The following is a 50629-nucleotide window of genomic DNA, read 5'->3' on the forward strand; positions in this document are numbered from 1 at the left end:
GGTATTCCCCCCGTAAAGTAAGCGTCGCGGGAAGTAGAATTTTCTATCAGCGGTACCTTAGGAAATTTGCATGAAGACCTCCCGATTCACGGACAGCCAGATCATCGCCATCTTGAAGCAGGCCGAAGCCGGCACACCGGTTCCGGAGCTATGCCGGGAGCACGGCATGAGCAACGCTAGCTTTTACAAATGGCGGGCCAAATATGGCGGCATGGATGCGGCGCTGATGACACGGATGAAGGAATTGGAAGCCGAGAACGCCCGCCTCAAGAAGATGTATGCCGAGGAACGCCTGAAGGCCGATGTCCTGAAGGAAGCCATCGAAAAAAAGTGGTAAGGCCATCTCACCGACGTGAGATGGCCATGCGTGCCGTGCGAGAACGCGCCCTGACGGTCAAGACGGCCTGCGCTGCCTTTGGCGTGAGCGAGACGTGCTATCGGTATCAGGCCAAGAGCTCGACGGAGAATGACGTCATCGCCGATTGGCTGGTCAAGCTGACCCACAACCAGCGCAACTGGGGGTTCGGTCTGTGCTTCCTGTACCTGCGCAACGTCAAAGGCTTTGGCTGGAATCACAAACGCGTCTATCGTATCTACCGGCAGTTGGAGTTGAACCTGCGCATCAAGCCCCGCAAGCGGCTGGTGCGTGAGCAGCCCGAACCGTTGGCGGTGCCATTGACGTTGAATGAAAGCTGGTCGATGGACTTCATGCACGACCAGTTGGCCGACGGCCGCAGCATTCGGCTGTTCAATGTCATCGACGACTTCAACCGGGAAGGCCTGTGCATCGACGTGGACTTCTCGCTGCCATCACCGCGAGTGATCCGCGCTCTGGATCAGGTCATCGAGTGGCGAGGGCCGCCGCAGGCGATTCGGTGTGACAACGGCCCGGAGTATGTCAGCGAAGCATTGAAGAACTGGGCCCGCAAGCGGGGAATCAGGTTGCAGTTCATCCAGCCAGGCAAGCCTCAACAGAACGCCTATATCGAGCGGTACAACCGGACTGTGCGGTATGACTGGCTGGCGCATTACCTGTTCGAGACCGTCGCCGAAGTCCAGGACTACGCGACAAAATGGCTATGGTCTTACAATCACGAACGCCCCAATATGGCGCTCGGTGGCATTACCCCGAAACAACGATCGGCCATCATGGCCTAGCCTCTACTTCCAGCGACCGCTAGAAATGGGGGGAATACCAACGGATCGAAGTACGAATCCGCCTACGTCGGCCGTTATGGAATCCGACGAGTCCCCCGCCTTCTATGGGCGCTGTTCCCGCCGCATGGCAGGTGGGCGAAGGCTGCGATCATCCATGACTACCTGTATGCCAATGGCATCGGCAGCAAAGCATATGCGGACCGGACCTTCCTTGAAGCGATGGAGGTGCTTGGGGTGGCGTGGACGGTCCGCACACTGATGTACTGGGCCGTCAGGTTAGGCGGTAGGGGCGCCTACCAGCCGGTACGCGGCTGACAGGCTTCCTTGCCCTTCCCGCTACTGCCCCGCTTGCGCCGCCAGGCCAGCCTTTGCATCGTTGATCTGCTTCTGCAACCCCAATATCTTGAGTTGCACGTCCAGCATGTCGCGCTGGTTGTTAAGCGCATCCAACTGGGTCGCAGCCTCGGAAGATGTACCGTTTGCCAATGCCTGAAGCTTCTGGATATCGCGAAGGGTATTCAGGTTGTCAGAGGCCACGGAGGCGTTCGCCGCCGCGCGGTCCTTGTCGAGAGTGATTTGCGTCTTCGCTGCGTCAATTTTGTCCTGCTGCTTGTTCTTCGCAAAATCGAAGTACGACTGAGCCGTCTGACTTGCTGCCTTCGATGCGGCCTCGGCTTGAGACTGTGACGAGAATGAGAGTTGCGTAGGCACGCCGTTCGAATTGAAGGTGATCTTCAACTGATTGTCTGCGAAGGCACCGTTTTTGAGATCCAGCGAGGCTATGTGCCCATACTGCGGAATCTGCGTGACCAGATTGATAAACTCGACACCATCGCTTGTGCTCGCCTGCAGTCTCGCGGTCGCGGGCAACCTGTAGACAATACCGGGGGTTTCTTTGAAGGTCTGCTTTTGCGGTACATATCCGGCCAAGGGCGTTGCCGAGAAGTTGACGCCTGGCAGGTCAATACACTTGTCCAGCGTCGTGGTACTACACGGCTTTGCATCTGAGTCGAATAGCGAGTTAATACGGGAGAACTGCAGCTTGGGACTATATGGCGTCGGCGATACGCTGGGAACAAAATTGATCGTCTGAGCGACGACCAGCTTCGCCTTCAGTTCGGCGAGTTTCTTGTTGGCCTTGTCGGAGTCGTCGTTCACGTCTTTCAGTGCGTTGACTGCCCGCTGGGCGTTGTCGAGGGCCTTTGCCGAAGTGGAAACAGCATCCACAGCGGCCTTGTACTGCGCACTGGTTCCATATTGTTTGTAGAAGGATTGTTCTTCCGTCAACTGCGTATGCAGCGCCTTACGCTCGGCCAGCGCGTCGACAGCTTCGCTCCTCTTCTTTACTAAAGCTGCGGCAGACTTCGACACCTCTATCGCTGCGTCATACTCCTTTCGCGTCTTATTGAATTTCGTACACAGCTGGTTGCCGATAGCCCGCTTTCTGTCAACGACAACGTTGGGGGGAACGATGGCTGGATCCAGCAGCCCCTTGTTCTGCAAAAGAAGCGGGGCCACTGTCGCGGCACCGGAAAGACCAGGCAAGGCGATGGCTCTGGCCACGCTGAAAACAGTTGTTCCAACGTTCGCGATGATCGGGCCTGTTCGATCCGTGACCGTGGAGTTTATCGCCGTCAGCAGCCCGGTATCGGACACACCGATATCGATGTTGCTAACCTTCGTCGGGGCGGAAAGCTTGGAGTAGTCGAGAAAGTAAGTCCGCTCATCATCGCCCACAACAGTCTCGACAACCGTTCCCGTGACGTTCGTTCCTAACTGGGCATTTCCCGCCGTTTGGTCAACGGTGCAACTGACCAGTTCATAGGTCACTGTGATGTCGAACTGCTTTAAGGGCAACCGATACACCAGCCCCTTCGCTCCGTTCTGTGATCCTTGGTTCAGCTCATTGCTAACCAATGCAGTCTTGCATCCAGAAACAAGGCCACACACCGCTACTACCGTACATGCCATTGCTCGCATTCTATGACTCCTCCCATTTTGAGAATCTTTTATTGTTAGCTGCGCGCGAAACTCTCTATCAAAGGACATACCCCGAACACCCCTCATCGGAATGGCTTGCTCGAACGGCGATGCAATGATTAGCGCAGAGGGTTCAGTGTTGTCCCTCTTCTCCTGACAACACCCACCACGCGACACCCTCGCGCGTACGCAGCATCCTTTCCGGACGAACTCGCCACCATCTGGCCCATCCCGGAGGACTGCATGCCACCCGACTACCATCACGGTGTTCGCGTCGTTGAGATTAATGAGGGCACCCGCCCGATCCGCACCATCGCTACAGCCATTCCGGGCATTGTCTGCATTGCTGACGACGCCGATGCGAAGGTCTTCCCCCTGAACCGCCCCGTGCTGCTGGCGAACCCTATGTCGAGCCTCGGACGCGCTGGTGACAAGGGAACACTGGCACCCACGCTCGATGCCAGTGCGAAACGAAGGGAGAAGCCGTTGCCATCGCCCTGCCCACGGTAGAAATCACGCGCGCCAGCGGCGACACGCACACATTCCAGATTGCTGGCCGCGATAACTACAACGGCGTGAAGGCGTACTACCAGGACGCGCGGCTGGCGGAAAAGGGAGAGGTGGTCGTGGATGCGGCCAACGCCGTCGTGACATCGAAGAAGGACCCGCGCGCGAAGGGCGCAGCCAGCGTCATCGAGAACGCGAACCCCGATAACGTGAAGGTGCTGCGGCACACCTATGCCAACAAGGCCAACGCCGAACGCGCCGCGCGGGCTGAGTGGCAGCGGATACAGCGTGGGGTTGCGAACTTCCGGATTACGCTGGCGCGGGGCCGGCCGGAGCTATTTCCGGAGCTGCCGGCGAGCGTGCAGGGGTGGAAGCCGGAGATTGATGGGACGGGATGGGTTGTGGCGAAGGTGACTCACCAGCTTTCCGATCGGGGCTATGTGACGGGAGTCGAGCTTGAGGTCAAAGCTCAGGAGGTTGGCGACTAAGCAAGCTCAGCCACCTGGCATCTGTGCGAGAACCTTAGATCCACTCGTCCGCAGTCTTCCGGCGAATCAAGTCCAAAGGCGCGTACTTCTTTTGGATATTGAATCGATTCGCTTGGGCGTCGCGCCTGTAGATATGCCGGAAAAGACCCTCTAACTCCTCAACCTGTGCCTCGGTAATGTTGTCCCATACTTGGAACACCGAAAAGTGGCTCCACTCCTTGCCCTTATCCTGACAATGCTTGCGTAGGCGCCCCTTTGCCCCGCTGCTCTCCCCCCTTGCCATGCCGATGTAGACGACATCCCTATCCCCTTTGGCGTCTGGGGGGCCATTGAATAGGACATAGATGCCACGTACGTAATTCGGAATCGAATCGATCTCTTCCTTCGGCTTGAATTCGTACGAATTCTTAAAGAGAAAGCATGGGCTGGAAGGCATCGCGGGCAAACGGATAAGTGATACGTGATCCTATCGGCAGCATCGACAGATTATTTAGGCCAAGCCCAACAGAGCGGTAAGCACCGAGGGACGGCAGCTTCGCAGCCCTTGCAGTGGATACCCGGCTGACAACAAGCATCCCTGTTTCCGAGGCACTCTCAGACTCAATAATCAAAAGACGCGGCGACGTGGTCGGTGTTAGAGCACCGGCCCCGCCCCGTTCCAGCAGAAGCAGCCTGCCAGTCCGGCCAGGGCCGCGCCACCTCGCGAGGCGCGGCAATCCTAGCACAACGCTGGAAGACCACGACATGCAAGACATTCGCTGTGGCAGCTGCAATCGCAAACTTGGCGCGGGCGACTATCTTCGCCTCGCCATCAAGTGCCCACGCTGCGGCACGATGAATCAACTGAGGGCCGAGCGCTCCGCACCAGAAGGCCCAAGAGCTTCGTGTATCGGAGATACCGTCCATGAAGCCCACCATCCCTGCCAAGCTGCTGAACCGCCTGCATCGTAAGGATGCCATCGAGATCCTACGGAGCTTGCCCGAGCAGTCCGTCGATCTGTTCTTCACCGATCCGCCCTATTCGTCCGGAGGCCTGCACGCCAGCGCCCGCGCGCAGGCGCCGGGCCAGAAGTACATCGGCGGTGACGTGAAGACCGTCTATCCCGAATTCCACCACGACAACAAGGATCAGCGATCCTGGACGTTTTGGTGCATGAGTTGGCTCGGCGAAGCCTACCGCGCGGCAAAGGACGGCGCGCACCTGGTGTGTTTCACCGACTGGCGCCAATTGCCAAGCCTCACCGATGCCGTCCAGGCGGCCGGATTCATCTGGCGCGGTGTTGCGGTGTGGGACAAGACGTCTGGCGGCGCGCGGCCCCGTACGGGCGGCTTCTCGCAGCAGGCCGAATTTATGGTGTGGGCGACGAGGGGTGCAGTGCGCACCGACCAGAAGGTGCACTTGCCAGGCGTGTTCGCCGAACGCCTGCCACGGCCAAAGGTTCACATGACGCAGAAGCCGGCCGGCCTGGCCCGCGAGGTCGTGCGACTGGCGCCTGCAGGCGGCGTGGTTTGCGATCCGTTTGCAGGGTCGGGGACTTTCTTGCTGGCGGCAAAGGAACGGGGGCTGCGGTGGGTCGGATGTGAGATTGAGGCGGCGTACTTCGCTGAAGCGAATTCGAAGTTGCACTTGACCAGCGGAAAATGAGGCCGCTGGCCGATAGGCGACAATCAACCACTGAGCGCATTCGCCATTCCGAAGCCTGCTATCGCACACTTCAATTGACCACCCCGCATTTCGTGTCCGAGCCGCAGCTCTCCGGAACTATCTGACGATATAAGCACCCAGGCATATGGCACCACGGGTGCTGCGCCTATGGCAGTCCTGGCATGCCGAGAAACCGCTGTTTCATCGGCACCAAGACGCGCCACCCTACGACGCCCCCAACGGATGCACCGAAACGAAGAAGAGCCCAAGCGAGGGGGTTGCAAAATATCGAACACGGAGCCCATCCCGCTCCAGGATGACTGGCGCGGGGTCATCCCGGTTTTTCTTGATGTTCGACGCCAACTGTTCGCTCGCCTGCGCCAGCCACTTCCCCGCAGCCTCGTCGGCGTCGCCCTTCCCCCATTCCGGAAACGTGTTGGCCAGAATAGCTGAAACAAGTATGGCTGTTTCAACTGCGCCGGCCTTGTCATCGCTCGCGACCCCGAACATCAGGGTGTAACGATCCAAATCCGTCTTCTCTCCTATCGTTTCCAGGACTAGGTACTTGCCCAGTCGAAACGATTCACGTGGACTGCCATCGCGCAAAGGTACGGCAGCCGTGCGCTCGATAAAAGGCAATTCGCTCAAGATATCGTCGGTGCCTCGGCCAATAGTCACAGCCATTGCAGGGACGGCTGAAGCGCTTTCCGGTGTCTGTGCGCGCTCGGTCGTCGTCGTCGATCGCTCTGCGGCCCCTTCCTCCTTGCCACCGATGCATTGCGCCAACACAACGATCATCGCCAGAAAAATCAGGATCGCGTAGAGCCCGTTTCTGAGCTTGGGCTTTCCTTTGAAGCCGCAATGCGGGCATGCCTGCGCCTTGTCGGACACCTCTTGCTTGCATTCGCTGCAACTGACCAGAGCCATTTCGACACTCCCTTCAAGTCCAACGCGAGGGGCAACCTTCCGCCGAAGAGCGACGGACGACCGCAAGCGTGGTTCGGCCGTGGCGGAGGATGTAGGGCCACAACCGGTTAGGGGGCGCTTCGAAATTGGTGTACAGCTAGATTGGCCGCAGCGAAAACTCCGACCATTTGTGCGACCTGCCGCTGCCTGCCTCCAGGCATTCGCGGGAGAGGCCATCTGACATTTTGACGATGCTACCCACGGAATACTGCCGCCCATCGAAGTGGCATTGACTGGCAACCTGAGGCGCGGGCGCAGTTTCCGAGAAATGGCTCCGTACCGTCGCCACGAGGGCGCCGCATGCGGCCGCAGCCGCCAGGGCCACGGCGAGCTTGAGCCGTCGAAAACACCCGCCAACCCTTGCTAGGTCTGGCTTTGCGGCGTTAAGTGTCGTCGAATGGCGTGGAGTGCAGAAGTTGCGATTGCGCAACAAAAAGATAGGTTGGTGCGAGGGAGGGGAAACGTACTCCCAGCATTGGCACAGCTCTCCGGGACAAATGCGTATTTTTGGCGTAATGCTAGCAAAGAGGTGGGCGAATTGCCTTGAGAGGCGCCCGAACCGCCACGAAAGTTCTTCGACGAACAACGTGTAACGTGACCGGGTCGTAGCCTCCTATTGACACTATTGAAAAAACCAGTTGCACCGCAACAGTGTATATACGTATGATCCGTCCTCAAGCATAGCGCAACCGTTAGCAGAGCGCATAGCAGATCACAAACGCTAGGGAAACGCACGAAATGCGGCACATCGCACGGTCAAGTGTAACCCTCTCTTGAAAAGCGAAACCTTTTAGCCGTATATACATCCTATGAGCGTAGTCATCCCGCCGCGCATCAAAGCCAAGCTTTCTGACAAGCACCAAGTCAGCGAAGAAGAGGTCCGCGAAGCTTTCGACAACATCTGCGGAAACTTCTTGATCGATACCCGTGAGGATCATCAAACCGACCCTCCGACGCTTTGGTTCGTAGCCGAGACACGCAAAGGGCGCCTGTTGAAAGTGATGTTTGTCTACCGAGACGGCAACAGCATCGTCAAATCCGCGTACGACGCCACAGACGTGGTCCAAGGCATCTACGACAGGCACGCCAAGTAATACCCGTAACACCCCGTTGGCAGTAATGACATGAGGAGAAAACAATGACGCAAGCCACCAAAATCCCAGGTACCGAAGAGGCATGGGACAACGGTACGCTGGGCGCTGATGAGCAATATGTTGCTGTAGCGCCCAAGGCGCTTCAAGATGAAGTAGGCGAGTCGCTCGGGATGCAGGCCATCTCGATTCGGCTACCAAAGGCTTTGGTTGAGCAATACAAGGTGATTGCTCGCCTCCACAAGATTGGGTATCAGCCGCTGATGCGCGATGCGCTGGCGCGCTTTGCGACAGCCGAAATGAAGCGGCTCCTCCTTGAGGTTGCAGAGGAGCGAGACGAGGAAGAAGCCGCCGCGGAAGTCGAACACAAGAAGGCCGCTTAACGCGCCTATCTCGATGCATCGAGACAACCCATCCTCACGGATGGGTTTTTTTTCGTCCGATCGCTCCAGATCGCGGCGAAAGGTTTGGCATATACCAAATCCTTAGCCAGCAGCGTGGCGCCCATCAGTCCACCCCCATTTCCCGCATGAAGAAATCGCAGGACGTCGCCCAGATCATCGGCGCGTAGGGTACCGCATGCTCGCACTCCGCCCACATACGCGGATGAGGGTACTCGTAGCGCACCCCGAAGCGAAGGCGCGCGCAGTTGCGACAGATCGATTCCTCGATCACGTACGATGGCAGCGGAAGGCTGGGAGGCTGAAATCCGGTAGACATTTTGCGCACTGTATGGATATACAGTGTATATGAGCGCAATTGAACACGGACGGGAGAGGTTGTGGGTCAAAAACTCAATGCGGCTAAACAGGAATTGGAGCGTGCACGCCAGGCAGCCCAGGCCATACCGAAGGCCTCGACACCCCATGAGGTGGACGAATTATGGAAGGACGTACTCGGCAGACTGACGAGGTTCTGGAACAAGACCGAGGCGTCGTTAAAGGGAGATCCACGTTTCTACAATTCCCAGCACGCCAAGAACGTGGCAGCGGCACGCAAGAATGACCCCCTGATCCGGTATCTCATGCATGCGCGGCACGCAGACGAGCACGGGATCCGCAACATCACGACGAAGAAGCATGGGGCACTGACAATCAACCCACCGCCCGGTAGTGAGGCGCTCTTCATCGGACACCTTGCTATCAACAATGGGACGGCGATGCTAGATGCCCCAGCGGGGGCGAAGATCGAAATCTCTCCAGGCCAAGTAACGGCAACCGCGGTCACGAATCGCGGAAAAATCTACGATGTACCAACCGAGCACATGGGCAAGCCGATAGGCTCTGCGACGATCGCTACGTTAGCTAACCTTGGCGTTTCATACTATGAGGTCGTCTTAGGCGATCTTGAACGTGATGGATGGGATAACGATTAGATCGTTACCGGCGCCGCGACCGCATCTCCTGCTCCAGATCCGTCAGCCGTTTCCCCTGCTCTGCCGCGCGCTCGTCTCGCCAGGCGAAGTCCCTTCTGGAATCGGCCGCCGTGTAGCGGTCCGCTTCCATCCGCTCGATGGTCTTCTTCATGGCCACCATTTCGGTCTTGATCTCGATCAGCGCCGCGTTGGTGGCCTCCCGCTGGCCGAAATAGGCCGCCATCGTGGCCACCAGGGCAACCAGGAGCCCCCAGAACGGGATGGTCGGCCGCTCCATCCGCACCGGCATTTCATTCCCCTGCATAGCAGCCCTCCCTGGCCTTGATTGCATCATCCAGCGCGAGCCAGTCGCGCCTGAACTTGTGGTACTGCTCCGCCGCCGCGACATACGCGCGCACGATCGCGCCCATGCTGTCATCGGCTGGTGCTGGCATCTTTTCCGGGGGCGCCTTCCGCAGGCTGGCCGGGATCGGCTGACACTCGGCCCTCGGCGGCGGCGACGAGGCTGCGCAGGACGCCAGAGCCAACGCGGCAATCACGAAACACGGGCTTTTCAACAATTTGGGGCTCCACTTGTTCCCGGATGGTCCGGTAGATGGTGACGATCTTTTCGCGGTCCTCCTCTTTGGCCGCAATCACATCTTGGTCCTTGGCGACGAGCTGCTTGTTCAGTCGCTCCACTTCTTTGTTACGTGCGTCGATGCTGGCCATCAATTCCGTCTGGCCCGCGGCGAAGCCCCGCTGGTACACGTCCTTGCGCCACGCGAGTACCCCAGCCACCAGCAACGCCACCGCGATCGCGGCGACCAACACACCAAGCCCGATCTTGCTCAGTGGGTTCATGAAATCCTCCTCTCACACATCTCGGCTCCGGTATGAGTGCCGCTCTGATGACAAGTCACTCCTGCTCAGTCGGCTGCCGGTTGTCGGGCTTGATAGCTTCCTGGTTGATGTATCGCAGCGCGCCGATCAGGACGGCTACCGCCAGCGTTATCTTGGCGAACATCTCAGGATCCAGCACGGCCTGAAGCGATGGCAGCACTACCTGCGCGGCGGACAGCATGGCCAGCAGCGCTGACAGCAGCACCGTAGTGCTCTTCCACAACTTGTTCCAGTTCTCGACGATCTTCATCACACAACTCCCAAGGCGCGCTTTGCGCGTTCCCAACGCTGCTGCCGGTCGGCCAGGCCGTTGGTGCCGCCGTTGATCCGGCGGGTGAGGGTTACGAAGTCGCCGGCATCAGCCAGCGCATTCAGGTTCTTCCGCTGCCAGAACCAGCATGCGGAGCGGGCGGCAAGCACATCGCCTTGCAGCAGTGTCGGGTCGGCTTCCAGGTCGATGCCCAGCGCCGCGCCGCACGCGCGGTAGTTGGCGCGCCCGGTTACTTGGATCAGGCCTCGCCCCATGAAGCGCTTGCCGTCGCCCGGCTGCAGGTTCCCAAGTTCGTAGGGCTTCTGGTTCCGGTCCGTCTTGCTGGCCGGCGGCCATGCTGAATTGAAGTCGCGCTCGTACCGCTGCTGCGCCGGCGTCGGCCCCCATAGCTCGCGCGTGTAGATGAAACCGCCAGACTCGTGCCCGACCTGGCCTATCCACGCAGCCTGGCGCGTCGGTGAGTCGATCCCGTATTCAGCCCAAGCCGCAATGATGGGTGCGTGCCAGCGGTCGACCATCATCTGTGTCAGGCCGGCGGCCAACTTGAATGCCTGCTTGTCCATAGGCCTCTCCAGAAATGAAAAGCCACCCGAAGGTGGCTGTGGACTCAGCGCGTCGCGACGCGCAGGGAGAACGTTCGTCGGTCCTTTCGACCGGCCGACGTGGTGATCTGGCAGGAGACGTCATAAAACCGCTCGGCCACGCCCCCGCCGAGCCAGAAGGTCACGATTCCGCCAGACACCGCTGTGGATTGCCCACCTGGGTTGATGTTGAGATCCCCCGCTTCGATTACCGGCGCGCCACTGATCGTTTCGCCAGATGCCAGCCAGGCTGACCAGTCCACCTGGTAGTCCAGGACAGCAGCCGGATCTTTCGGAGGGAATGCTGTGGTCATGCTGGTACCTCCAGAACGCGGGCTTCCTTGCCCACTACAAGGGTGCGGGCCTCTCCTGTGACTGCGACCATGCGCACCTCGGCCGGCACAGCCACCAGGATCGGGTTCGGCGGGCTGGTGCTGCCCGATGTCACGACGCCAGACGCTGTCGATGCATTCGCACGTTGCGCACCGGCCGCAGCCCCGGCGACGGTGCTGGTGGCGACGGTTGCCGTGGCACCTCGTGCCTGCGCCGGTGCGCCAGCTCCCGCGACACCTGCACTGCCGGATGCCGTCGCGGCGTTCGGTGCCTGAACGCTTGCCGCGCTTCCCTGGGAAACGTTGCCGACCGCGCCGGCTGCGCTCGCGGTGTTGGAGGCCTGGACGGAGCTGCCGGTACCTGCGATCACCACCGAACCGGAGGCCGCGCCTGCATTCGGTCGCTGCGCACCGGCTGAGGCACCAGACACCAACGCCGATCCACTGGCTGCGGCGGCGTTTGGCTGCTGCGTTGCGCTTGCAGAACCCGATACCGCCAGACCGCCGCTGGCCGATCCTGAGTCCTTCGCCTGAGTGGTCGCGCCAGTTCCCGCGACAGCTACAGCTCCGGTAGCCGCGCCCTGGTCCTTCGCTCCGGTCGCAACTGCGGCGCCAGAAGTGCCGACCGCGCCCGATGACGCTCCCGTGTTCGCTGTCTGGGTCGATGCGGCAGTACCCGTGATGCCGGAAACCGGCGTGTACGTGATGCGGATTTGCCCGCCGCCGCCAAGGCCGCCCTGCCAGGCCCCGCCGGAAAAATCACCGCCGCCTCCACCTCCCCCAGGCAAACCGCCGGCGCCGCCAGCCCCAGCTGCGCCGGCACCCGCGCCACCGCCGCCGGCCTCTTGGTTTGCAGCGCCTGCAGGACCGGCGCCAGCACCACCAGTCCCGCCAGCACCGCCAGAGCCGTTGTCGCCCGCCCCGCCGTTACCGCCGTTGCCAGAGGCCCCTGTGAAACCGCTGACGCCCGCACCGTCCTTGCCTGCTGCCCCGCCACCACCGGAGCCTCGATTTTGGCCGGACACGTTGCTCGCGGTGCCACCGGCGCCCCCTGAGAATTTGACGGAGCCAATCCCAGACGTCGCATCGCCGCCAGCACCGCCAGCTGCTGTCGTGCCTGCAGTTGATCCCCCTTTACCACCCTTCCCGCCCTTTGCGGCGACCGGCGCTCCGGCATATGTGGACGCCCCAAACCACGTGTCACCACCGTCGCCACCATCGCCCGATGGAGGCCCCCCAGTGCCGCGCGTACCACTGGCCCCAATGCTGTAAGGGATGGAGCCGGTCCCAGACCAGTTGGTGATCTTCGAGTACGCACCACCCCCACCACCCGAGCCAGAGTGATTGGGATCGGACGTCTGCCCTCCGCCACCGCCGGCGCCAGCGCCCCACACCTCGATGGTGTTGTCGCCAGGATTGAAATCCGAGGGAACCGACCAGTTCGTGCCCGAAGTAAGGACAACGGTCGTCACGATGTGGCCTAGTTGGCGTTGGTGTACGTGCTGCTGGTAACGCTAACGGTCTGGCCGGTCGCGATGTTGGTGTTATTGAGGTTCAGGTCGGCGCCCGAAATGCCGACCGTGCCATCGATATGCGCCACACCGCCCGACGTGCGGAGGCGATACCAGGTTGCCGTGGTGCCTGCGCCAGCGCCTGCGGTGCCGGTACCGTTGGTAATGGAGTTCAAGGTGAGCACCCCGCCGCTCGCCGCCGGCGCGAATGTCGCATTGCAGGTCAGCGACGCGAGCAGAACCTGTGCGCCGACGGCGGTGTCAGGGCTCGCCGGTTGCGAGCCGCTGTAGATTTCCAGCACGGCGCTGGCGCCAAGTTTCGTTGTGATCGCATCCTGCTGCGCGTTCTTGAGCGATGCCGAGTACTTGAGGTTCGATGTCATGTCCGAACTCCTGAAATGAAAAAAACCGCTCGCGGCGGCCGATGATGAGACCTTGACGATAGACCCAATGGGTCTATAATCCTAGCCAGCGGTAGCGCTCATTGCGCAGCCCACCAACCCGAAAGGATGAATCGTGAAACCTGTTTTTCGCGCTATCTCGCGCCATTCGTGCTCCCATGACAATGCAGTACACCCCACCGACCACAGAACAGTTGGCCGACCTGAAGACCAGTCTCGGCATGACAGGCAAGCAAATGGCAGAGCTATTCGGCTTGGCTGGCGACCACCAATGGCGCAAGTACACTGGTGGACAGCAACCGCGAGAAGTCAGTCCGCAAATGCTGTTCTTCGCAATGGCTCGCCTGGAGCTGGATGCGAAGACCTTCGAACGCATACTGCAACGCATGCGTACCGTAGGCGCGCAAATCGATTTGGATTCATCGTCGCAGCCTTAGCCTGCCTCGCGCTCACAGCATGCGGCGGCGGTGAATCGGCGGACGCCGATGTCACACCGCCCAGCCAAGTCGCTGTGGCACCTGCCGCACCCATCCCAACGCCTGTTCCGGCACCCACTCCGCAGCCCACATATCCCATCCAGACCGGCGCGTACAAACTCATCGGCCCCATGTTCAATGCTGGCATGGTTGTCGAAGCGAGCTACTACGCGATTGGCCAGAGCTTTGGGCTGTTCTTCGGTTGCGCCAACACCCGGACCTGTCTGATTCCAGACTATCAAGCGACCCCGCAACAGGATGCAGGCAAGCCGGTAATTCCTGATCGGTGCCGCTTCCCTTATGTATTTTCCTACCAAGGAGCCACCTTCCTGGCATGCAACAACAGTGACCCGGGGGATGGCGACATCTACCTCTACCGCTCAACGGACCTCGTGACCTGGGCTATCCAAAACAATGGGCAGCCCATCGTTCGCCGGCAACCCGGGACCAACTGGGCACACGTCTGGAATGTCGCAATCCTTCCCGTCGGGAATCGCTGGCACATGTTGGCCGAGTCTCACAGCACCCTCGGCCATATGGACATCGCCTATGCCTGGGCGGACCCGGCAGTCTCGATGGACTTCACGCCCAATCAGGGGCCAGTCGTTATCCCAAACGGCGGGAATCCGGAGATGATGCTGTTGGACGGCAAGATGGTGGCGGTCCACGGCCTGTTCCGGGACCGCAGTGCAACCGATCCTTGGTACACGACGATGAGCATCGCCGATCCATCCTCCCCGATGGTTTGGACCATCCGGCGCGACAAGCTCATGATCGAGCAATCGGGCATCGATGTATGCGACCCAACCTATATCGAGGTCAATGGACAGGGCCGGATCGCGGTGAGCTACGACCAGAACAAGGTTCTTGAACTGATCGGCCCTCCGCTGACCGTCAACTAGCAACCTGTACAATCGCGGCTCACGAACAAAACCACAGCCAACCGCTACATGCGCCGTAGCTGGCACACGAAATGGTCAATATAAAGCGCCTGATCACCGAGAAATTCGGACTGGATGAGCCTCGTATAGGCGGGCTGGATGGGCTACGTGCAGTCGCCATCCTGATGGTGTTCAACGTCCACTTCTTCGGGTTCTACGCCGGCACGAACTTCTCTGCGCCAGGTGGATTTTTCGACCAGCTCATTGCTGTGCTACGCGGCGGCCATATCGGCGTCGATCTCTTCTTCGTGAGCAGCGGCTACCTGATATATCGGTCGATTCAGAAAACTCGCCCCGATTTATCTTTTCTAAAGAAACGGTTCTACCGCTTGATGCCGGCCCACGTTTTCACATTCATCGCCTACATTTTTCTCGGGCCGTGGGACCCAATCATCCCGAATGTTCTATGGACCAACCTCTTGCTTGTCGCCCCTTTCATCAAGGGGATGCAAGTATTTGGGGTGACATGGTCCTTGGCTTGGGAGTGGATTTTCTATCTCTTCATCTTCGTGACCATGCGGTACGGTTCACGAAAGCCGATGCCGACGTTCATGTCCCTGCTCGTCATGACGCTAGTTTCATCGTGGGTAGTTGCCCGCTTCCTTCCGAGCCTGCAGCTTTATGAGATTGGTCGATTCTCCTGCTTCCTCATTGGCATCCCGCTTTTCTGGTACTTGGGGCGACGCTCCAACTCGAAGAGCATTGGCCTAGCCAACTTGGCAACCGGCCTTTCAATCCTCGGGATTTTGTCACTGCAGGTCCTGTGGAGCCGCCACGTAACGGAGATCATTGCCCTACCGTTACAGGGCGGCTTCTACCTTGCCGCCGGATTGCTATTCACAGTACTGATTTGCCAGACTTTCGTCACCGGTAGTCTGGCCAGCAAATTTTGCTCGCTACTTGCTCTCCGGTTCCTCGGGAAGATCAGCTATTCGTTCTACCTGATGCACATCCTTTTGAACTGGGTACTGCTGACGCGCCTTCCGAAGATCACGTCGATTTCAGGATTGCTCGGGTATTACGTAGTGACGCTCGCGGCGTCGATTGTTGCGTCCGCCTTGATGTACTACTACCTTGAACGTCCATATTTCAGAAGGAAGACCGCAGACGTTGCGCTGAGCACAGCGACGCCGCGTAGATAAATAACCCTATCGCCTTGCCGACAACGTAATCGACCACGTGTCCGAGTTGGCAGCCCCAAAGTACGTGGAAGCCCCCGCGGAAGACTTCACCAGGATGGTGGCGTAGTGATAGCCTTCGGCGAGACCTTGCTTGGGGAATGAGGCAGACAGCAACTGGCCATTGCTGGATAGCCCATTAACGAACCCGGTGGAAAATGAACCGAGTTCAGGCGTAATACTGTCGAAACCGATCGCGCCATAAGAACTCGCGCTATTGGTGTTATTCGAGGCCATACCACTGTAACTCGTGTTGAGAATTTCAGACGCCCACGCGAGAAACTCCACCCGACCGCCGGCACCTGAACTCAACTCCTGATACGAAGTATTACTAGCCCCGATATTCGCACTGATGCTGTTCTGCGCAACGATTCCTAGGTCGTTGAACAAGCTCCGCACAAAGCGCTGCGCGGCCGTATCAACGAACTGAGTGCTGGCGTTCGTCCGCACCATGCCAACCAGTGTCCGGGTCGCATCGCCGGATTTGACTTCCACGCCATTTGTGCCAGTCACGTGCCCTGTGGCGGAAGCCTCCAGCGTCATCACACCCGAGTTCATGTAGGCGTAGACGTAATAGAGCGTGCTGGCCGATAGCCCGCTGAGGGTGTAGGTCACACCACCGGACGGGACCTGCTGCACCACGCCGTTGATGATCAGGTTATTGCCATTGATCGGCGCGAGCTTGATCTGTGTGGTGCTGACATACGATAGGCGGCATTGCCCGTGCCCCACCGAAAGAGATGGCGTCTGCCAGCCGCTATTTCCGGAATTGCGCTGCCGCATCACAGCCGGAGTTACCGAGGTATCCATCCACAACGAAAGCGGCGCAACTCCACCGGAAAGCGTGCTCGGGTCTGTGGCACCAGATGCCATGCTCGCGAGATTCGCCAGCGCTGCGTTAATGGCTTGTACCAGGGCAAGCCCGGACAACGTTCCGGTGGTCGGGATAATGAGACTGCCTTGAGACATGGTTTCCCCAATAGAAAAGGCCGCCCGAAGGCGGCCTCTTGGTTGGCTCAATGTGTGGTCAGTAACCCTGCGCTGACCAGTTGATGTTTCTGGCCACTGCTGTGGCCCCGTTCATGACTTGCACGTCGAACCCCGACAGCCCGATGCCAGTGATGACGACGCGGTCGCCATCCTGTGCATTCAGGAGCGTCACCAGAACATGCGGTACCGCCTCCCCGTTCGGCCCGGCGTTGAACGGGGCGCCGAAGCCGATATGCAGGCCGCCGGTTCCCACCGAGATGTTCGTGCCTGTGTCCACGCGATCTGGCATGTCCACGGTCACGCTGAACTGGTCCACCTGCGGGTGGATGGTCGGGTCGCTTGACGTCAGCAGCATGCGCGCCGTGAAGTATTGCCCGCTGTAGATGCCGGGCAGGAAGTCTTGCCAGTCACCAAACACGCCATCCGCCTGCGCAATCGCGATCTGAGGCTTGGCCGTGACCACCGCGCCCAGGGCCTCGCCCAGAACGTCCAGGTTGTCGAAGATGTTGGCTTCAGTCAGCACGTTGTCAGTCGATCGCACACCGTGCACGGACGTCTTGACAATCAGCTGGCACGGCACCACCCGGCCAACGTTTACCTGATGACCAACCGGCAGCGTGTAGCTGCCCGACAATGCGAGGCCTCCATACTCAAGGATGTTCACCTCGGGCAGGACGTCAGCCGCCGCCAGGATGTTTCCAACTCCTGCCAGAACCAAGCTTCCCGCATTGACCGCCGCGCCACCGGACAGGGTTCCAGGCCAATCCGGCGCCTCGTCCCGCGTCACCAGCACGTTACGAACCAGCGTCGCACCGGCGATCACGATGGAGACCGGCGCCGAGTAAAGCACCGAGCCGCTTGGCACCACATACCGCGTCGCCACCCAGTAAGTGCCGTCGCCAACCGCCACCACATCCGTGATGGGCGTAGTGGCCACCACCGCCGCGCTTTGCCATGTCGGGCCCAGGCGCACCTCGTACCCTGGCGACCGGACGTCCACCACCGGGCTCCACGTGATATGCGTGAGCTGGTCCCGGTAGACCGTCGTCAGGTTCTCTGGCGCAGGCAACGCGGCAATCAGGCCCTGCACCACATACCGGTCGCTCTTCCCGATCGGGTCGCTCCGCAGCTGCACGAGCGTCTTGGTCCTGATGTCTACGGTGAGCACATCGTTCGTGTATGCCTCCACCTCCAGACTGTTTCCATTGGCGCTATATGTCGTCGGCGCGCCGCCATTGATAGAGACCAGCACATCGGCCGTCGTGGGCATGCCAGTCACCCACGAAACCGTGACGCGGCTGCGTCCTGTGATCCCATCCACCAGACGTTCGGCGAACACAATGGAACGGACATCCGGTGTCAATTGGCTGTACACGCGAGGCGGGACATAGTCATAGCTGCCGCTCGCGGCCGCGTAGTACCCCGCCTCCTCGTCGGTAGCGATGATCTGCACCTCGTCGCCGCCCGCCTGCGGAACCACCGCAGTGATCTTGACCAGCTTCCCCGGTGTCGCCAGCGGATCGAAGAAGAACGCCCAGTCATACGGCAACTTGTCCGGATTCTCCGATGGCACAGGGAATCCGCCCGGGATCGGGGACGTCAGCGTGAGCGTTGACACCTCACCGGTGCCGCCTTGCACGCCAAACACCTGGTACGTGCCGTCCGGGAACCGAATTCCCACATAGCCAGGCGTGGCGCTCAGCGGCACCGCGCGATCGAGCTGCAACGTCGTGTGGTTTCCGCCGACCAGTCGGCCGGCATAGCTCCATGCCGTCATGTCGTGCGACAGCACCACCACATCGCCACGCTGGGCAACGAACCCTTCCAGATCCGACACCCACGTCACCTTGCGCCGGCGATAGTACTGCGCCGCCGCCATCAGATTAGCCTTGCGCCCGGCCATAGCCACACTAGTGCAGCCCGTGAAATCCAGCGACACCGGGTTAGACGGCGCCGAGACGCCCGGCGCTTTCGCGCGAACCTGATCGGTCGTCCAGTTCTTGTCCGGGTTGGTGAAGTTGACGATAATCTCGTCGGCTAAGTTCTGTGTGTTGTACTCGATCTGGAAGCTGTCTCGCTTGATGTTGAACGGACCGAACTGCATCACTGGCTGCTGGTTTGGTGCGTCCCACACAACGCCGAGTTTCCCCGTGAGCCACGTCGCGGATCCATCGCCGCACAACGCGATCTGCTGCATCACGGTGGCAATACTGGTCGCGGCCGCCTGCACGTAGTTGCACGTCAAGCCATTCGCATCGCAATACTGCGCCCACTCTTTGATGCCCTCGATGTCGATACGGCTGTCCGGCAGGCCGGCACCGTAGACGCGGCGTCCGCCGTAGAACTTGCCACGCGCCCACCACAAGAACCACCAGGCCGGATTGCTGGTCGGTTTGGTCACCCACGCCGCGCCCGTCCAGACCGGGCACGACGCCTGCGCCAGCGCGTTGAAAGTATTGATCGTTCCGTTCAACTGCGACGTTGCCTTGATCCGGATCGCCACTCGCGTCTGGCCGGTGTAATCGGTCGGATCATTCTGGTAGCTGCGCATCTGCGACCAGCTAAAGGTATTGGACTCGCGGGCGTTGGAGATGTCCGCCGTGAGCTTCATCACGCGAACCTCATACTGCCCTGCCGGTACATCAAGCCAATAGTTCGCGCGTCGCGGCGTCTGGGACGAGTTCGCGATCGTTAGCGTCCCCATCCCTGTGAAATCCTGCCAGGCTGTCTGCCCAACCTCCCGATACTGCACATCGAAATTGACCGAGCGCGGATCGATGCCACCCTTGTCGTTTGCGTAGTACAGAACGGCCACGAAATCCAGCCAGATGCGCGTGGTGTTCGGCGAAGTGGTGCGTTGGATCCAGCCGGACGACGAACTGACGTCCTGCACCGCAATGCTGTCCACGTTGCCGGCAGCCAGCGATACACGGCCATCAGATCCGCTCACCTCGATGGTGACGTCGGAATAATTGCCAATCGGCGTATCGCCGATGCGAAAGTCCGACAACGCCATGTCCGTCAGGCCAAAATGGAAGACCTGAAAAAGATACTGGTCCTGATCGCGGAATTCCGTGTAGGCCGTGCTGGCCGAGTCAGGCACCATGTGGTTGTAGCCGATGCACAGCGGAAGCGGCTCGTATAGGCGGGCGATGTTCTGGCCGCCGTTCAGAGCGTACGTCGGCGTGTCGCTGTTCGCTTGATAGGCCGAAGCTGGCAGCGAAGCCTTCGGTGGCGGCAGCAAGGAATTAACCAGCAGCGAGCCACCGATCATGACTGCGGCACTCAGCAGTGCACCCGTCGCTGTAATGGTCGTAACGCCCCCGACCGTCGCCACGGCACCCCATGCCGCAGGAGCGAGGTACGGCGCGAAGATCGACGCTACGACCACCGCGATCAGCGCCACAGTTCGCAGCACCTTCGCACCCGCCCCACCACCTTCGAGCGCCGTTCGGATTACCAACCGGTCACCCTGCTTCGGCATCAGCAGTTCCCAGTTGGCCGATGGCACCGGAATTCCATTGCACCACAGGGACACTGCGCCATGCGGCAGATCAGCGCCCTGCCTCTTCAAATACTCGCCAACGGTCTCCCCTTCGAGGAACGCGGCCATATGGACCTTGCGCCCATCCGATGTCAGTGGGTGCGGAAGGTGCACCAGCGACGGCGCGTGATGTTCGATCACTTCCATTTGTAGAACCCGTCAAGAACGAGGCCGGTGCCGGGTAGCTCCCGGATACGGTGGCGCACTACCTGTCTCGCCTCGCGCGAGTTGTGCAGCACCCAGGCCACCCCGTTCAGTTCGTAATAGACGCCCACGTGCGCGAGCCGGCCGCGGGCGATCATCACTACCGCATCACCGTCGGCTGGCATTTCGGTGCGCTCGCCGATCTCATCGCAACATTGGGCAACAAGTGCAGAATCAGCGAATGGTCCAGTGCCCCGCGCGGTCGGGATGGCGACCCGTCTCCCGAATACCTCGGCCAACACCAAGCGCGCCAGATCGCCGCAGTCGAACTGGCCGAGCACGTAGGGCCGAAACATGTATGCGTCGCTCCAGTGGTTCATCAGAACAGCCCCGGCGCGGTGTCCGGGCGGTATTGGATCCCCACCGCCTGCTGGTTAAGTGTGTCGAGATAGCTCAGCGTCGCCGAGACAACCTGAGGTGTCACGCTCACGCCGGTCATGTCCATCGTAATGCTCCACTCGACCAGATTTGGATTGCTGCGCAGTATCTCGGAAAGCGTTGCGGTGGCACCAAGTCCACCCTGGCTTACCTCCAGCCACTGCACCAGATCTCGGCCGACGTTATCGACTTCAAGCCGGGCTTGTGGAAGCTGCCCCTCCTGGTCATCCGGAACGGATGCTCGGAACGCCATGCCCGTATAGACGTTGCCGTTGCTGGTGACGTCTTGCGTATCGCAGACGACTCGGATTGGCGCTCCCAAGCCAGGATGGTCGATCTGCAGCAACAGCAGGCGAGATTCTGGCGCGGACAGGGCGTTTATCGTCTCCCTGTACTGCGGTGAGTATTCGCGTGCCATCAGCCGTAGGTCTCCATCGAAAACTTGATAATCCAGCTCTGCCGCGAATCGGCCGGCGAGTAGTCAACCTTGCCTCCAACAATGCGCGCCAGCTTCGTAACCCCGTCGAGCGGGTCGGTCCAGTTGAAAAAGATCGACCCGCCCAAGAGCGAATCACGCACCCAGACCTCGAAGGCATTCCGGTTCGCCAGGCTGTTGACCATGAACTGGACTTGGCGCGAGATGATCGCTTTCGAATTGCGTGGACGTTGCTTGTCCGGCCCGCTGTCCATCTGCGTGACCAGCACCCCGAAATCAGGGCTCTGCTGGAAGCCGGAAACCAGCGGCGCCTCCATATACGCCGGGAAAGTCGGTGTCGTCATGATCTCGGCAAGTTCTGGATGGCAGACCTAACAGGCCCGCCCTTCTGAAGGTCGTCAAGCACGATCTTGAGGACCATCCCCGTAGCATCAAACTGAGGTGTCGCGCTCTTTACTTGGGACTGCTGCGAGCCTTGATTTACGATCTCGACCCGAACGTTGCCGCCGCCCGTCGCTGCTCCGAGCGAGTGGTTAGGCACGATTGAACCCGATCCAGTCGGCACGAAATATTCGGGTCCACGCTCGCCGACGACATATGGCTGCCCGGCATTGACCTGGCCGCCAGCCGCCCTGAACTCCACCCCGACGGGGCTGCTCATGTCGACGGGCGTTCCAGCCATGTCCGTGCTGCCCTGCGCGCCGCCGAACAGCGCCCCGCTGGCGAAATTGCCAATCATGCCGACGAGTTGCCCAAAGAGTCCGGACAGCGCGGCGCGCGTCTGAATGCGCACCAGGTCAGCAATCACCGACTGAGCAAAGTCGCCAAACCTGAACTTGGCCGTCGTCACGAACGTGGCAATGCCGTCCTCCATGCGCTTGAAGGCATTCGCCGCGCTGCTGCTAGCCTGCGCCATAGCATTACGGGAGGATTCTGCGTAGTTCGCCAGCGCCTCGGTGGCACCGTTGACCCAGTCCGTCTGCTTCTGCCGCAACGAGGCGTAGTAGTCGTCATAGTCCTGCAACGACCGATTCAGCCCCTCGCGGATGTCGTCCTGCGCCTTGGTGTAGGCAGCAGAATTGCGCGCCGCTTCCGGCGTGGCCTTCTCCAGCTGAAGTTGCAGGTTTTCGTACTCCTTGTAGATCGACTTAACCGCCTCGGCTTGCTTCTGCGCCTCACTGCCCCGCCCCATAGCGTCCAGCTGCCGCTGGTACTGCTCCCCCTGCGACTTCTGGATGCTACTGATCTGCGCATTGACGGCGGCCGACCGCTCCTCCACCTTGGAGATGTCCTCCTTCAGTTTCAGTTGCCGCTCGTGCTCGACATTCAGTGCCAGTTGCTGCTTGATCGCATCCTCATTGGTCAGCAGGCTTTTTTGCTCTGCCGTGAGAATCGACTTGCCCTTCAGGTCCGAAATCTTCTGCAGGAACTCCGCTTGCTGCTTCTCAGCACCGGTCAGTTTGTCAGCCGAGTCCAGCGCCGCGCGCGTGGCGGCGTCCTGGTCGCGGAGCTGCTGGATGAACTTCGTCGCTGCGTCGTCCTGGATCGCCTTCGGCTTGGCCGCCTTCGGATCCTTGTACTTGTCATTGATGCCTGCAACCAACTTGGCATAGTCCTCGTCCGAGAACTTGCCGCCGTCGGCAAGGATCGCTTCACGGTCCCTTTGCAGCTTCTCTAGGTCCTTCTGCCGACGCTGAGCGTTCGACATGACCGTGTCGGCCAGTTTGTCGATGCGCTGCTGGGCCGCGATGCCAGCCTCCTGCCGCCTGGAGTTCGCCGCGGTCGCCTCGGCCGCGCGCTGCTCCAAGCGCTGCTGCTCTTGCAGCAGGGCTACTTGCTTGTCGATTTGCGCTACGCGGCCAGCGGCCAGGGGGTTACCCTGAATGCCGCCGCGCTCGCCCATCAGCGTGTCAATGCGATCCTGCAGCGTCGGGCCTGTGGACAGCCCCTTCTTTGACTCTTCCCAGAAGCGGGAGACCCAACCAGTGAGTTCTCGCCAAGCCTGCCCGGCCTTCGAGAGGTTCGCGACCGACGAACTGGCAATCTGCGCGGTGGTCGCTTCGATCACCGCCTTCACCGCGGCGTGCTTGTCGCCAGCCTCTTGCAGCGCAACGATGTGCTGATACGTGGCCGTGTCCATGAAATGCATGGCCTGATTGTGCTCGGCCGCCCACTTTGCCGGATCTTCCGCCAGCTTCGCGTAGTCCTTGCTGACGTTCTCCAGTGATTCACCCGTAATCCTGGACGTGCGCAGGATCACAGTTGCCAGTCCCTCCATTTCGCTGGAGGTGTATCTGCCGGTCTTCGTGAGGTCCATCAGCACGTCGCGCGCATCGCCGAACGACGAATTCGAGGCTACAGCGACCTGACTGGCCAGCGACTGGAACGATGCGGCGGTCTGGGCGGCGTAGTTTCCAGTCAGCGCTAGGGTGTTGTTGAACTCCTTGGCTTCCTTCGTGCCAGCGTAGAACGCGTAGCCCAGCGCGGCTGCCGCGGCAGCCGTGAGCGTCAACGGGTTAATCAGGCTGGCGACGTATGTGCCCACGGCGCGCACAGCCGGCCCTACGCCGCCAAACATGTCCTTCAACTGGCCGCCCTGCTGCGTCAGGATCAGCAGAGGGCTCTGGCCACCGGCCAACTGCGTCACGATGTCGGTGAACTGAGCCGGGACCGAGCGCATGGCCGCTGCTGTCTGGCGCGCGGACACGCCGACTCCGTCCAGGGCCTCCTGCACCTTCTTGCCGCCCCCGGCGCTGCGATCGACCTCCTTCAGCTTGTTCAGGTAGTCGGAAACGGCTTCCGTGACACCCAATTGCGCGGCTTTCTGCTCCAGCAGTTGGGTCCGCGACTTGCCGGCCGCATCAGAGATTCTGGCTACCTGTTGCACGAATGCGTTGATCGCGCGCGCACTGGCATCCGACCCGTTCTTTGCCGCCTCGGCAACTGCATCCTGCGCTGCCTTTGTGCGTCGCGCTGCATCCTCTTGCTTGGCAATGAAGGCGTCGGCACTGCGCTTCGCCTTATCCAGTTCAGCCGTGTACCCGCTGGCGTCCGCTGTGACGCGTACGATGGTGTCATTGGCCACGGATCAGTTCCTTAGCTTTGGTCTGGATTACTTCGTCCACGGCCGCGGCTGCGGCCTGCTTCTTTGCTTCGAACGCCGGACGAAGAAACGGTCGCGCGGCCATCTTCGACGTCCCATATTCGAGGAACCGCCCGTAGAACGCTTCCTTCGACCATGTCACCAAGTACGATGCGATCCGGCCTGGCACCGACACCTCGTCGTCGTAGGCGATGATGATCTTGCTGCGCAAGAATCCGGGAGGATGAGCGCCCTGCTTTCCCTCGTATATCCCGTTATCGACCGGCGCGCGTAGTTGCACCTCGGCGTGGAACACGCGGGCACCGGCCACCGCCGCCTGACGCAGGGCGGATTCGCTGGCCACCATCTCGGCAGCCAGCAGTGCGCCCTTCAACGCCTCTCCGTTGATGACTTCCACCGTATTTCGCGCCATTACGACCTCATCGGGAACATGACGCGCTCGATCAGCGCGGCCTGTGCTTCCGCATCCTCCAACAGAACTGGCTCCGTCGAGCCTGAGGCGCGGTGATGCTCATTCCACGGAATGAAGTCCAGCTCACCGAAAGGATCGGCATGTTTCTTCCGATCGCGATTGATGTTCGCCAGCATGGAGGTGATCGCGCCAGCGCGAAGGTCGTCGTAGTAGCCGCCGCGCTGGTCGATCTGGTACGAGGCCATGTATTCGACGAACTCCGCGCTGGTTATGCGCTCCTGCAGTTCCCTTACTGGGACGCCGAAGTCGATGCTGAGTCGGAGCCAGAATCGCCGCTCTGGGCGGCGTCGGAGTTTTTTGCCACATCCTCCACCGCCCCGGGGGCAAGACCGTTCAGCCGGAACGCCACTGCGAGCACGCGGTCCATTGCCGTCTGGCTCTTGGCGCGGAGTGCCTCGATGTCTGCATCGTCGAACAGCGGCTGACCGTCCTCGCCGACCACCGTGGCGACGATCACACTGGCGGACAATTGGCTGTAGGGGATCGAGCCTTCGCCGCGGCGCGCATAAAAATCGTCGCGAGCCTTGCCCGACATTGCGGCTACGCGAACGGCGCCGCCCCACTCAGGAACATCGACGTCTTCTGTCTTGAGGTCGGCGGCCGCCAGGATTGCTGCTTTCGAAAGAACCGTCATGTTATGCATCCACCACGTCGCCGGTGATTCGGAGGGTGACCCCCGAGGTCTTCAGGAGCTGATCGACACCACCTTCCAGCGGGCTGTTTTTGCAGTAGGCGCTGAAGGTCTTGGTCTTAGTGTTCGGCAGCGTCAGGCGGTACGACTTCTGCGTACCCGCGCGCTTCGAAGCGTCGACGGCTTGCTGGCCGGCGTCGTTCATGTCGCGGTTCACGTCGAAGCTGAAGGTGCCCCAGTCCTGCAGGCCAAGAGCAAACTCCTTGGCAGTCGAGTCGAGGTCGGTCTTGTCGAGCTCGCTGGCTTGGCCGTCGAAGCCCTTGAACGACACCAGGTTCTTGACCTGCGTCCAGCTGAGCGGCGTCGCCGTGCCTGAGCCGGCGGTGATCGTCTTGCCGGTGGTGTCGATGTCAATTGCGATCGTGTTGGTGGTCTTGTTGGTGACCACGCCCGTCTGTCCGTTCAGCAGGGCCGCGTCAGCCCCCGTCAGGGCGGCAAACGTCACGACGTCGCCGTTGCTCAGCCCGTGCGCGGTCGACGTCAAGATCGTCGGAAACCCAACGGCAACTGCAGTGATCGTTTTGGCCGCGCCTGCGGTGCTGGAAACTTCCAGTTTCGAGCCCTGCGCGGAGATTGCGGTAGACATATGCTCACCTCTTCAAATGAAAAATGCCCGCGCAGGGCGGGCACTGGGAAGCCGCAATAAATCACGGCGTGAACCACAGGCTGTAGTCCAGCCGGGATCCGTATAGCTTCGTGTCGGATTCGTACGTACTTACCGGCGCGCCGATGGGCACGCCCCTGATGGCGTCGACAGTCAGCGCGGCAAACGCCGCCCTCATGGTGTTGGTCGCCACCGCCCGGCTGTCTGCCCAGACGGCAACCTGCATGCGGCAGTTCTGCAGATCAGCAGGGCCGTCCGTCGTATTGGTGTCCTGCCCGCCGACCGCCTGGTAGACGATGTAAGGACGAACCGCGCCGAATGGCGCCTCGTCTGGATAAACACGATCGGAGACCAGCGCCCGAAGTGCGCCATAGACGATGCTCTCTGCGCTAGCCATTGCTCGCTCCCACGACGCAGACCAGGTCAGTGAACTCCCGTCCCGCCGCGTCCGGCATCACCGCGCGGATGTCGTAATGCGTCGCACCGAAAACCACCCGCATCCCCGCGTCGATGTCCGTCCGGTAGCGAATACGGATACTGGCCTGCACCGCGGATACGGGCGCGTCGGCCTTGATAGTCTCCAGGCCGCTCTTGTGCGCAATGTTCGCCCACACGGTGTCCACGTCGACCCACGTTGTCACGGGCTGACCGATCTCGTCCTGCCCGGTTGGGCGCTGGATGGTGATGCGGTTGCGGAGTCGTCCGATTTCCATCAGCGTCCCCAAATCTTGATCGTATCAAGCAGCGAACGAGCACCGAGCGGGATCTCCTCCACCTTCAGAGCGCTCACGGTCTGCCGGTTTTCGTACAGATGACCAATGAGCAGCAAGATGGCAGACCGCGCGGCCTTAGGAACCGCCTGATACCCGGTCACGTATCGAATCCGCACCGCATCAGCGATGCATTGCGTGATCGGCCAGGAAACCGAATAGGCCGGCGAGACCCTCCGTGATGCGCCATACAGGCTCAACGAGTAGGCGTTTTCTGGGACGGTTTGCTCAATGCCAGCGGTATCCGTGTACTTGATGCTCGTGATCGATGCCACTGGCGGCATGTCGAGGTCGATGCAACCATTCGAACCGGGAAACTCGTGTAGCGCCATCTCAAGCGTCTGAGACGCCAGCGCACGGCCTGTGTGGTGCTCCGAGAACTCCCGCGCAGTAACAATCATCGCCGCGATGTCTTCGTCCTCGGCGGAAGCGTCCACGCGAAGATGGGACTTCGCCTCCGCCAGCGTTACCGGCTCGGTCTCAACTGGCGCGATTACTCTGTACATGTGTCCGTCCTATGCAAAACGCCCTCCACCGGAGGGCGTTTCACGTAAAAGCCTGAGAGGATCAGGCGATCAGACCGGGGGGTTGGCCGTGGGCTTCAGCATCCCGCTGCTCAGGACAGCAACAGCGGACATCGGGGCGGCGCCGGTGTTGTTGGCGGGGGTGACGGTCAGGCGCGTGTAGCGCTTGGCGCCCTTGTAGCCCAGTTTTCGGCACTTGTTGTCGTCCGAAAAAGTGAAACCGGCCAGGGCCGCGGTACCGATCAGGTCAACGGCCGCCACCGTCGCGGCGTCGCTCATGTTGGCGGCGTTACCCTCCTCCAGCAGCACGGTGAAGGTGGCATCCGCATCGACGAGCGTGCCAGTCTGGATGAGATACGTCACGCCGTCGTAGCCCTGGCGGTCAATGATTTGCCCGACTTGGGCGGTGTTGTCCGACGGGCCGGCGCTTGGGTAGATGACCGGCTTCACGTCGATCTTGTTCATCAGGTCTTTCATGTCGGTTCCTTTCAGGAAAGTGGTGATGGCCGAGGGTTACCCGGCCACGTCAGATCACGACGTTGCGCACTTCAGCAACTTCAGGGCTTCGAAGTTGGCGATGCCGCCACCAACACGGCGACGCGCGATGAACTTCACGTGCGGCACTGCGGTGTACGGGTCGCGCAGGATGCTCACCCCCTTGCGATCGATCACGTAGTAAGCACGATTGAAGTCACCGAAGGCGATCGGGAACGCGTTCGAGCCAAGATCCGGCATGAAGTCGTCAGTGACGACCGGCTGACCGAGCAGTTGGCCCACCGCGCCCTGCAGCAATTGCGAAGGAGCCCACAGGTAGATGCCCTGGCCATCCTTGAACTTGCGGATCGAACCCAACGTGGCGTCGTTCATCACGAACGCGGCGTTGGCACGGTATTGCCGCTTGAGTCCATGCTGCAGGTCGATCAGCGCGTCCGATGGGTTGCTCGCAGCGAAGCCGGCAGCGCCGCCAGAGGCGATGTAGCCCACCGAGCCCCATGCATACGAGGCATTCGCCACGATGTTGTACGACTGGAAGCCGCGCGGGCCGTTGACGCCATCACCCGTGACGAAGTCCGCACCCTCCATCTCGGCGAACTCGATGCCCATTTCGGTGATCAGGTCGCCCTCCACGTCCTGAACCGAGTCTTCCAGCGATTCGGAGGTGATGCGCTGCTCCGAAATGTACGTGCCGGGGCGGAATTCGAGTTCGGCCCAGTTCGGCGAGGTGCCGTTGCTGCCTGCGGTGTTCTCGCCGCCTCGCGTCGCGCCGGAAGTGCCTGCAGTCTTCACCAGCTTCTTGTATGAAGCGTTGCCGATCGGGATCACACGAGCCAAGTCGCGCATTGCGCTGTAGCGGCGCACCACGCGGTCGATATTGGCCTCCATGTCGTAGCCGATCAGGTAGCCACCCTGCGGGTCGGTGCCAACGTTGACGGTCTTCAGCTCGTCGGGGCTCATGAGCTGGTTGCCCTTGCGGATGTACTGGTTCAGGCCTGCCTTATACGCGGCATACCCATCAGCATCCAGCGGCGCGAAACCATTGGCACGGTCGGCATTGAACGACTTTGCAACGCGGTTGAACGAGGCAAGTTCCTTTGCCGAGCGCTCATCGGCTTCGCCGGCCAGCGGGCGATTCGCCTTCAGCGCGATTTGCTTCAGATCGTTGCCAGTCTCGTCCAGACGGGCGTTCAGCTTGTCGAGCTTGACCTCAAAGTCGGCAGTGCTCTTGCCTTCCTCGATGGCTTTCAAACGCGCATCGTTGGTTTGCTTGAATTCTTCCCAGGCCTTGCCTTGTTCGGCGACCAGGCTCTTGATTTCCGACAGATCCATGATTGGATTCCTTTCAGCGTTGAGAAAGCAGGGAGGTGTTGCGCTTGATTGCGCTCACCAGTTCGCCCAACTCGTCGTCAGAATCCCTCTGACCCGACAGGGACTTGAAGCGGCTGATGAATGCCGCTGCCTGCGAATGACTGAGCCTGCCTACGTCCCGTAGGAAGTCCTCCGCCTCCCGCAATGTTTGGATACCGTCGATCACGCTCTTGACCGAGCTGATCTGCGCGGCAGGATTCGCCGGGAAGGTCACGACCGACACCTCCCAGAGATCGACCTTTTTCAACGTGCGGATGCCCGTCACGCGGTCATAGCTGTCTTCCCGCGTGACAAAACCGATCGACAGGCCATTCACCGCCTTGGCCTTCATGAGCGCCCGCGCTTCCTTGGCCCGCTGTACGTCGTCAACAAGCAATTTGCCCTTGACGTGCAGGCCGAGCGGTTGCTCCTCCATCTCCAGATACGGCCCGATCGGCTCGCCACTGCGGTGTTGCCAGAGAACCGGGGGGAGCCTGCCTGCAGCCTTCCAGCCGGCGAGCGATTCAGCGAATGCGCCAGGCGCAACCACTTCTTTGTACGAATCGACGTTGCCGAAAACAGAGCCGAATCCCTCGAAGACGCCATCGTCCTCCACCGCCTTCAACTCGAAGGGGCGTTCCAGAAATTTCAATTCCATGTTTTCCCTCTTAGGGTGTGGGGGCAGCGGGCTTGTTGACGAGTGGCGGCAGATTCGCCGCATCACCGCCCATCGGGTCCAGGTCATCCAGCGCGCGCACTTCGTCTTGCGTCATCCAGGGCGGCGATCCACCTGACCCAAGCGCTTTGGCGTAGTAATCCGCGCGATCCTTGGCGGCCGCCGCCATCAGAGCGTTGACGGTGAATTTCGTGTAGAAGCCCTTCGCGCGTTCAGCGTCCGTCAGCAGGTTGATGTTTGCCGAGTCCTGGACCCGCTTGTACCAAGGACCAAGCGTGCGCACCTTATGCGCTGTCTCCATGACTTCGGCGCTGGCGTAGGTATTTGCCTTGTCACCGGTGTACCCGATGATGGTCGGCAGCACGCCGAAGAAGCGGCAAACCTCTTCAATTTCGAGGTTCCGCGTCTCGACATGCTGGGCGTCCATCCCCGTCATCGCCAGGGACATCCACTTCGCGCCGCGGTCCAACACCAGCGGCGCCCCAGTATTGCCTGCCGCCGCCTCCCGCTTGAGCCACGCGGTCAACTGCTTGTGCTGTTCGTCGTTCAGCGTCCCTTCCACCGAGTAGACGCCGGTCGGCCGCACCCCATTGGCGTGCAGGCTCGCATGACTTTCTTCCAGCGCCATTGACAGGCCTAGCGCCTCTCGGGCGATGTTGAGTACATCCAAACCAAGAAAGCCGTCCCAGCTCGGGCCTCGCACATGCCAGATCAAATCGGCGGCGATCTCAACTTCGCCACCTGACTTACCACGCACCTTGTAAGTGATGCTCCAATCCTCTTTCTGCTCTGCACGGACGCGCGCCGGGTCGAGCAAGATCATCTCGGCGACTCTTCCGCGATAGATGTTCTTGTAAGCGTAGGCATTGCCGAGACTGGCATGGATACCCAGGGTCTCCATGAACTCAAAAGCCGTCTGCCAGCCATTCGGCTTGGCCTTGAGTAGGTCATAGACAGGATGATCGCGGGCATCTCGCTTGCGTGTCAGTCCGGCCTCTTCGTAGCTCTGCATCAGGGCAAACGGCACCTGTGCCAAGCCCTGCGAGATCGCCCGCATGCAAGCAAACGCAGCCGATACGCGGAAGACCGTGTCGCGGCTGACGGATGGGCCAGCTTTCGACTTCGAACCAATCGACAGCAGCTCCAGCCAACGCTCATAGACGCCAGCACCCTTCTGTTCCGTCGCTACACCACGCGCCAGGAAACCCATTACTTGCTCCCTCGCGCCGCCAACCAACCAGCCGCCAACAGGAACAGGCCGGCCGACACGAACCCGGCAGGCCGATACACCATGCCAGCGCCATACGACACCGAGCCTGCGCCAGCGGCCATAAGCGCGTCAGGCAGCCAGCCCGCCGCCACTCGTGCGCCAGCTTTCAGTCGTTCGGTGATTCGCATCAGGAGGTTTCCCAAAATGATTTGCCAAGACCGGCAGGGTTCAGACTCATCAGATGGGCCGCATTCAGCAGCGCCATCAGCGGATCGATCTTGGCGGTGCCGCTGGCCTGCTTCGTGATCAGAATGCCGTTCGCGCGGGGCTCGATCTTCGCGTTGCCGACGCACCAGGCCATCAGCGGCCGCCCACCGTGCAAGAACGTGCCTTCGGCGAGCTTCCGCTCGACCGTTTTGATGGTCCCGCCCAGCTTCCAGCCCTGCGAAATGCCAATCAGCAGTTCGGCAGGGATGCCGGCGGCAACCAGATCCTCGTCGAAATTGACGCCGCTCGGGTCCACGCCAATCTTGTCGAGCAGGCCGCTGGCGTAGACCTGGACCACGATCGAGCACAAATCGTCGATGTCGTCGCCCATCTGGCTGACAATCACCAGGTCGCCGTCACGCTCGAAATCCAAGAACCGCGGCGCCTCCGACTTCCGGCGTTCAAGCACCGATGGATGCGCCCACGCTCTCCCCCAATGCAGCCAGTTCCCGGTACCACGCTCGCGCCCAATCACCGCGAGGCCAAGCAAGTCATCTAGGCCGCCGCCATCAATTCCGATGGCAACAACCTCGCACCGCTCCAGAAGCTCATCGAGCGACAGCCGCGGCGCTCCCCGGTCTGGCCAGAAGTTGGCGCCGGCCCATCGGTCTGAGCGCAGGTTTAAGCCGATCTCGACATTCAGATGCTTCGCCAGGAACTGCTGGAACGTCCCATCCGTCTTGCCCCGGACTTTCCGGAGCTGGTCCTCAAGCCACTCAGCGCTGACCGACCGACCAATGTTCGGGTTCGTGACGTAGAAGTTGGCCGGGTCCAGATAGTCCTTGGCCTCCAGCATGGCCGCCGGCCACTCGTACAGCACGCCCAGCGACTTGCGATCGGCGACCTTGCCGTCGCGGACATCGCGGAAGTAATTCAGCTTTTCCTTGAAGACGCCGGCCGGCGAGTCATCGCTTTGCGTCGTGAGGTAGATCACCCACCCCTCATCGCGCGACACCTGGCCACCAGTGGCCTCCATGAACATCGCCTCGGCGTTGGCCTTCTTGCCAAAGAGCCAGTGCTCGTCCACCAGGATCCGGCCGGACTTCTTGCCAGACACGGTGTCAGTGTCGGCAGCCACGACTTTCAGCGAGGCACGCGACACCCGGTGCGTGATAGTGCGCACGTGATCCTGAATATGGAACAGCGTCGATAGCTCCTCGTCAGCCCGGATCATGCCGGCCGCCGGCTTGAAACTGTTGTCAGCGACCTCCTTAGTCGGCGCCAGGATCAGGTGCTCCTCTTCCTCGCGCCAGCACAGGATCACCGCAGTCAGCATGATGCCGGCCGCGATCGTCGACTTCGTGTTCTTCTTGCTGATCAGGAGGTAGAACTCCCGGATCAGCTGTTTGCCCGTCTCCGCGTCATAGGCACCGAAAATCGCCGCGACGAAGTCGAACACCCATTGTTCGCCGCACTCTCCGAAGGTCGGTTTTCCCGGCAGGTCGACAACCCGCAATTCCTTGAAGATGGCCAGTGCACGTCCGGCCTCCTCCTTGAAAATCGGCGGCGGAATGATCGACCGCCGCTCTACCAGCCTGGACTCCCAGTCAGCGCAAGCGGTCGTCCATTCCATATTCACACCTTCTTGCCGCCGGCGGCGACCAGCTTAGGCGGCGCCGCCGGCGCGAACCTGCCGGCCACTTTCTTGGCCTCCGCGTCGCGCTGCTCCTTCTTGCCGCCCTCGCCCTTCGGGGCGTGCTGGTACTTGGCGACCGTCGTAGCCGCAGCAACCTGGAGTCGAGGCTCGTACATCGGGTCGTTGTAGACGCCAATCAAAAATTCCAGCGCATCCCTGTTGTTGCTGGGCGGCGTGGTCTTGCCAGCCGCGGCTGCAGCCCTCTTCAACTCAGCGTCAACGGGCGCCGGCGGTTCGGCCCTTTTCTTGGGACGCTTCTTCCGGTCCAGATAGGCCAGCACATCCGGATCCTTCGCTAGGCGCGAGCCAGCCGACCCGGCAGACGCCACGCTGTAACCAGCGGCGATCGCGGCGTCCTTGTTGGACATGCCCTTGCCCGTGGCCTCGGCAAACTTCTGCTTCTTGCCGGTCAAAGCCATGTGAAAGCCCGCTCAAGGCGGTCCAAAAGTTAAACATCGCGCAGGACGTTTACCGTTTGCGCTCAATGATTTGCGGCTAGTTCTTAACGCGGCTGCCGTGTTAAGCCCATTAACAAATTCCGTGGGAGGGGAAATTTTCTGCGCGTGAGAGAACGTGTGGTTTCCGGCCAAAAAGGCCCCAAAGATCACACACCCCCCTCCTCTCGCTATGTTTGTGCACTACGCAGCGCTTTTTAGGCCGCATGAGAGTCGCATGACGCACATTCGGCGAGGCTAGCGCCCTTTGTGACCGAGGTCATGGGCCGTCTTGCGAGCGTGGCAACCATGAGGCCCTGAGCACAGCACCTGACAGTTCGCATCGGTGTCAGCGCCACCCTGGTGGAGCGGCACCCTGTGGTCGAGTTCAAAGCCGGCTGGGTATTCGGTGACGCGACCACAGTGGGCGCACGCTGGGTCATTGGTCCACACGCGCAGCCGCCGGCTCTGCAGCCTGCGCCCCGTCATGCGCTGCTCGCTCTGCGTCGGCGCGATCTGCCTGGCGTTGCCCTGCGCCATCGCGAGCCTATTGCCAAGCATGGCCAGCTTCGCTCGCTTTGTGGTGGGCATGGGCCGCTCCAGCAATCAACGCATGGAAAAAGAAACGGGTACGGCGGCCAGCGGCCGGCATACCCAAACCCGAGGCAACTACGGGAGGAGACAGACGTTACGGAGATCAGCGGGTGACCGCGAGCCAGCACGCGCGGATGTGGGACCGATAGAGGAAGTGGTAGAAGCCAGCTTCCTTGGCGAGCTGCGCCTGGGTCTTGCCGCTGTACGTCACGCAAGCCTTTACGAACCAACGGATGAACAGCTTCTTCATGGCAATCTCCAATGCAAAAAGCCCGCTGGCTTTCGCTCGGCGGGCTTTAGAGGCAATTCTGCGGTGTATCAGAATGAGGCCTATTTTCGACACAAAATGTCGAAAGGTCAAGGAGGAGTTGCAAATCGGCCCCAAAAAATCACGCAACCAGTCTCGGTTGACCGTCTTTCGCAGCCTCGTCCAGAATCGCTTCAGCATCCCGGAACTGGTCAAACCCATGCCTCATGCTGCGAATAATGGATCTCAGCTCCTTCACGGTGGTGTCGGCCTGCGCCAGCGCGATCATGTCGTGCAACTTCGAGGCCATGACATAGACGCCAGCATCTGGATCCATCCCAACCACCTTCGCCAGATCGACCAGCATCTTTGAGCACTGCTCCTCGGTGTGCTTGCGCGCCACCCGGCGATTCTCCTCGATCCGCTCAAGCTCCCGTTCCAGCGCCGCGGATTGGGTGGCAATTCGCGTCTTTAAGTTGGCCAAGTGGTGAGTCGTCTGATTCCTGTGGTCCTGGATTGCGGAGGCCACCACCTCACCGAACTCGGCCCTGATCTTCTGGATCGTTCGATATTCGTTCAGCGACCGGAGGGAATGCTCCTTCGCGATCTCCTGCCGTTGGATGTCGCGGCGCGAGCCATCGATGAGCAGTTTCATCCAGGCGTCGCGCGGCAACGTCTCGCATTTGATCAGGGCCGGCTTCTTCAGCGACCGCCATCCATCCGGGCCGCGGACCATGAGCCCAGCGCCGGCCGGGATGTCTTCCTTCTTGAGCAGACCGACCGGGCACGCGAACACCACGCCGGCGGCGAACTTCAGGTAATCGGTGTACTTCCCTTTGGTCACGTCCGCGCGGAAGTCCGACATGGAAACCTTGCATTCGTAGGCGATCGGCTGGAACCGGCTGTACGAGGTCGGGATTGCGTACACATCGGGCCGGCTGCTGCCGGACGGACCAAGCTGCATGTCAGTCCAAACCATGCGATCGGTGTTACCGCGTAGGTGAGAGGCTAGGTCCTCGGCGAGATCGTCGTGTTTCCAGTTCATGCCTTCCCTCCAAGAATCGCCATCAGCGCATGAGGCCGCAAGCACTTTGAGGGAAACTGGGCAGTGCCACCATCCCACCGGACGGCGCGATCGCCGTTCGCCTCCACGGCCACTACCTCCATGACTGGAGATCCGCTGTTCAGCACGCAGGTATCGCCTACATTGAAGCGATGATCACGGTCAGGACGCCACACCAGTCGTAGCGTGCTCATGCCTTCTGCTCCCCGCTGCGCTTCATGGCGGCATCGATTACCTCGTCCAGCTCAGCGCCCCACGGCATTTCACCCGTTCCGTTCTCGAACAGCACGCGCTGTGACTCCTCGGTGAACTCCCGGACGAACCGATACCGTGCCGCATCGCGCCTGTCGTCGCCAAACCTGGCCATTTCTCGGTAGTGATGGGCGTTCACCGCGCAGAGGTGGGCATAGAGCTGCTCGGCATAGTCCATGTCGCTGATGCATTCGCTGCGCTTGGGGCAGGTCAGTCGCGCGCCTTCCTCTATCCAGTGGTTCATGTCGCCTGCGGACGCTTCGTGGCGAAGCGCCGACGGCAAGAAAAGGCGCCGATTCCAGATCGCAATAGCGTTCGCGGCGGTCAGGCTCCACGGCGCGTGCGCGCCGCAGCCGTCGCACAGGCCTCCATGCAAATCATGAGGGGTCGACCATATCCTGACGTTGTCGCTTCCGCAGAACGGGCACGGCAGAAGTTCTTGGCTCATGCCGCCACCTCCATCCCCACAAATCCACGGTCGCGCAGCTGTTCGTCCGCCCGCTGCAGGGCCACCGCCTGGGCGCCCACCGCCCCGTTCACGCCCTTCGTTCCCCGGAAGTACGCCATCAGCTTCTGGTGGTGCGCCGAGACGGTCTGTCTGTGGATGTCGCACTCCTGCGCCAGCCGCTCGATCGTCTTCTTCTTCCCGTGGATGTCCCGATGCGCACCGAAATGCCGCTCCACCAGCATCCGTCTTAGCTTGTAGCCAACCAGGTGGCCGGCGAACAGGTAGGTGGTGTGCTCCGTCAGGTAGATGACCGCGTCCGCCCACTCCACGTTCGGGCGGTTGCCAGAGCAGCACGCCCTGGTGCAGTCGCACGGCAGTTCGACGGGCGCAAACTGGGCAATCAGCAGCGACCGATCGAGTTCGCTGATTGCCTTCAGCTCCGCCCGGATCATCCCCGCCTGGGCAGCGCCATCCACCCCGACCAGCCCCTTGCCGGTACCGACGTTGCCTCCCCGCATTGCCCGCGCCATCGGCGTCGGGCTGTACTGCTGCGTCGAGTACGAGAACGCAAAGCGCAAGGCGCTGTCCACGCTGTTGAATAGGATCTCGGTCTCGTTCATCTGTCTGGCTCCCCGGTTATCTGCTGTATTGGTTCTGTTGTCTTGCGCCCTGCTGCCACCGCATCCACGGCAGGCGGAATGCAGCGTGGAATTCCGCCTCTGCCTTCGCCACGTGGTCTAGGTCCGCCCGGGAGGTGATGTCGCAACGCTCCAGGATGCGGGCCTTGGCGTCGTCTGCCGTCTCGCACGGCCGCCCCGTCCGCACCGCCAACATCCGGCGGAATTCGGGGTTGTTGCAGAGCATTGCGGCCAGCCTGGCCAACGCGCCGCCCTTCCGCTGTTCCGTCATGCCGCCACCCCCATGCCGTACATCGCTCGGATGATTTCGTGCTGCGGTGCGCCGATGACGCGCGGCGCTGGTCCGATCCTCCGCTGGACCCGCAGGCTCGGCGCAGGTACCAGGGGCTTGACCGTCGCTGCCAACGCCCGCAACTCATGGCGGCGCCTCGCCCTTTTCGACGGCTCTGGACGCTCGGCATCCGTTCCGCAAACCGGAAGCCACAGCGGTCGGTGGGGGCCACGCCACGGTGGTGGTGCGTACGAAACGATATGGGCTAGACCACGGCCACGGCGCAGGCGAAGCAGGTGTTCGACGGTGTTGTATTTGGCGCCTGTCGCGTCGGCCAACTCGCGCACCGACCGAGCCACGCCGTCCGCGCACAGCGAAACGATGGCCACCCATAGCGGGTTCTGGTCGCCACGCAACGGAGTCGGCGCGATACCGAGGAACTTAGCGCGCATCTGAATGGCCGAGCGGGTGCGGTCCAGTTGCGCCGCCATTTCGATCGATCTCTCTCCCGCGGCGTACATCTTGGTCAGCCTGGCGTCATCCTCAGCCGTCCATCTTCTGACCGTTTTCATCTCACCATCCCCCCCCCCACAGAATCGAAATCGAAATGCCGGCCATCACCAGGACGCCGTATGCCAGGCAAATGTCAGCGGTGCTCATGGCTTCCCTCAGTCAAAGTTGCTGGACGAACTGCCGCTGTCCGACGATGAATAGCTGTCCGAGGACGAGCTCGACCCGCTATCCCAGTTTCCAGAGGCTCCGCCGCCATCGAACGATCCACCGCCACTGGCAGGTGCATCCCAATGCGAGCAGCTGGCCGGGGCTGGTACGTCAGCTCGGGAGGTCAGGAGCATCGTGGCCAGCAGCAGGGAAGTGCCGTCATCGCTCGACGACTGAGTCGACTCGATCACCGAAGCCCGGCGCGGGACAGATGCAAGCGCTTGAGCCCGGCTGCTAGGGGCGAATTGCTCAGAAGCACACTCTCCCACCAGACCGGCTTTCGACGCGCTGACCACGCCACCAGTCGCATACGGCCGGCGAGAAGCGACCACTGGCGGCATCGGCGGCGGTGGCATCTTCACGGACGGCAGCTGAACGCTCTCCGGCTTCGACTTCCCGAACAGCCGAAAAAAGAAATTGCGAATCGCTTTCATTTGGTCTCCTTGATCTGCAAACCCATAGCTGCCATCAGGTGGCGTTTGATCCGGTACGCCTCGGTCACCACCCCTTTCACATCCTCGATCGTCTTCACCGTGGCGCCACGCTCCACGTAGGTGAAATCCGCCACGTACTTCAGCGGTGGCCGCTTCCGGCCGCCGATCACCACCGCGGGCGAGAGGATGAATTCGACCTGGCGCTGCAGCTGCTGGATCAAGCCCGCCCGCTGCATGATCAGGAGGTGGTGGTACCGCTCCATCTCGCGCTGGCTGTCGAACGTCTCTTCGCCTACCGTCACCCGTTTGTTGCCGTACTTACTCGGCTTGCGCGGCGGTGTGCCCGCATGTCCGATGCCAGTTGCACCGCCGCTGGCCGCCCCCGGTACTTCTCCACCTTGACCAGATACGCCGTCACCTGATCGTCCGGCTTTCCCGCCAGCCACCGCACCTCGCACTCGTGCCGCCAGGCCTCGTCCGTTCGCATACCGCCCCCACATACTCATGCCGCACCTCTCTGCTGATCCGCCGAGCGCTGGGCCAACTGCTGCTGCGACACGGGCTTTTCGCCCATGAAGTAGGCGAACACGCGCTCATACTCGAATTCGTTCATCCGCGACGCTGCGGCGAGTTCTCGCTCCACCCACGGCCCCGGTCCGGCCGCCTTGAACACGCGGAACATGTACCGGCGGGCGTTCTCGGTGCCGTCGTACGGCAAACCCAGACTGGCACCCATCTGGCGGGTGGCTTCTGCGCTTTCCCACCAGGTGCCCGTCGGCGCCGTACCGGTACCAGCCTGCGCCGGCGCGCCGCCGGCCGATGCCTGGCGCAGCGGGAACAAACCCGTCCAGCCCCGCAGGACGCTCTCGTTGATCACGGCCACCGGATCGTGACCCTCACCCTGCAGCCTGCCCAACACGGCAATCGACAGCTCGGCAGCACGTTGGGTGAACGGGGCCTTCATGGCTTTGCGATGGGCTAGCCAGTCGCCCCATGTAGCCTGAGGAAGCCAATCGGGAAGTTCGACACACACACTCGCGCGCTTGCCGCGCGTTTGCGTTCCCTTAGTTCCTTTAGTTCCTTTAGTTCCTTTTGTTCCGTGTCCCGTTTTTGGGACTGTTTGCCGCCGTTTTTGGGACTGTTTGCCGCCGTTTTTGGTACCGTTAGAATACGTTTTCGGAACTGTTCCGTTTTCGGAACTGTTCCGTTTTTCCTCGCCTTCGGAGGCGGCGATCTCAATCATGTTCAGCTGGTACACCGGGATCTGCCCGGTGCTGCCGGTTCGGTCGCCCGTATCGGAGATAAAGCCCAGCTCTTGCAGCTTCTGAATCGCCGTGATGATGGTCTTTCGGTCCATCTCGGTTGCGTCAGCGATGTACGCGACCGAGGTGTAGATGCGGTTGAGCGGCGGCGTCGTGCAGTTAGCCAGCAGCATGAGGACATGCTTGGTCGACGAGCGCCCAACCTTCTGCTTCAATGCCCAGGTGATTGCCTCAACGCTCATTGGCAGGCCCTCCGTGAGGACCGTGCGACAATGTGCCCCCCATCCACCGAGAGGAACCTCCGATGAAAGTCAGCAGCAAGCATGCCGAAATCGAAGCCGTTGCCTACGCCGGGCGTGTTACCAGCCTGACCATTGACGAGGCACCCCATTCCTCCGCTCTCGGGGAGAATTTGATACGCGTGACAATGCAGATCACGCGGGGTCAGATCGCCGAACAAGCGTGCCACCTCAGTGTTTCGTTCACCATGTGCGGGGAAAACCGGACGCTGGAAGAGATCCAGGCCGCCGCGTTTGACCATGCCGCCAAGCTTCTGCAGTACAGCAAACCGCTCGACCGGAGTTAGTCCTCTTTGAGTCACGGCGTTCAAGCGGCCTCCTCGATGCGCGCCGCGGGCACGCCGTACATCTTCAGACGGTATGCCGCCCACCGGTCGTAGGCCTCATCCCACGCCAGGCGCTTCTGTTCCTTCGTGTAGCGGCCGCCCTGGTCGAGTTCTGCGTGGCACCAGAAGCAGCCGGGCACCGTCATGCGGTCGTCCGCCTTGATGCCCTTCCCCTTGCCGTGCTTGAGTTGATTGCTGTGTGCGGGCACCACGGTGTCCGGGTTGTTCCGGCAAATGCCCGGGAAGCGGAGATAGCACTGCTGGCCGTGACACAGGAGGTCCGGGTGCAGCAGCGGGTTGACGCGGACGGCCTTGCCGTTCGCAATGACGACGACCACCATCAGAACAGCGCCCCCTGCGGATGCGGGCGGCGGACCGGCTTGATCGTGCGTCCGGTGATACGGCAGGCCCGGGCCGGGGCACGCTCCAGCTCGCCCAGTTCCTCGCGTAGCTCATTGACGCGGCCGCTCACGATGTTGACCGGCAGACCGGTCAGCTCGCACAGCTCCTGCAGCGAGTAGTCCGCCGGCCACGGCTGGATCACCAGCATGATCTGGCGCTGTCTCGTGCCGATCGTGCCGTCCTTCTTGATGTCCCGGTACGTCCGGATGCTGGTGTGCGCGACTTGTGTGTGCATGCCCTCTCTCCCCTACACCTGCTGTCTGGTCGGCTTGTACTTCTCGCCCATGAACCCGTCTGTCCACTCGATCCGAGCGTCCATGCCGAGCAAATACGGGTTGTCCTCTACGCGGCAGCCCTGACGGAATGCCTCTGCGCCCTGCTCGCGCACCGTGGCGCGGCTCACAACGTGGTCGATCATTCCGATTGCCTTGTGATCAGCCATGAAACGCTTCCAGGCAGTCTGAGTTTTTGGGGGTGAAGGCGTAGCTGCATGCGCGAGCCACATGCTCCGACCAGCCTCGCCCCCACTGGCGCCCGAATCGGACGAGCGGACCGCTTGCCAGCGGATTTGCGGTGAACGGCACACCGATGCGCGCCGCTTCCCACCCCGCCCGAAAGGCCGCCCGCTCGAACAGTCGTTGCATCGATTTCCCCTAGTGCTTCACCGACTGCTCGGCCTTGAGTCCGAGGTAGCCCGTGACGGTGAATGCCTCGTCCAATTGCGGATCCTTCTTGGCCATCTCCTGCAGCTCTCGGATCGCGCGTTGCTTGTCGTCTCCGTACTTCTTCATTGCTGCCCGGACCGCACTCCTGGCGATCCGCAGCGCCACCCCTTCATCCATGAATCCTCGCTGCGATCTCTTCCATCAGAGTCAACATCGCTCGGCGAGCCAGGTACTGGCTGATTGCCCGGTTGCCAAGGACACGTTCCACATCCGCGATCTTTTCCGCCGGTAGGTCGCGCCGCGGTTTCCCGTTCGCATTCACCTTCTCCCGGTGGAAGTAGTCGCTTGAGTGCGATGGGTACAGGTCGGCCATTGCCGCAAGGATCTGCTTCGTCAGCCCCTGGTTCGCCCGGTGTTCCCAGGCAAGCGCACACGCATCGCGGAACGTCTTGCACTCCGCAATCAGGTGGGGCAACAGAAACGGGCTTTGCGCGCCCGATTGCTGCTCGCTGACTGGCTGCAAGCCAGTACTGGGGCCGCATTCAAGCTGGTTCGCTGTCCGCATCGTTCTTGTCCTTATAGAAAGATTTCATCGGTTCCACGGTTGAATCCACAGTTGCGCGGAGCCGAAAATTTTTTGCCAGGTGATCACTTCGCCCGGCCCGGCAGAAGCTTCTACCGGCAAAACACAGACACATCTGCATAGAGGCAATGACACACTCGACCGCATGTACACCTACGCCGAACGCCTTCGCTGGGCCATGCAACAGACAGATCCGCCGACCTCTCGGCGCGCTCTGGCTGTGCGTGTCGGCATTGAGTACCAATCCATCCAGTACCTCGCTGACCCAAATCGCAACGCGACCGGCAGCCGCCACACCGAAGCCATCGCACGCGCCCTCGGCGTTTCCGCGCAATGGCTCGCTACTGGAAAAGGCAAACCCCACAAGGGGCGACGCCCTCCCGTCGATCAGCGCCCGGCACTTCATGACTGCATCCGGGACGTGCGCGAACTGCTCGCGCGACTGGAACGCATCGCACAAGCACTGGAAGACGGCCAGAGCGGGAACTAGTGCCCCGCTACGGGCTGAGGATCAACACCGAGCAGATCGGCCGGCAGATGACGTCGGGCGATTGCAGCGACAACACGATCAGCAAGCCGCTTGGGCAGTTGATCCGGCCACTGCGAATACGCCTGCGGCGAAATGCCGATGGCACTCGCTGCTGCTGACGTCGTGCCCCCTAAGAGCTCGGTTGCTTTGGACTTTTCCATGCGATGGATTTAAGCATTCTTAAATCGAAAATGCAACCATGATCCGCATTCATGTAAGTATGCTTTCGCCATGAAGACCACCACCTACGGCGATCGGCTCGAGGAAGCTATCCGGTTATCCGGCAAGGACAGGCAGCACCTTGCCGATGCAATCGGCGTCACTGTGCAGGCCATCTCGCTGGTCATTAGCGGCAAAACAAAGGCGCTCAACGCCGAAAATTCCGCCCGCGCGGCCAGACTCACCGGCGTTGACACGTTCTGGCTTGCTACGGGGGAAGGTGACCCAACGGGTACAGTGATGCCGGCGGATCATTGGCCCTTCCGTGCCACCTTCAAGCAGTACGATCGCCTCACCGATCTTCAGAAAAAGTCGCTCGACGTCATCGTTTCCGAGTTCATCGGATCGAGCCTGGCAGACCAGGACGACTGGGGAGCACCCAAGGCCCGCGGTCTCATCGCCCCCACTGCTCCGGCCCCCGGCAAGCGTGCAAAGCACGGCTAGCCCGACCTTACCTGCCGCCCCAATGAAGCCCGCCACTTGGCGGGTTTTTCGTTTCCATCTTCCGGCAAATCTTTCTGCCGCCCATTCAGCAGACCCCGCTGCATCCGACCAATTGGGGGTGTAGCCGCCACTCCAAACGCGTTAAAGCATTGTGCTCATCTGATCACCGCCGGGTACATGGCGGGCAGCGGAGAACAGCCCAATGGGTGATGTACTGGATTTGCTTGCGTTCAGGGAAAGGAAGGGTCAGAAGCGCAGTGGAGGGGGTGATGACACAGGACATCAAAACGACACAATCGTCATCAAAAGGCTGCCGACCGGCGAAATCGCATACGCGCTGAACGGAATTTTCACAACCTCTCGCCGGCTGTCGGCCCAGGCGATGACCAAGGTACTAGACCGAGTGCTGGAGGACTGACGAGCCAACCACCTTAAGCCTTCTTGCCTTTTTAATTTAAGTATGCTTAACTTCCTCCCGTGCAATCACTCTTCGCAGGAGACACGGGATGGAACTGCTCGTACCTATCGGAATCATGGTCTGGACGCTCGGGGTGCTGTTCTTCTGGGCGGTTGTTCATGGCGGTAGCAAGGGTTGATGCCATGACCAAGCACCTCACCCACGAACAGATCCTGGCATTGCCGCTCTCCCAACAGGGCGCGGCAATGGCGGAATACAAGCTCCGCGCCCGCCAGGCTGAACTCAAGGCTATGGCCCCGGCAATGCTGCTCCTCGATGCGGAGCACGCCGCCATCAAGGCCGCCGGCTACACCATCTACGCCGATGCTCTTTCGCCCGCGTTCCGCGAGAAGCTGACCCTCCACGTCATGGGCTCGCTCTTCGATGGCGACGTGCGGCTCTTCAAGGCACTGCTGAAGGCGGGCTTCGTAGTCAGCGAGCGCGATGAAACCAGTGCTCAAACGGCGACGATCCACTTCAAGAAGGGCCGCCTTCGCCTGCGCATGTATATGGCGCCGAAAGACCTGGCGCGCGCCGAAGCTCCGGCTGAAGTCAAGGAGGCAGCATGACGCCCGCCCAAGCCGCCCACCACCAGGCGGATCTGGCCAACCTCGACGCGGAGATGCTGCGCGAGCTGCAGCTGGCCCACAAGATCATGAGCCGCTGCCTCTCGATCATGTCCGTCAACCAGATGCGCGTGCTGGCAGAGCGCTGCGGCCACGATGGTCTGAGCGGCGCCGCCGACATTACACGCAACAGCGAGCGTGCCGCCCTGATCAACAAAGCCGGGGGCGCAGCATGAACCGCTACGCACTCGTCGTCGCCCTCCTCCTCTACGTCATCCTGCCGATAGTTGCGTTCCTCGGGATGCTGATCGCAAAGGCCATCGGGAGCGCAGCATGACCGCCAAGCACACCCCCGGCCCCTGGCACCGCAATATCCGCCCGGCAGCCAAGTACCCCGTCGTCTGGTCGGGCCGCAACAAGCATGTGCTGGTCATCAAGACCATCGGTCTGACCGAGGAAGAGATCGAGGCAAACATCAATCTGGTGGTCAGTTCGCCGGATCTGCTCGACGCGCTCCAGGCAGAGGAAGAGTGGCGGGCCCGCGAAGCCGCTGGCGCAATTGATCCGGAGTGGGACTGCGAGGTCATGGTTGCCACCAAGCGGCGTGCCGCAATCGCCAAAGCAACCGGAGGCGCCGCGTGAAGCTCCTCCGCGCCATCGCCTTCTGGGTCGGTACCGCCATCGGCGTTATCGCCCTCTCCGGCCTCTATGCCGCGCTCAACCCTGAAGCGCCCACCGCTACCCCTATCTGGAGGCAGTCATGAATCCCGACATCACTTGGGAGGAATACGTGCGCGCCCGCCGCGCCGAAGGCTTCAAGGTCACAGGCCGCTGGATCAACGGCGCACCCGTCCTCGTCCGCCTCCACTGACCAACCACCACGGATACAAAGATGTTCTCCATTACTGGAAAAGCACTGGGCGACGCTTTTAAGGCCGCCAACCTGGCGGTGCTGCCGAAGTCGCCGTTGCCCGCCTTCACCCATGTCCGCGTCGCCGGCAGAGCTGACACTGGGGGCATCCGCTTGATCGGTTCCTCAGGCTACCTGACGGTCACTGCGAGCGCCGAAGCGAGCGTCGACGAGGATGTCGACCTCTGCCTGCCTGCCGACAAGCTGAACGCCATCTGCAGCCTTGGGGCAGCCTCCATCACCTTCACCAGCGATAAGGGCAAGATCGTCGCCCGCGCAGGCCGCACTCGCATGAGTGTACCGACCCTGCCTGGCGACATTTTCCCGATGCCGAAGTTGGATGGTGAGCCGGAAGCCGTGTTCGATGCGCCAGACCTTACCGGCAAGATCGGCACCGTGTCGTTTGCCATCGCCGCGCAAGGTCGCATTGATAAGCCGATTCTTCGCAATCTCTGGATCGAGTGCGATGGCGAGTCTGCTCACCTGGTCGGCTGCGATGGCCTCACGATGGCCACCAACGTGGTCCCCGTAACGCCGGCCGCTTTCGGCGCGAGCGTGCCGAAGTTTGGCGTCGCCATTCCCGACGCGTCCGCATCGATCCTCGCCAGCATCGGCGCGGACCATTTCGAGGTCTACAAGGGACACCTACTGGCCAGTAATGCACACGTCCAGGTGATTTGCACCCTGGCGCCAGGCAAGTACATCGACTGGAAGCGCCTCCTCCCCAACCCGAACCAGTTCGTCACCTTCAGCCGCGACGACTTGGTAAAGGTGTGCCCGCTGCACCGGACCTTCGATAGCGTCGACGGAATTATCCGGATGGAGCAGGACGGGAATTACTGCTCTCTGACGATCTCCAGCGAGGCGCACTCCGTCGAGGCGGATCTGGAGCTCAAGGAAGTAGCGATGGAATCCCATCTCGACGCATCTTTCGTCGGGTCCCAACTGATGCGGCTCCTTGGGCAAGTGAAGACCGAGGACGTGTCCCTCTCGTGGGTGCAGCCAGAAAACGGCCCGCCACCCTCCTACCTCCTGCAGGACGGCTCGTGGCGCGGCCTGCTCCAACCGATGCGCATGTAACTGGAGTTCATCATGACCATTGACGAGATCAAGCGCAAGGCCGCCAGAGCGGCACGCAAGGGCGATGTCCAGACGATGGACAACCTCGAACTGGAATATATCAAGCGCGCCGTGCGACTGACGGTCGAGAGCCAGGAAGACCCTGGCGAGCGCGCCCAGATCATTGCCAGCCCTACCCACCTGTTCCGCGGCGCCGGCCCGAATGGCGAGACCCGCGTGCGATGGGTTCGCTTCGATGGCGTGATTGTCCACTCGGACATCAACGGCCACCAGGTGGATCAGCTCGACGACACGCCCACCCTCTTCCCTCTCGAAGAGGCGGCCTGACCAACCGGGGAAAGCGGCACGGCCGGTCCCCGGCCCAACGCAGTACCTACGCAACTCAATAGGACTAAGCATGCAGCAAATCAAAATCCCACCGCTCGCCGAAGGCGAGGTCTACCTCTGCGGCCTCGTCGATGCGAATGGAGATGTGATGCACACAATCCTGCTGCCCGGCGAAACCCGCGCGACGTGGAAGGACGCACTCGAATGGGCCAAGAGCGTTGGCGGCGATCTTCCGACGCGCACCGAACAGGCAGTCGCTTACGCAAAGCACCGCGACCAGTTCGAGCAAGCCGCTTACTGGTCGAACGAGGAGGATGCCGACGATCCCGGCTGGGCCTGGTCTCAGACCTTCTTCCACGGCACCCAGGACAGCTTCCACCAGCGCTCCGAGCTTCGCGCTCGCGCCGTCCGCAGATTGCCCATTTAACCCTTAATCCATTCCTCTGGAGCGCATCACATGATCACGCTTGAACAGATCGAGTCCGCACATTCGCGCGTAGCAGCAATGATCGAGGCCTTCCGCAAGCAGCCGCTGCCCACGGAGTACTCCGTCGCCGGCGTGAAGATCCCGCTCGCACCAGGCGAGCGCTACGCAGGCCTCGCGCTCGGCGAAGAAGGTCAGCCGGACTATCACCTCATCCTGCTGCCCGGCGAGGCTGAGAGCGTCAGCTGGAAGGACGCCTGCATATGGGCTGGCGACCGCGATGCCTCGCTTCCCACGCGCCGCGAGCAGTCGCTCCTGTTCGCCAACCTGAAGGGCGAGTTCGAATCGGCCTGGTACTGGTCCGGCGAGGAGCATGAGGAAAACGACGGCTGGGCCTGGTGTCAGGACTTCGGCGACGGCAGCCAGGGCAACTGCCTCCAGAGCGACGAGCTTCGCGCTCGCGCCGTCCGCAGATTCATTCCTTCAGTAATTTAACCATTTAATCCATCGTGGCTCTGCACACTCAATTGCCGATCTATCGCGCCGCAGAAGAGCTGCTGGATGTCGTGACTGATGTCGTCACGAACATGCAACGGGACTTCAAGCGCACGATCGGCGAGAAGATCAGCACGGAGTGCACCGAGATCATCGTGCTCGTGTATCGCACCAATGTTGCCGAAGACAAGTCTCAGCACCTGACGGAGCTTATCGAGCGCCTGCAGGTGATCAACCCTCTCCTTCGACTCGGCTTCAACAAGCGGAAGATCGACAGCCGCTCATACGCCCGAGCGGTCGAGCTGACAACGAGCATCGGGAAGCAGGCCACTGCATGGAGAAAGTCCGCAATCAATCGCCCGCTCCGTGGAGGTCAAGGCTTTCATGGCTGAGCGATCTTTCAATCTGGTCATGCCGCTGGCTCACGAGGCCACCGACAGGCGCATCACGGATACCTCCGGTAGTTTCCGGGCAGCGTCCGGCGCAGTTTCCCAGTCGAGCAATCGGCCGGGCGACGTGGATAGCATGATGGATACGGCTGGGCCTGGTATCAGAACTTCAACAACGGCAACCAGAACAACAACCACCAGAACAACGAGCTTCGCGCTCGCGCCGTCCGCAGATTGGAACGAAAGCGCCCCCTTCTCGTTTTACGAACTGCTCGAAGCCTACATCGACTGCCGCCGCACAAAGCGAAACAGCGCCAGCGCGTTGGCTTTCGAGGTCAATCTGGAGTGCAACCTGCGAACCCTGTACGACGAGCTCACCGACGGCACCTATACACCCGGCCGGTCGAAGTGCTTCGTCATCACGCGGCCAAAGGCACGCGAGGTATGGGCCGCAGAGTTCCGCGATCGCATCGTGCATCACTTGCTGTACAAGAAGATCGGCCCACGTTTCGAACGGTCGTTCATCGCCGATTCCTGCGCCTGCATCAAAGGGCGCGGCACGCTGTACGCCGCTCAGCGCCTGGAAGCAAAGGTTCGCAGCATCACGCAAAACTGGTCGCAGCCCGCGTTCTACTTGAAATGCGATCTGGCGAATTTCTTCGTCAGCATCGACAAAGGCGTTCTGCTGCAGCTGCTGCGCGCGAAGATTCCCGAGCCATTCTGGCGATCGTTGACGGAACTCGTGCTGATGCACGATCCACGGGCCGATTTTGCCTACCTCGGCGATCGTTCGATGATGTCTCTCGTTCCGCCGCACAAGAAGCTCATGGAGCAACCGGCTTCCTTCGGGCTGCCCATCGGCAACCTGAGCAGTCAGTTCTTCGCAAACGTGTACCTCAACGAGCTGGATCAGTTCGTGAAACACGAGCTGCGCTGCCGGCACTACATCCGGTACGTGGATGACTTCGTGCTGCTGCACGAGTCGCCTCAGTGGCTGAACGCCGCGCTGGCGCGTATCAACGACTTTCTGCCGCGCCAGCTGCATGCTCGCCTTAATCCGTCAAAGACGATCCTGCAGACCGTTTCCCGCGGCGTCGACTTCGTTGGCCAAGTGGTTCGCCCCTGGGCGCGGCACACCCGTCGCCGGACGCTGAATGTTGGCGCCCAACGGCTGGCACAGATGCCGGCCTGCGATGTCTACGCCGCCGCCAATAGTTACCTCGGCATCGCCAGGCAGGCAACGGCCAGCCATGCGGACCGTGCGCGACTGGCCAAGCTAATCCGCAGTCGCGGTCACGCCGTCGACTTCGGACTCACCAAAGCGTATCGCAAGGCGGAAGGAAGGTCGTCATGACACTTCTCGCCTTTGCCATCACCGCCCATGTCGCGCTTCTGGCAGCAATGGCCTGGGGCGCGCATCAAACCTACCGCTGGATGCAGCGGATCGCAGAAGGAGAACGCCCGATGGGAATCGTCAGCACCGCGACGATGATCGACCGTCTGACGCGGCAGATCGATACGCGCTTGCTCCGCATGGACGAGATCAGCTTCGTCCGTGACCTCAAAGAGAAGACCAAGACCTGCCGCATCGTAGACCTGACCGCCGACGAGGTGGAGAGGCTGGATGCTATTCACGGGAGATTGTTCCAATGACACTCGCCGACCTTCGTAAGTGGGCTGCCGACGACTTTCTCGCCGCCACACACCAGAGTATGGGGCAGTACCGCACCGCCCTGCTGCGCGCCATAGACGAAACCATCGCCGCCCCCTCGCTCCCAGCGGGGGATGGGCTAGATCAATTTGTAAAGGCATGGCCCGAAATCCGTTCGGAACTGCCATCGCATCAGCGCGCGAACTATTCGGCAGGCGATATTGAACGCGCAGAATATGATGCCGCGCTTGCGGGATTCCTCGCCGCCCCTCGCCAGCCTGAGGAAGTAGAAAACCGCGCCATCACGGCATTGATCGAAAAGATCGAAGACATGGATTTTCAGTGCGAGGGAGGCCCTTTGCACAACTGCATCAATTGGCAAAAGCTGCGTGCGTTGGTTTGCTGCCAGCCAGGGGAAGTCGCAGCATGGCTTGATGATGGAACCTTGCGCGCTGGCAGCGAGGCTACGGCGCATCGGGTCGTGACCGACGAACAAAAACGAGGAATGCACGCAAGCACGGCGGCAGCCTTCACGACGCCACTGTACCGCCAGCCTAGGGAAGTGGGCGCGGGGGTGCAGTGTGACGGAACGGTCGGCGCCTGTAGTAACGAGTGCAGCGAGCCATGCTCGCCAGCATCGGCCCTGACCGAGGCGCAGCAAGGCTTTGCGGGCGATTCACGCAAAATCGACCACCGTCGCGCATCGGCGCAGCAGGATGAGCGCCTGTCATTGCGTACTGTGGCGAATCTTGCCTATAACGCGTTGCACGAGTGCAAGCCGCTGAAGGGTGCTGAGCAGCAGGTCAGCGATGCAATCCAGGCTCTTCACGAAGCTCTGAAAGACATAGCATATTCGACGTCTCTTACTGCAACACCTAAACAGTTCGCGGACCATTTGCAACGTACGGCGCGAGAAGCACTTAATGCGGTAGGAGAGGCGCAGAAGGTGTCGGAAGAGATCATTTGCGCAATCCAGCGTTATGGGGACGCTCGCGCGGACAACGGTGATAGCGCCGCTGCAATTGGGGACGTGATCCGACTGCTACGCCGCCCCCAGCAGGTACGACCAGCCCAGGATGAGCGCGAGGCGGCCATTGACCAGCGGATTGTTCGGGCTATTAGACTCGCGCGGACCGCCATGAACATGTGGGAAAACGGTTATGGCTTCGATACACATGGTTTTTCAAGAGAAGCGCAACGCTGCATTGATGCTGCCGACTCTTTAATCTCCGCTGGAATGCAGCCCCCAGAGACGCAGCAGGATGAGCGCGAGGTGTGCCAGATCACGTCGATGATCGCCCGCATCCGGATACTGGAACGCGACCGCGATGCATTTGCGAAGCACGCAAAGCTGGTTGAGCACAAGG

The 50629-nt window shown here is 61.1% G+C and carries 73 protein-coding genes and 1 pseudogene (1 of these 74 cut by a window edge); 28 read left to right on the top strand and 46 right to left on the bottom strand.

What is annotated here, in order from left to right; genetic code table 11:
• Positions 1–70: 70 nt before the first annotated feature.
• Both AC3FLX_RS19585 and AC3FLX_RS19590 read left to right on the top strand, forming a co-directional pair.
• Positions 71–1158, top strand: a protein-coding gene (locus AC3FLX_RS19585; protein WP_488696234.1) for an IS3 family transposase whose coding sequence is annotated in 2 segments (ribosomal slippage) — positions 71–323 and positions 323–1158 — 1089 coding nt in all. Because the reading frame shifts where the segments join, the coding sequence is not laid out codon by codon here.
• Between the two features lie 81 nt (positions 1159–1239).
• Positions 1240–1473: a DUF1353 domain-containing protein gene (locus tag AC3FLX_RS19590; protein ID WP_488699176.1), complete on the top strand. Its 234-nt coding sequence runs from the start codon at positions 1240–1242 to the stop codon at positions 1471–1473.
• A 21-nt stretch (positions 1474–1494) separates the two neighbouring features.
• Here AC3FLX_RS19590 and AC3FLX_RS19595 read toward each other — a convergent pair whose 3' ends face one another.
• Positions 1495–3138 carry a hypothetical protein gene (locus AC3FLX_RS19595; RefSeq protein WP_488698970.1) on the bottom strand — a complete coding sequence of 548 codons (1644 nt, stop codon included), beginning with the start codon at positions 3136–3138 and terminating at the stop codon, positions 1495–1497.
• 243 nt (positions 3139–3381) lie between these two features.
• Between AC3FLX_RS19595 and AC3FLX_RS19600 the strand changes: the two are divergent.
• The 4 genes and pseudogenes from AC3FLX_RS19600 to AC3FLX_RS19615 form a co-directional block, all read left to right on the top strand.
• Positions 3382–3606: pseudogene (locus tag AC3FLX_RS19600) on the top strand (phage tail protein); the annotation flags it as partial.
• A gap of 107 nt (positions 3607–3713) precedes the next feature.
• The gene (locus AC3FLX_RS19605; protein WP_488698971.1) at positions 3714–4133 is read left to right on the top strand and encodes a hypothetical protein; all 420 of its coding nucleotides are present in this window, start codon (positions 3714–3716) and stop codon (positions 4131–4133) included.
• A 744-nt stretch (positions 4134–4877) separates the two neighbouring features.
• On the top strand, positions 4878–5084 hold the full coding sequence (locus AC3FLX_RS19610) for a Com family DNA-binding transcriptional regulator (RefSeq protein WP_488698972.1): 207 nt from the start codon (positions 4878–4880) through the stop codon (positions 5082–5084).
• A complete protein-coding gene (locus AC3FLX_RS19615) occupies positions 5038–5778 on the top strand; it encodes a DNA-methyltransferase (protein ID WP_488698973.1) in 741 nt (246 codons plus the stop codon). The genes AC3FLX_RS19610 and AC3FLX_RS19615 overlap by 47 nt, the downstream gene beginning before the upstream one ends.
• A gap of 225 nt (positions 5779–6003) precedes the next feature.
• Here AC3FLX_RS19615 and AC3FLX_RS19620 read toward each other — a convergent pair whose 3' ends face one another.
• The gene (locus AC3FLX_RS19620) at positions 6004–6705 is read right to left on the bottom strand and encodes a zinc ribbon domain-containing protein (RefSeq protein ID WP_488698974.1); all 702 of its coding nucleotides are present in this window, start codon (positions 6703–6705) and stop codon (positions 6004–6006) included.
• Between the two features lie 848 nt (positions 6706–7553).
• On the opposite strand from AC3FLX_RS19620, the gene AC3FLX_RS19625 reads away from it, so the two are divergent.
• The 3 genes from AC3FLX_RS19625 (at position 7554) to AC3FLX_RS19635 (ending at position 9210) form a co-directional block, all read left to right on the top strand.
• Positions 7554–7838 (top strand): BrnT family toxin, encoded by a 285-nt coding sequence (locus AC3FLX_RS19625; protein WP_488698975.1) that lies wholly within the window; start codon positions 7554–7556, stop codon positions 7836–7838.
• A gap of 44 nt (positions 7839–7882) precedes the next feature.
• Positions 7883–8218 carry a BrnA antitoxin family protein gene (locus tag AC3FLX_RS19630; RefSeq protein WP_488698976.1) on the top strand — a complete coding sequence of 112 codons (336 nt, stop codon included), beginning with the start codon at positions 7883–7885 and terminating at the stop codon, positions 8216–8218.
• Positions 8219–8616: 398 nt separating this feature from the next.
• Positions 8617–9210, top strand: a complete 594-nt coding sequence (locus tag AC3FLX_RS19635; protein ID WP_488698977.1) for a hypothetical protein — start codon at positions 8617–8619, stop codon at positions 9208–9210.
• 4 nt (positions 9211–9214) lie between these two features.
• Here the strand turns inward: AC3FLX_RS19635 and AC3FLX_RS19640 are convergent, their stop codons facing one another.
• Genes AC3FLX_RS19640 through AC3FLX_RS19665 form a run of 6 tightly spaced genes read right to left on the bottom strand, consistent with a single transcriptional unit; the run spans position 9215 to position 11258 of the window.
• On the bottom strand, positions 9215–9514 hold the full coding sequence (locus AC3FLX_RS19640; RefSeq protein WP_488698978.1) for a hypothetical protein: 300 nt from the start codon (positions 9512–9514) through the stop codon (positions 9215–9217).
• Positions 9501–9644, bottom strand: a complete 144-nt coding sequence (locus AC3FLX_RS19645; protein WP_488698979.1) for a hypothetical protein — start codon at positions 9642–9644, stop codon at positions 9501–9503. Before AC3FLX_RS19645 ends, AC3FLX_RS19640 begins: the two co-directional genes overlap by 14 nt.
• Positions 9625–10053, bottom strand: a complete 429-nt coding sequence (locus AC3FLX_RS19650; protein ID WP_488698980.1) for a hypothetical protein — start codon at positions 10051–10053, stop codon at positions 9625–9627. The genes AC3FLX_RS19645 and AC3FLX_RS19650 overlap by 20 nt, the downstream gene beginning before the upstream one ends.
• Positions 10054–10108: 55 nt before the next feature.
• The gene (locus AC3FLX_RS19655; RefSeq protein WP_488698981.1) at positions 10109–10342 is read right to left on the bottom strand and encodes a DUF7940 domain-containing protein; all 234 of its coding nucleotides are present in this window, start codon (positions 10340–10342) and stop codon (positions 10109–10111) included.
• Positions 10342–10926 (bottom strand): glycoside hydrolase family 19 protein, encoded by a 585-nt coding sequence (locus AC3FLX_RS19660; protein WP_488698982.1) that lies wholly within the window; start codon positions 10924–10926, stop codon positions 10342–10344. Before AC3FLX_RS19660 ends, AC3FLX_RS19655 begins: the two co-directional genes overlap by 1 nt.
• A 44-nt stretch (positions 10927–10970) precedes the next feature.
• Entirely contained in the window at positions 10971–11258 is a 288-nt protein-coding gene (locus AC3FLX_RS19665; RefSeq protein ID WP_488698983.1) for a phage fiber-tail adaptor protein, read from the bottom strand.
• Positions 11259–11327: 69 nt separating this feature from the next.
• On the opposite strand from AC3FLX_RS19665, the gene AC3FLX_RS19670 reads away from it, so the two are divergent.
• Positions 11328–11552 carry a hypothetical protein gene (locus AC3FLX_RS19670; RefSeq protein WP_488698984.1) on the top strand — a complete coding sequence of 75 codons (225 nt, stop codon included), beginning with the start codon at positions 11328–11330 and terminating at the stop codon, positions 11550–11552.
• 1204 nt (positions 11553–12756) lie between these two features.
• Here AC3FLX_RS19670 and AC3FLX_RS19675 read toward each other — a convergent pair.
• A complete protein-coding gene (locus AC3FLX_RS19675; protein ID WP_488698985.1) occupies positions 12757–13170 on the bottom strand; it encodes a hypothetical protein in 414 nt (137 codons plus the stop codon).
• Between the two features lie 176 nt (positions 13171–13346).
• Between AC3FLX_RS19675 and AC3FLX_RS19680 the strand changes: the two genes are divergently transcribed.
• The 3 genes from AC3FLX_RS19680 to AC3FLX_RS19690 all read left to right on the top strand — a co-directional run bounded on the left by AC3FLX_RS19680 (position 13347) and on the right by AC3FLX_RS19690 (position 15747).
• The gene (locus tag AC3FLX_RS19680; RefSeq protein WP_488698986.1) at positions 13347–13625 is read left to right on the top strand and encodes an XRE family transcriptional regulator; all 279 of its coding nucleotides are present in this window, start codon (positions 13347–13349) and stop codon (positions 13623–13625) included.
• Positions 13626–13795: 170 nt separating this feature from the next.
• Positions 13796–14566, top strand: a complete 771-nt coding sequence (locus AC3FLX_RS19685) for a hypothetical protein (RefSeq protein ID WP_488698987.1) — start codon at positions 13796–13798, stop codon at positions 14564–14566.
• A 71-nt stretch (positions 14567–14637) separates the two neighbouring features.
• Complete coding sequence (locus AC3FLX_RS19690) at positions 14638–15747, top strand: acyltransferase family protein (RefSeq protein WP_488698988.1); 1110 nt, start codon at positions 14638–14640, stop codon at positions 15745–15747.
• A 6-nt stretch (positions 15748–15753) separates the two neighbouring features.
• On the opposite strand, the gene AC3FLX_RS19695 is transcribed toward AC3FLX_RS19690, so the two are convergent.
• The 31 genes from AC3FLX_RS19695 to AC3FLX_RS19845 form a co-directional block, all read right to left on the bottom strand.
• Positions 15754–16752 (bottom strand): hypothetical protein, encoded by a 999-nt coding sequence (locus AC3FLX_RS19695; RefSeq protein WP_488698989.1) that lies wholly within the window; start codon positions 16750–16752, stop codon positions 15754–15756.
• 58 nt (positions 16753–16810) lie between these two features.
• Positions 16811–20464: a TipJ family phage tail tip protein gene (locus AC3FLX_RS19700; RefSeq protein WP_488698990.1), complete on the bottom strand. Its 3654-nt coding sequence runs from the start codon at positions 20462–20464 to the stop codon at positions 16811–16813.
• Positions 20455–20841: a hypothetical protein gene (locus AC3FLX_RS19705; protein ID WP_488698991.1), complete on the bottom strand. Its 387-nt coding sequence runs from the start codon at positions 20839–20841 to the stop codon at positions 20455–20457. The genes AC3FLX_RS19700 and AC3FLX_RS19705 overlap by 10 nt, the downstream gene beginning before the upstream one ends.
• Positions 20841–21317: a DUF1833 family protein gene (locus AC3FLX_RS19710; RefSeq protein ID WP_488698992.1), complete on the bottom strand. Its 477-nt coding sequence runs from the start codon at positions 21315–21317 to the stop codon at positions 20841–20843. The genes AC3FLX_RS19705 and AC3FLX_RS19710 overlap by 1 nt, the downstream gene beginning before the upstream one ends.
• The gene (locus AC3FLX_RS19715; RefSeq protein ID WP_488698993.1) at positions 21317–21679 is read right to left on the bottom strand and encodes a hypothetical protein; all 363 of its coding nucleotides are present in this window, start codon (positions 21677–21679) and stop codon (positions 21317–21319) included. The genes AC3FLX_RS19710 and AC3FLX_RS19715 overlap by 1 nt, the downstream gene beginning before the upstream one ends.
• Positions 21676–24420 (bottom strand): phage tail tape measure protein, encoded by a 2745-nt coding sequence (locus AC3FLX_RS19720; protein ID WP_488698994.1) that lies wholly within the window; start codon positions 24418–24420, stop codon positions 21676–21678. Before AC3FLX_RS19720 ends, AC3FLX_RS19715 begins: the two co-directional genes overlap by 4 nt.
• Positions 24410–24850 carry an HK97-gp10 family putative phage morphogenesis protein gene (locus AC3FLX_RS19725; protein WP_488698995.1) on the bottom strand — a complete coding sequence of 147 codons (441 nt, stop codon included), beginning with the start codon at positions 24848–24850 and terminating at the stop codon, positions 24410–24412. Before AC3FLX_RS19725 ends, AC3FLX_RS19720 begins: the two co-directional genes overlap by 11 nt.
• The gene (locus AC3FLX_RS19730; RefSeq protein ID WP_488699177.1) at positions 24850–25161 is read right to left on the bottom strand and encodes a phage tail assembly protein T; all 312 of its coding nucleotides are present in this window, start codon (positions 25159–25161) and stop codon (positions 24850–24852) included. Before AC3FLX_RS19730 ends, AC3FLX_RS19725 begins: the two co-directional genes overlap by 1 nt.
• Positions 25140–25544 (bottom strand): phage tail assembly chaperone, encoded by a 405-nt coding sequence (locus AC3FLX_RS19735; protein ID WP_488698996.1) that lies wholly within the window; start codon positions 25542–25544, stop codon positions 25140–25142. The genes AC3FLX_RS19730 and AC3FLX_RS19735 overlap by 22 nt, the downstream gene beginning before the upstream one ends.
• Before the next feature lies 1 nt (position 25545).
• A complete protein-coding gene (locus AC3FLX_RS19740) occupies positions 25546–26187 on the bottom strand; it encodes a phage tail tube protein (protein ID WP_488698997.1) in 642 nt (213 codons plus the stop codon).
• Positions 26188–26248: 61 nt separating this feature from the next.
• Positions 26249–26602: a DUF3168 domain-containing protein gene (locus AC3FLX_RS19745; RefSeq protein WP_488698998.1), complete on the bottom strand. Its 354-nt coding sequence runs from the start codon at positions 26600–26602 to the stop codon at positions 26249–26251.
• Positions 26595–26918 (bottom strand): phage head closure protein, encoded by a 324-nt coding sequence (locus tag AC3FLX_RS19750; protein ID WP_488698999.1) that lies wholly within the window; start codon positions 26916–26918, stop codon positions 26595–26597. Before AC3FLX_RS19750 ends, AC3FLX_RS19745 begins: the two co-directional genes overlap by 8 nt.
• Positions 26918–27481 carry a head-tail connector protein gene (locus AC3FLX_RS19755; protein WP_488699000.1) on the bottom strand — a complete coding sequence of 188 codons (564 nt, stop codon included), beginning with the start codon at positions 27479–27481 and terminating at the stop codon, positions 26918–26920. The genes AC3FLX_RS19750 and AC3FLX_RS19755 overlap by 1 nt, the downstream gene beginning before the upstream one ends.
• Before the next feature lie 69 nt (positions 27482–27550).
• Positions 27551–27976 (bottom strand): hypothetical protein, encoded by a 426-nt coding sequence (locus tag AC3FLX_RS19760; protein WP_488699001.1) that lies wholly within the window; start codon positions 27974–27976, stop codon positions 27551–27553.
• 54 nt (positions 27977–28030) lie between these two features.
• Positions 28031–29326: a phage major capsid protein gene (locus AC3FLX_RS19765; RefSeq protein WP_488699002.1), complete on the bottom strand. Its 1296-nt coding sequence runs from the start codon at positions 29324–29326 to the stop codon at positions 28031–28033.
• 13 nt (positions 29327–29339) lie between these two features.
• Positions 29340–30002, bottom strand: a complete 663-nt coding sequence (locus tag AC3FLX_RS19770) for an HK97 family phage prohead protease (RefSeq protein WP_488699003.1) — start codon at positions 30000–30002, stop codon at positions 29340–29342.
• Between the two features lie 10 nt (positions 30003–30012).
• Positions 30013–31230, bottom strand: coding sequence for a phage portal protein (locus tag AC3FLX_RS19775; protein ID WP_488699004.1), 1218 nt, complete (start codon positions 31228–31230; stop codon positions 30013–30015).
• On the bottom strand, positions 31230–31418 hold the full coding sequence (locus AC3FLX_RS19780) for a hypothetical protein (protein WP_488699005.1): 189 nt from the start codon (positions 31416–31418) through the stop codon (positions 31230–31232). The genes AC3FLX_RS19775 and AC3FLX_RS19780 overlap by 1 nt, the downstream gene beginning before the upstream one ends.
• Complete coding sequence (locus tag AC3FLX_RS19785; protein WP_488699006.1) at positions 31418–33070, bottom strand: terminase large subunit; 1653 nt, start codon at positions 33068–33070, stop codon at positions 31418–31420. Before AC3FLX_RS19785 ends, AC3FLX_RS19780 begins: the two co-directional genes overlap by 1 nt.
• Before the next feature lie 2 nt (positions 33071–33072).
• Positions 33073–33552, bottom strand: a complete 480-nt coding sequence (locus AC3FLX_RS19790; protein ID WP_488699007.1) for a terminase small subunit — start codon at positions 33550–33552, stop codon at positions 33073–33075.
• 273 nt (positions 33553–33825) lie between these two features.
• Complete coding sequence (locus AC3FLX_RS19795; RefSeq protein ID WP_488699008.1) at positions 33826–34158, bottom strand: HNH endonuclease; 333 nt, start codon at positions 34156–34158, stop codon at positions 33826–33828.
• 106 nt (positions 34159–34264) lie between these two features.
• Positions 34265–34411 (bottom strand): hypothetical protein, encoded by a 147-nt coding sequence (locus AC3FLX_RS19800; protein WP_488699009.1) that lies wholly within the window; start codon positions 34409–34411, stop codon positions 34265–34267.
• Between the two features lie 139 nt (positions 34412–34550).
• Complete coding sequence (locus tag AC3FLX_RS19805; RefSeq protein ID WP_488699010.1) at positions 34551–35453, bottom strand: hypothetical protein; 903 nt, start codon at positions 35451–35453, stop codon at positions 34551–34553.
• A 208-nt stretch (positions 35454–35661) separates the two neighbouring features.
• On the bottom strand, positions 35662–36171 hold the full coding sequence (locus AC3FLX_RS19810) for a Lar family restriction alleviation protein (RefSeq protein ID WP_488699011.1): 510 nt from the start codon (positions 36169–36171) through the stop codon (positions 35662–35664).
• Complete coding sequence (locus tag AC3FLX_RS19815; RefSeq protein WP_488699012.1) at positions 36168–36791, bottom strand: DNA-binding protein; 624 nt, start codon at positions 36789–36791, stop codon at positions 36168–36170. The genes AC3FLX_RS19810 and AC3FLX_RS19815 overlap by 4 nt, the downstream gene beginning before the upstream one ends.
• Positions 36792–36807: 16 nt before the next feature.
• On the bottom strand, positions 36808–37080 hold the full coding sequence (locus AC3FLX_RS19820; protein ID WP_488699013.1) for a hypothetical protein: 273 nt from the start codon (positions 37078–37080) through the stop codon (positions 36808–36810).
• On the bottom strand, positions 37077–37652 hold the full coding sequence (locus AC3FLX_RS19825; protein ID WP_488699014.1) for a hypothetical protein: 576 nt from the start codon (positions 37650–37652) through the stop codon (positions 37077–37079). The genes AC3FLX_RS19820 and AC3FLX_RS19825 overlap by 4 nt, the downstream gene beginning before the upstream one ends.
• Positions 37653–37748: 96 nt before the next feature.
• A complete protein-coding gene (locus tag AC3FLX_RS19830; RefSeq protein WP_488699015.1) occupies positions 37749–38234 on the bottom strand; it encodes a hypothetical protein in 486 nt (161 codons plus the stop codon).
• Complete coding sequence (locus tag AC3FLX_RS19835) at positions 38231–38590, bottom strand: DUF1064 domain-containing protein (protein ID WP_488699178.1); 360 nt, start codon at positions 38588–38590, stop codon at positions 38231–38233. Before AC3FLX_RS19835 ends, AC3FLX_RS19830 begins: the two co-directional genes overlap by 4 nt.
• The gene (locus tag AC3FLX_RS19840) at positions 38533–38721 is read right to left on the bottom strand and encodes a DUF7696 family protein (RefSeq protein ID WP_488699016.1); all 189 of its coding nucleotides are present in this window, start codon (positions 38719–38721) and stop codon (positions 38533–38535) included. Before AC3FLX_RS19840 ends, AC3FLX_RS19835 begins: the two co-directional genes overlap by 58 nt.
• 15 nt (positions 38722–38736) lie before the next feature.
• A complete protein-coding gene (locus AC3FLX_RS19845) occupies positions 38737–39738 on the bottom strand; it encodes a helix-turn-helix domain-containing protein (RefSeq protein ID WP_488699017.1) in 1002 nt (333 codons plus the stop codon).
• 62 nt (positions 39739–39800) lie between these two features.
• On the opposite strand from AC3FLX_RS19845, the gene AC3FLX_RS19850 reads away from it, so the two are divergent.
• On the top strand, positions 39801–40082 hold the full coding sequence (locus AC3FLX_RS19850; RefSeq protein WP_488699018.1) for a hypothetical protein: 282 nt from the start codon (positions 39801–39803) through the stop codon (positions 40080–40082).
• Between the two features lie 20 nt (positions 40083–40102).
• Here the strand turns inward: AC3FLX_RS19850 and AC3FLX_RS19855 are convergent, their stop codons facing one another.
• The 6 genes from AC3FLX_RS19855 to AC3FLX_RS19880 are packed head-to-tail and all read right to left on the bottom strand — an operon-like array spanning position 40103 to position 41753.
• On the bottom strand, positions 40103–40462 hold the full coding sequence (locus AC3FLX_RS19855; protein ID WP_488699019.1) for a nuclease domain-containing protein: 360 nt from the start codon (positions 40460–40462) through the stop codon (positions 40103–40105).
• Entirely contained in the window at positions 40462–40758 is a 297-nt protein-coding gene (locus AC3FLX_RS19860) for a hypothetical protein (protein ID WP_488699020.1), read from the bottom strand. Before AC3FLX_RS19860 ends, AC3FLX_RS19855 begins: the two co-directional genes overlap by 1 nt.
• Before the next feature lie 12 nt (positions 40759–40770).
• Positions 40771–40941, bottom strand: coding sequence for a hypothetical protein (locus AC3FLX_RS19865; RefSeq protein ID WP_488699021.1), 171 nt, complete (start codon positions 40939–40941; stop codon positions 40771–40773).
• A gap of 16 nt (positions 40942–40957) precedes the next feature.
• Positions 40958–41167, bottom strand: coding sequence for a hypothetical protein (locus AC3FLX_RS19870; RefSeq protein WP_488699022.1), 210 nt, complete (start codon positions 41165–41167; stop codon positions 40958–40960).
• A 9-nt stretch (positions 41168–41176) separates the two neighbouring features.
• Positions 41177–41314: a hypothetical protein gene (locus tag AC3FLX_RS19875; protein ID WP_488699023.1), complete on the bottom strand. Its 138-nt coding sequence runs from the start codon at positions 41312–41314 to the stop codon at positions 41177–41179.
• A gap of 43 nt (positions 41315–41357) precedes the next feature.
• Positions 41358–41753, bottom strand: coding sequence for an XRE family transcriptional regulator (locus AC3FLX_RS19880; protein ID WP_488699024.1), 396 nt, complete (start codon positions 41751–41753; stop codon positions 41358–41360).
• A gap of 163 nt (positions 41754–41916) precedes the next feature.
• Between AC3FLX_RS19880 and AC3FLX_RS19885 the strand changes: the two genes are divergently transcribed.
• From AC3FLX_RS19885 to AC3FLX_RS19950, 14 genes are all read left to right on the top strand, one after another.
• Positions 41917–42261: a hypothetical protein gene (locus AC3FLX_RS19885; protein WP_488699025.1), complete on the top strand. Its 345-nt coding sequence runs from the start codon at positions 41917–41919 to the stop codon at positions 42259–42261.
• Between the two features lie 270 nt (positions 42262–42531).
• A complete protein-coding gene (locus tag AC3FLX_RS19890; RefSeq protein WP_488699026.1) occupies positions 42532–42963 on the top strand; it encodes a helix-turn-helix domain-containing protein in 432 nt (143 codons plus the stop codon).
• A gap of 202 nt (positions 42964–43165) precedes the next feature.
• Positions 43166–43381, top strand: a complete 216-nt coding sequence (locus AC3FLX_RS19895) for a hypothetical protein (protein WP_488699027.1) — start codon at positions 43166–43168, stop codon at positions 43379–43381.
• A gap of 182 nt (positions 43382–43563) precedes the next feature.
• A complete protein-coding gene (locus tag AC3FLX_RS19900) occupies positions 43564–43989 on the top strand; it encodes a hypothetical protein (RefSeq protein WP_488699028.1) in 426 nt (141 codons plus the stop codon).
• Positions 43986–44222: a hypothetical protein gene (locus AC3FLX_RS19905; protein ID WP_488699029.1), complete on the top strand. Its 237-nt coding sequence runs from the start codon at positions 43986–43988 to the stop codon at positions 44220–44222. The genes AC3FLX_RS19900 and AC3FLX_RS19905 overlap by 4 nt, the downstream gene beginning before the upstream one ends.
• A 97-nt stretch (positions 44223–44319) precedes the next feature.
• Positions 44320–44628, top strand: a complete 309-nt coding sequence (locus AC3FLX_RS19910) for a hypothetical protein (RefSeq protein ID WP_488699030.1) — start codon at positions 44320–44322, stop codon at positions 44626–44628.
• A gap of 250 nt (positions 44629–44878) precedes the next feature.
• Entirely contained in the window at positions 44879–45976 is a 1098-nt protein-coding gene (locus tag AC3FLX_RS19915; protein ID WP_488699031.1) for a hypothetical protein, read from the top strand.
• Positions 45977–45988: 12 nt separating this feature from the next.
• Positions 45989–46303, top strand: a complete 315-nt coding sequence (locus AC3FLX_RS19920) for a hypothetical protein (RefSeq protein WP_488699032.1) — start codon at positions 45989–45991, stop codon at positions 46301–46303.
• A gap of 70 nt (positions 46304–46373) precedes the next feature.
• Positions 46374–46730 (top strand): Lcl C-terminal domain-containing protein, encoded by a 357-nt coding sequence (locus AC3FLX_RS19925; protein WP_488699033.1) that lies wholly within the window; start codon positions 46374–46376, stop codon positions 46728–46730.
• Positions 46731–46760: 30 nt separating this feature from the next.
• Entirely contained in the window at positions 46761–47222 is a 462-nt protein-coding gene (locus AC3FLX_RS19930; protein WP_488699034.1) for an Lcl C-terminal domain-containing protein, read from the top strand.
• A gap of 32 nt (positions 47223–47254) precedes the next feature.
• Entirely contained in the window at positions 47255–47614 is a 360-nt protein-coding gene (locus AC3FLX_RS19935) for a four helix bundle protein (RefSeq protein WP_488699035.1), read from the top strand.
• Positions 47607–48965, top strand: a complete 1359-nt coding sequence (locus AC3FLX_RS19940) for an RNA-directed DNA polymerase (RefSeq protein WP_488699036.1) — start codon at positions 47607–47609, stop codon at positions 48963–48965. Before AC3FLX_RS19935 ends, AC3FLX_RS19940 begins: the two co-directional genes overlap by 8 nt.
• Positions 48962–49264: a hypothetical protein gene (locus AC3FLX_RS19945; RefSeq protein ID WP_488699037.1), complete on the top strand. Its 303-nt coding sequence runs from the start codon at positions 48962–48964 to the stop codon at positions 49262–49264. Before AC3FLX_RS19940 ends, AC3FLX_RS19945 begins: the two co-directional genes overlap by 4 nt.
• Positions 49261–50629, top strand: partial view of a hypothetical protein gene (locus AC3FLX_RS19950; protein ID WP_488699038.1) — the 5' portion only. It continues 506 nt past the right edge of the window; 1369 of the gene's 1875 nt are visible here — the first part of the coding sequence; it begins with the start codon at positions 49261–49263; the stop codon falls past the right edge of the window. Before AC3FLX_RS19945 ends, AC3FLX_RS19950 begins: the two co-directional genes overlap by 4 nt.

The sequence above is a fragment of the Cupriavidus sp. 291-E7 genome, from assembly GCF_057798835.1.

What these genes read in the sequence shown, in the direction of transcription:
- AC3FLX_RS19595 (WP_488698970.1), bottom strand. Translation starts at nt 3,138, where the DNA reads ATGCGAGCAATGGCATGTACGGTAGTAGCGGTGTGTGGCCTTGTTTCT.
- AC3FLX_RS19610 (WP_488698972.1), top strand. Translation starts at nt 4,878, where the DNA reads ATGCAAGACATTCGCTGTGGCAGCTGCAATCGCAAACTTGGCGCGGGC.
- AC3FLX_RS19615 (WP_488698973.1), top strand. Translation starts at nt 5,038, where the DNA reads ATGAAGCCCACCATCCCTGCCAAGCTGCTGAACCGCCTGCATCGTAAG.
- AC3FLX_RS19620 (WP_488698974.1), bottom strand. Translation starts at nt 6,705, where the DNA reads ATGGCTCTGGTCAGTTGCAGCGAATGCAAGCAAGAGGTGTCCGACAAG.
- AC3FLX_RS19625 (WP_488698975.1), top strand. Translation starts at nt 7,554, where the DNA reads ATGAGCGTAGTCATCCCGCCGCGCATCAAAGCCAAGCTTTCTGACAAG.
- AC3FLX_RS19630 (WP_488698976.1), top strand. Translation starts at nt 7,883, where the DNA reads ATGACGCAAGCCACCAAAATCCCAGGTACCGAAGAGGCATGGGACAAC.
- AC3FLX_RS19640 (WP_488698978.1), bottom strand. Translation starts at nt 9,514, where the DNA reads ATGCAGGGGAATGAAATGCCGGTGCGGATGGAGCGGCCGACCATCCCG.
- AC3FLX_RS19645 (WP_488698979.1), bottom strand. Translation starts at nt 9,644, where the DNA reads ATGCCAGCACCAGCCGATGACAGCATGGGCGCGATCGTGCGCGCGTAT.
- AC3FLX_RS19650 (WP_488698980.1), bottom strand. Translation starts at nt 10,053, where the DNA reads ATGAACCCACTGAGCAAGATCGGGCTTGGTGTGTTGGTCGCCGCGATC.
- AC3FLX_RS19655 (WP_488698981.1), bottom strand. Translation starts at nt 10,342, where the DNA reads ATGAAGATCGTCGAGAACTGGAACAAGTTGTGGAAGAGCACTACGGTG.
- AC3FLX_RS19660 (WP_488698982.1), bottom strand. Translation starts at nt 10,926, where the DNA reads ATGGACAAGCAGGCATTCAAGTTGGCCGCCGGCCTGACACAGATGATG.
- AC3FLX_RS19665 (WP_488698983.1), bottom strand. Translation starts at nt 11,258, where the DNA reads ATGACCACAGCATTCCCTCCGAAAGATCCGGCTGCTGTCCTGGACTAC.
- AC3FLX_RS19670 (WP_488698984.1), top strand. Translation starts at nt 11,328, where the DNA reads ATGCGCACCTCGGCCGGCACAGCCACCAGGATCGGGTTCGGCGGGCTG.
- AC3FLX_RS19675 (WP_488698985.1), bottom strand. Translation starts at nt 13,170, where the DNA reads ATGACATCGAACCTCAAGTACTCGGCATCGCTCAAGAACGCGCAGCAG.
- AC3FLX_RS19680 (WP_488698986.1), top strand. Translation starts at nt 13,347, where the DNA reads ATGACAATGCAGTACACCCCACCGACCACAGAACAGTTGGCCGACCTG.
- AC3FLX_RS19685 (WP_488698987.1), top strand. Translation starts at nt 13,796, where the DNA reads ATGTTCAATGCTGGCATGGTTGTCGAAGCGAGCTACTACGCGATTGGC.
- AC3FLX_RS19690 (WP_488698988.1), top strand. Translation starts at nt 14,638, where the DNA reads ATGGTCAATATAAAGCGCCTGATCACCGAGAAATTCGGACTGGATGAG.
- AC3FLX_RS19695 (WP_488698989.1), bottom strand. Translation starts at nt 16,752, where the DNA reads ATGTCTCAAGGCAGTCTCATTATCCCGACCACCGGAACGTTGTCCGGG.
- AC3FLX_RS19700 (WP_488698990.1), bottom strand. Translation starts at nt 20,464, where the DNA reads ATGGAAGTGATCGAACATCACGCGCCGTCGCTGGTGCACCTTCCGCAC.
- AC3FLX_RS19705 (WP_488698991.1), bottom strand. Translation starts at nt 20,841, where the DNA reads ATGAACCACTGGAGCGACGCATACATGTTTCGGCCCTACGTGCTCGGC.
- AC3FLX_RS19710 (WP_488698992.1), bottom strand. Translation starts at nt 21,317, where the DNA reads ATGGCACGCGAATACTCACCGCAGTACAGGGAGACGATAAACGCCCTG.
- AC3FLX_RS19715 (WP_488698993.1), bottom strand. Translation starts at nt 21,679, where the DNA reads ATGACGACACCGACTTTCCCGGCGTATATGGAGGCGCCGCTGGTTTCC.
- AC3FLX_RS19725 (WP_488698995.1), bottom strand. Translation starts at nt 24,850, where the DNA reads ATGGCGCGAAATACGGTGGAAGTCATCAACGGAGAGGCGTTGAAGGGC.
- AC3FLX_RS19735 (WP_488698996.1), bottom strand. Translation starts at nt 25,544, where the DNA reads ATGACGGTTCTTTCGAAAGCAGCAATCCTGGCGGCCGCCGACCTCAAG.
- AC3FLX_RS19740 (WP_488698997.1), bottom strand. Translation starts at nt 26,187, where the DNA reads ATGTCTACCGCAATCTCCGCGCAGGGCTCGAAACTGGAAGTTTCCAGC.
- AC3FLX_RS19745 (WP_488698998.1), bottom strand. Translation starts at nt 26,602, where the DNA reads ATGGCTAGCGCAGAGAGCATCGTCTATGGCGCACTTCGGGCGCTGGTC.
- AC3FLX_RS19750 (WP_488698999.1), bottom strand. Translation starts at nt 26,918, where the DNA reads ATGGAAATCGGACGACTCCGCAACCGCATCACCATCCAGCGCCCAACC.
- AC3FLX_RS19755 (WP_488699000.1), bottom strand. Translation starts at nt 27,481, where the DNA reads ATGTACAGAGTAATCGCGCCAGTTGAGACCGAGCCGGTAACGCTGGCG.
- AC3FLX_RS19760 (WP_488699001.1), bottom strand. Translation starts at nt 27,976, where the DNA reads ATGAAAGACCTGATGAACAAGATCGACGTGAAGCCGGTCATCTACCCA.
- AC3FLX_RS19765 (WP_488699002.1), bottom strand. Translation starts at nt 29,326, where the DNA reads ATGGATCTGTCGGAAATCAAGAGCCTGGTCGCCGAACAAGGCAAGGCC.
- AC3FLX_RS19770 (WP_488699003.1), bottom strand. Translation starts at nt 30,002, where the DNA reads ATGGAATTGAAATTTCTGGAACGCCCCTTCGAGTTGAAGGCGGTGGAG.
- AC3FLX_RS19775 (WP_488699004.1), bottom strand. Translation starts at nt 31,230, where the DNA reads ATGGGTTTCCTGGCGCGTGGTGTAGCGACGGAACAGAAGGGTGCTGGC.
- AC3FLX_RS19780 (WP_488699005.1), bottom strand. Translation starts at nt 31,418, where the DNA reads ATGCGAATCACCGAACGACTGAAAGCTGGCGCACGAGTGGCGGCGGGC.
- AC3FLX_RS19785 (WP_488699006.1), bottom strand. Translation starts at nt 33,070, where the DNA reads ATGGAATGGACGACCGCTTGCGCTGACTGGGAGTCCAGGCTGGTAGAG.
- AC3FLX_RS19790 (WP_488699007.1), bottom strand. Translation starts at nt 33,552, where the DNA reads ATGGCTTTGACCGGCAAGAAGCAGAAGTTTGCCGAGGCCACGGGCAAG.
- AC3FLX_RS19795 (WP_488699008.1), bottom strand. Translation starts at nt 34,158, where the DNA reads ATGCCCACCACAAAGCGAGCGAAGCTGGCCATGCTTGGCAATAGGCTC.
- AC3FLX_RS19800 (WP_488699009.1), bottom strand. Translation starts at nt 34,411, where the DNA reads ATGAAGAAGCTGTTCATCCGTTGGTTCGTAAAGGCTTGCGTGACGTAC.
- AC3FLX_RS19805 (WP_488699010.1), bottom strand. Translation starts at nt 35,453, where the DNA reads ATGAACTGGAAACACGACGATCTCGCCGAGGACCTAGCCTCTCACCTA.
- AC3FLX_RS19810 (WP_488699011.1), bottom strand. Translation starts at nt 36,171, where the DNA reads ATGAGCCAAGAACTTCTGCCGTGCCCGTTCTGCGGAAGCGACAACGTC.
- AC3FLX_RS19815 (WP_488699012.1), bottom strand. Translation starts at nt 36,791, where the DNA reads ATGAACGAGACCGAGATCCTATTCAACAGCGTGGACAGCGCCTTGCGC.
- AC3FLX_RS19820 (WP_488699013.1), bottom strand. Translation starts at nt 37,080, where the DNA reads ATGACGGAACAGCGGAAGGGCGGCGCGTTGGCCAGGCTGGCCGCAATG.
- AC3FLX_RS19825 (WP_488699014.1), bottom strand. Translation starts at nt 37,652, where the DNA reads ATGAAAACGGTCAGAAGATGGACGGCTGAGGATGACGCCAGGCTGACC.
- AC3FLX_RS19830 (WP_488699015.1), bottom strand. Translation starts at nt 38,234, where the DNA reads ATGAAAGCGATTCGCAATTTCTTTTTTCGGCTGTTCGGGAAGTCGAAG.
- AC3FLX_RS19840 (WP_488699016.1), bottom strand. Translation starts at nt 38,721, where the DNA reads ATGCGAACGGACGAGGCCTGGCGGCACGAGTGCGAGGTGCGGTGGCTG.
- AC3FLX_RS19845 (WP_488699017.1), bottom strand. Translation starts at nt 39,738, where the DNA reads ATGAGCGTTGAGGCAATCACCTGGGCATTGAAGCAGAAGGTTGGGCGC.
- AC3FLX_RS19850 (WP_488699018.1), top strand. Translation starts at nt 39,801, where the DNA reads ATGAAAGTCAGCAGCAAGCATGCCGAAATCGAAGCCGTTGCCTACGCC.
- AC3FLX_RS19855 (WP_488699019.1), bottom strand. Translation starts at nt 40,462, where the DNA reads ATGGTGGTCGTCGTCATTGCGAACGGCAAGGCCGTCCGCGTCAACCCG.
- AC3FLX_RS19860 (WP_488699020.1), bottom strand. Translation starts at nt 40,758, where the DNA reads ATGCACACACAAGTCGCGCACACCAGCATCCGGACGTACCGGGACATC.
- AC3FLX_RS19865 (WP_488699021.1), bottom strand. Translation starts at nt 40,941, where the DNA reads ATGATCGACCACGTTGTGAGCCGCGCCACGGTGCGCGAGCAGGGCGCA.
- AC3FLX_RS19870 (WP_488699022.1), bottom strand. Translation starts at nt 41,167, where the DNA reads ATGCAACGACTGTTCGAGCGGGCGGCCTTTCGGGCGGGGTGGGAAGCG.
- AC3FLX_RS19875 (WP_488699023.1), bottom strand. Translation starts at nt 41,314, where the DNA reads ATGAAGAAGTACGGAGACGACAAGCAACGCGCGATCCGAGAGCTGCAG.
- AC3FLX_RS19880 (WP_488699024.1), bottom strand. Translation starts at nt 41,753, where the DNA reads ATGCGGACAGCGAACCAGCTTGAATGCGGCCCCAGTACTGGCTTGCAG.
- AC3FLX_RS19885 (WP_488699025.1), top strand. Translation starts at nt 41,917, where the DNA reads ATGTACACCTACGCCGAACGCCTTCGCTGGGCCATGCAACAGACAGAT.
- AC3FLX_RS19890 (WP_488699026.1), top strand. Translation starts at nt 42,532, where the DNA reads ATGAAGACCACCACCTACGGCGATCGGCTCGAGGAAGCTATCCGGTTA.
- AC3FLX_RS19895 (WP_488699027.1), top strand. Translation starts at nt 43,166, where the DNA reads ATGGGTGATGTACTGGATTTGCTTGCGTTCAGGGAAAGGAAGGGTCAG.
- AC3FLX_RS19900 (WP_488699028.1), top strand. Translation starts at nt 43,564, where the DNA reads ATGACCAAGCACCTCACCCACGAACAGATCCTGGCATTGCCGCTCTCC.
- AC3FLX_RS19905 (WP_488699029.1), top strand. Translation starts at nt 43,986, where the DNA reads ATGACGCCCGCCCAAGCCGCCCACCACCAGGCGGATCTGGCCAACCTC.
- AC3FLX_RS19910 (WP_488699030.1), top strand. Translation starts at nt 44,320, where the DNA reads ATGACCGCCAAGCACACCCCCGGCCCCTGGCACCGCAATATCCGCCCG.
- AC3FLX_RS19915 (WP_488699031.1), top strand. Translation starts at nt 44,879, where the DNA reads ATGTTCTCCATTACTGGAAAAGCACTGGGCGACGCTTTTAAGGCCGCC.
- AC3FLX_RS19920 (WP_488699032.1), top strand. Translation starts at nt 45,989, where the DNA reads ATGACCATTGACGAGATCAAGCGCAAGGCCGCCAGAGCGGCACGCAAG.
- AC3FLX_RS19925 (WP_488699033.1), top strand. Translation starts at nt 46,374, where the DNA reads ATGCAGCAAATCAAAATCCCACCGCTCGCCGAAGGCGAGGTCTACCTC.
- AC3FLX_RS19930 (WP_488699034.1), top strand. Translation starts at nt 46,761, where the DNA reads ATGATCACGCTTGAACAGATCGAGTCCGCACATTCGCGCGTAGCAGCA.
- AC3FLX_RS19940 (WP_488699036.1), top strand. Translation starts at nt 47,607, where the DNA reads ATGGCTGAGCGATCTTTCAATCTGGTCATGCCGCTGGCTCACGAGGCC.
- AC3FLX_RS19945 (WP_488699037.1), top strand. Translation starts at nt 48,962, where the DNA reads ATGACACTTCTCGCCTTTGCCATCACCGCCCATGTCGCGCTTCTGGCA.